General features: G+C 68.7%; 41 protein-coding genes and 1 pseudogene (1 of these 42 only partly in view). 25 read left to right on the forward strand and 17 right to left on the reverse strand.

The features are described from left to right. From ACWEO7_RS16210 to ACWEO7_RS16240, 7 genes are all read right to left on the reverse strand, one after another. Positions 1 to 443: the 5' portion of an Rv1733c family protein gene (locus ACWEO7_RS16210; protein ID WP_450020063.1), read on the reverse strand. It extends 139 nt beyond the left edge of the window; only the first 443 of its 582 coding nucleotides appear in the window; the start codon lies at positions 441 to 443; the stop codon falls past the left edge of the window. Then, complete coding sequence (locus ACWEO7_RS16215) at positions 425 to 1,084, reverse strand: TetR/AcrR family transcriptional regulator (RefSeq protein WP_452424081.1); 660 nt, start codon at positions 1,082 to 1,084, stop codon at positions 425 to 427. The genes ACWEO7_RS16210 and ACWEO7_RS16215 overlap by 19 nt, the downstream gene beginning before the upstream one ends. A 140-nt stretch (positions 1,085 to 1,224) precedes the next feature. Next, a complete protein-coding gene (locus tag ACWEO7_RS16220; protein WP_452424082.1) occupies positions 1,225 to 2,175 on the reverse strand; it encodes a helix-turn-helix domain-containing protein in 951 nt (316 codons plus the stop codon). Between the two features lie 85 nt (positions 2,176 to 2,260). After that, on the reverse strand, positions 2,261 to 3,205 hold the full coding sequence (locus ACWEO7_RS16225) for a helix-turn-helix domain-containing protein (RefSeq protein ID WP_450020069.1): 945 nt from the start codon (positions 3,203 to 3,205) through the stop codon (positions 2,261 to 2,263). A gap of 340 nt (positions 3,206 to 3,545) precedes the next feature. Then, entirely contained in the window at positions 3,546 to 4,610 is a 1,065-nt protein-coding gene (locus ACWEO7_RS16230; RefSeq protein WP_452424083.1) for a fused (3R)-hydroxyacyl-ACP dehydratase subunits HadA/HadB, read from the reverse strand. A gap of 184 nt (positions 4,611 to 4,794) precedes the next feature. Then, positions 4,795 to 6,168, reverse strand: a complete 1,374-nt coding sequence (locus tag ACWEO7_RS16235; protein ID WP_452424085.1) for a lipase family protein — start codon at positions 6,166 to 6,168, stop codon at positions 4,795 to 4,797. Positions 6,169 to 6,401: 233 nt separating this feature from the next. Next, positions 6,402 to 7,577: a lipase family protein gene (locus ACWEO7_RS16240; RefSeq protein ID WP_452424087.1), complete on the reverse strand. Its 1,176-nt coding sequence runs from the start codon at positions 7,575 to 7,577 to the stop codon at positions 6,402 to 6,404. 344 nt (positions 7,578 to 7,921) lie between these two features. On the opposite strand from ACWEO7_RS16240, the gene ACWEO7_RS16245 reads away from it, so the two are divergent. After that, complete coding sequence (locus ACWEO7_RS16245) at positions 7,922 to 8,164, forward strand: hypothetical protein (protein WP_452424088.1); 243 nt, start codon at positions 7,922 to 7,924, stop codon at positions 8,162 to 8,164. Positions 8,165 to 8,174: 10 nt separating this feature from the next. Here ACWEO7_RS16245 and ACWEO7_RS16250 read toward each other — a convergent pair whose 3' ends face one another. After that, entirely contained in the window at positions 8,175 to 9,284 is a 1,110-nt protein-coding gene (locus ACWEO7_RS16250; protein ID WP_452424134.1) for a lipase family protein, read from the reverse strand. 168 nt (positions 9,285 to 9,452) lie between these two features. Between ACWEO7_RS16250 and ACWEO7_RS16255 the strand changes: the two genes are divergently transcribed. The 4 genes from ACWEO7_RS16255 (at position 9,453) to ACWEO7_RS16270 (ending at position 11,556) form a co-directional block, all read left to right on the forward strand. Next, positions 9,453 to 9,974: a DUF2599 domain-containing protein gene (locus tag ACWEO7_RS16255; RefSeq protein ID WP_452424090.1), complete on the forward strand. Its 522-nt coding sequence runs from the start codon at positions 9,453 to 9,455 to the stop codon at positions 9,972 to 9,974. A 34-nt stretch (positions 9,975 to 10,008) separates the two neighbouring features. After that, positions 10,009 to 10,668 carry an SDR family oxidoreductase gene (locus ACWEO7_RS16260; RefSeq protein WP_452424092.1) on the forward strand — a complete coding sequence of 220 codons (660 nt, stop codon included), beginning with the start codon at positions 10,009 to 10,011 and terminating at the stop codon, positions 10,666 to 10,668. A gap of 63 nt (positions 10,669 to 10,731) precedes the next feature. Then, positions 10,732 to 11,034 (forward strand): putative quinol monooxygenase, encoded by a 303-nt coding sequence (locus tag ACWEO7_RS16265; protein ID WP_452424094.1) that lies wholly within the window; start codon positions 10,732 to 10,734, stop codon positions 11,032 to 11,034. A 354-nt stretch (positions 11,035 to 11,388) separates the two neighbouring features. Beyond that, the gene (locus ACWEO7_RS16270) at positions 11,389 to 11,556 is read left to right on the forward strand and encodes a hypothetical protein (RefSeq protein ID WP_450020084.1); all 168 of its coding nucleotides are present in this window, start codon (positions 11,389 to 11,391) and stop codon (positions 11,554 to 11,556) included. Between the two features lie 158 nt (positions 11,557 to 11,714). Here the strand turns inward: ACWEO7_RS16270 and ACWEO7_RS16275 are convergent, their stop codons facing one another. Together ACWEO7_RS16275 and ACWEO7_RS16280 are read right to left on the reverse strand one after the other, a co-directional pair. Continuing rightward, complete coding sequence (locus ACWEO7_RS16275; protein WP_450020086.1) at positions 11,715 to 12,602, reverse strand: helix-turn-helix domain-containing protein; 888 nt, start codon at positions 12,600 to 12,602, stop codon at positions 11,715 to 11,717. Positions 12,603 to 12,693: 91 nt separating this feature from the next. After that, a complete protein-coding gene (locus ACWEO7_RS16280) occupies positions 12,694 to 12,915 on the reverse strand; it encodes a DUF397 domain-containing protein (RefSeq protein ID WP_039797917.1) in 222 nt (73 codons plus the stop codon). 326 nt (positions 12,916 to 13,241) lie between these two features. On the opposite strand from ACWEO7_RS16280, the gene ACWEO7_RS16285 reads away from it, so the two are divergent. The 4 genes from ACWEO7_RS16285 to ACWEO7_RS16300 all read left to right on the forward strand — a co-directional run bounded on the left by ACWEO7_RS16285 (position 13,242) and on the right by ACWEO7_RS16300 (position 16,526). Continuing rightward, positions 13,242 to 14,039, forward strand: coding sequence for an SAM-dependent methyltransferase (locus ACWEO7_RS16285; RefSeq protein ID WP_450020088.1), 798 nt, complete (start codon positions 13,242 to 13,244; stop codon positions 14,037 to 14,039). A 222-nt stretch (positions 14,040 to 14,261) separates the two neighbouring features. Continuing rightward, a complete protein-coding gene (locus ACWEO7_RS16290) occupies positions 14,262 to 14,498 on the forward strand; it encodes a hypothetical protein (RefSeq protein WP_452424096.1) in 237 nt (78 codons plus the stop codon). Between the two features lie 228 nt (positions 14,499 to 14,726). Then, positions 14,727 to 15,989, forward strand: coding sequence for a PucR family transcriptional regulator (locus ACWEO7_RS16295; RefSeq protein WP_452424097.1), 1,263 nt, complete (start codon positions 14,727 to 14,729; stop codon positions 15,987 to 15,989). A 102-nt stretch (positions 15,990 to 16,091) separates the two neighbouring features. Next, positions 16,092 to 16,526: a CBS domain-containing protein gene (locus ACWEO7_RS16300; protein ID WP_452424099.1), complete on the forward strand. Its 435-nt coding sequence runs from the start codon at positions 16,092 to 16,094 to the stop codon at positions 16,524 to 16,526. Here ACWEO7_RS16300 and ACWEO7_RS16305 read toward each other — a convergent pair. After that, complete coding sequence (locus ACWEO7_RS16305; protein WP_452424101.1) at positions 16,523 to 16,954, reverse strand: pyridoxamine 5'-phosphate oxidase family protein; 432 nt, start codon at positions 16,952 to 16,954, stop codon at positions 16,523 to 16,525. The genes ACWEO7_RS16300 and ACWEO7_RS16305 overlap by 4 nt on opposite strands. Before the next feature lie 138 nt (positions 16,955 to 17,092). On the opposite strand from ACWEO7_RS16305, the gene ACWEO7_RS16310 reads away from it, so the two are divergent. The 5 genes from ACWEO7_RS16310 to ACWEO7_RS16330 all read left to right on the forward strand — a co-directional run bounded on the left by ACWEO7_RS16310 (position 17,093) and on the right by ACWEO7_RS16330 (position 23,245). Next, complete coding sequence (locus ACWEO7_RS16310; protein ID WP_452424102.1) at positions 17,093 to 18,358, forward strand: aminotransferase class V-fold PLP-dependent enzyme; 1,266 nt, start codon at positions 17,093 to 17,095, stop codon at positions 18,356 to 18,358. Next, the gene (locus tag ACWEO7_RS16315) at positions 18,355 to 19,641 is read left to right on the forward strand and encodes a heavy-metal-associated domain-containing protein (RefSeq protein ID WP_452424104.1); all 1,287 of its coding nucleotides are present in this window, start codon (positions 18,355 to 18,357) and stop codon (positions 19,639 to 19,641) included. The genes ACWEO7_RS16310 and ACWEO7_RS16315 overlap by 4 nt, the downstream gene beginning before the upstream one ends. After that, the gene (locus ACWEO7_RS16320) at positions 19,638 to 21,152 is read left to right on the forward strand and encodes an alanine racemase (RefSeq protein ID WP_452424106.1); all 1,515 of its coding nucleotides are present in this window, start codon (positions 19,638 to 19,640) and stop codon (positions 21,150 to 21,152) included. Before ACWEO7_RS16315 ends, ACWEO7_RS16320 begins: the two co-directional genes overlap by 4 nt. After that, complete coding sequence (locus tag ACWEO7_RS16325) at positions 21,152 to 22,477, forward strand: pyridoxal-phosphate dependent enzyme (RefSeq protein WP_452424108.1); 1,326 nt, start codon at positions 21,152 to 21,154, stop codon at positions 22,475 to 22,477. Before ACWEO7_RS16320 ends, ACWEO7_RS16325 begins: the two co-directional genes overlap by 1 nt. A 138-nt stretch (positions 22,478 to 22,615) precedes the next feature. Then, complete coding sequence (locus ACWEO7_RS16330; RefSeq protein WP_452424110.1) at positions 22,616 to 23,245, forward strand: TetR/AcrR family transcriptional regulator; 630 nt, start codon at positions 22,616 to 22,618, stop codon at positions 23,243 to 23,245. Positions 23,246 to 23,256: 11 nt separating this feature from the next. Here ACWEO7_RS16330 and ACWEO7_RS16335 read toward each other — a convergent pair whose 3' ends face one another. Beyond that, positions 23,257 to 26,304 (reverse strand): tetratricopeptide repeat protein, encoded by a 3,048-nt coding sequence (locus ACWEO7_RS16335; protein WP_452424112.1) that lies wholly within the window; start codon positions 26,302 to 26,304, stop codon positions 23,257 to 23,259. A gap of 108 nt (positions 26,305 to 26,412) precedes the next feature. Between ACWEO7_RS16335 and ACWEO7_RS16340 the strand changes: the two genes are divergently transcribed. From ACWEO7_RS16340 to ligD, 5 genes are all read left to right on the forward strand, one after another. Next, positions 26,413 to 26,646 carry a hypothetical protein gene (locus ACWEO7_RS16340; protein WP_450020110.1) on the forward strand — a complete coding sequence of 78 codons (234 nt, stop codon included), beginning with the start codon at positions 26,413 to 26,415 and terminating at the stop codon, positions 26,644 to 26,646. 19 nt (positions 26,647 to 26,665) lie between these two features. After that, positions 26,666 to 27,766, forward strand: coding sequence for an SPFH domain-containing protein (locus ACWEO7_RS16345; protein WP_452424114.1), 1,101 nt, complete (start codon positions 26,666 to 26,668; stop codon positions 27,764 to 27,766). A 2-nt stretch (positions 27,767 to 27,768) separates the two neighbouring features. Continuing rightward, a complete protein-coding gene (locus ACWEO7_RS16350) occupies positions 27,769 to 28,200 on the forward strand; it encodes a cold-shock protein (RefSeq protein WP_379255461.1) in 432 nt (143 codons plus the stop codon). 126 nt (positions 28,201 to 28,326) lie between these two features. Then, entirely contained in the window at positions 28,327 to 29,412 is a 1,086-nt protein-coding gene (locus ACWEO7_RS16355) for an ATP-dependent DNA ligase (RefSeq protein WP_450020169.1), read from the forward strand. Beyond that, entirely contained in the window at positions 29,409 to 30,410 is a 1,002-nt protein-coding gene (gene ligD, locus ACWEO7_RS16360) for a non-homologous end-joining DNA ligase (protein WP_452424116.1), read from the forward strand. The genes ACWEO7_RS16355 and ligD overlap by 4 nt, the downstream gene beginning before the upstream one ends. 6 nt (positions 30,411 to 30,416) lie before the next feature. Here ligD and ACWEO7_RS16365 read toward each other — a convergent pair whose 3' ends face one another. Further along, positions 30,417 to 31,175: a DUF4190 domain-containing protein gene (locus tag ACWEO7_RS16365; protein WP_452424118.1), complete on the reverse strand. Its 759-nt coding sequence runs from the start codon at positions 31,173 to 31,175 to the stop codon at positions 30,417 to 30,419. Between the two features lie 230 nt (positions 31,176 to 31,405). On the opposite strand from ACWEO7_RS16365, the gene ACWEO7_RS16370 reads away from it, so the two are divergent. After that, a complete protein-coding gene (locus ACWEO7_RS16370; RefSeq protein ID WP_450020116.1) occupies positions 31,406 to 31,732 on the forward strand; it encodes a hypothetical protein in 327 nt (108 codons plus the stop codon). Here the strand turns inward: ACWEO7_RS16370 and ACWEO7_RS16375 are convergent. Together ACWEO7_RS16375 and ACWEO7_RS16380 are read right to left on the reverse strand one after the other, a co-directional pair. Next, on the reverse strand, positions 31,714 to 32,409 hold the full coding sequence (locus tag ACWEO7_RS16375; protein WP_355078431.1) for a TetR/AcrR family transcriptional regulator: 696 nt from the start codon (positions 32,407 to 32,409) through the stop codon (positions 31,714 to 31,716). The genes ACWEO7_RS16370 and ACWEO7_RS16375 overlap by 19 nt on opposite strands. Then, positions 32,393 to 33,538 carry an acyl-CoA dehydrogenase family protein gene (locus tag ACWEO7_RS16380; RefSeq protein WP_452424120.1) on the reverse strand — a complete coding sequence of 382 codons (1,146 nt, stop codon included), beginning with the start codon at positions 33,536 to 33,538 and terminating at the stop codon, positions 32,393 to 32,395. The genes ACWEO7_RS16375 and ACWEO7_RS16380 overlap by 17 nt, the downstream gene beginning before the upstream one ends. A 353-nt stretch (positions 33,539 to 33,891) precedes the next feature. Here ACWEO7_RS16380 and ACWEO7_RS16385 point away from each other — a divergent pair, with 353 nt between their 5' ends. The 3 genes from ACWEO7_RS16385 to ACWEO7_RS16395 all read left to right on the forward strand — a co-directional run bounded on the left by ACWEO7_RS16385 (position 33,892) and on the right by ACWEO7_RS16395 (position 36,789). Further along, on the forward strand, positions 33,892 to 34,824 hold the full coding sequence (locus tag ACWEO7_RS16385; RefSeq protein WP_452424122.1) for an alpha/beta fold hydrolase: 933 nt from the start codon (positions 33,892 to 33,894) through the stop codon (positions 34,822 to 34,824). A 98-nt stretch (positions 34,825 to 34,922) separates the two neighbouring features. Next, a complete protein-coding gene (locus ACWEO7_RS16390) occupies positions 34,923 to 36,353 on the forward strand; it encodes an SDR family NAD(P)-dependent oxidoreductase (RefSeq protein WP_452424124.1) in 1,431 nt (476 codons plus the stop codon). Between the two features lie 46 nt (positions 36,354 to 36,399). After that, a complete protein-coding gene (locus ACWEO7_RS16395; protein WP_452424126.1) occupies positions 36,400 to 36,789 on the forward strand; it encodes a DUF2784 domain-containing protein in 390 nt (129 codons plus the stop codon). A 15-nt stretch (positions 36,790 to 36,804) separates the two neighbouring features. On the opposite strand, the gene ACWEO7_RS16400 is transcribed toward ACWEO7_RS16395, so the two are convergent. Beyond that, entirely contained in the window at positions 36,805 to 37,563 is a 759-nt protein-coding gene (locus ACWEO7_RS16400) for a thioesterase II family protein (RefSeq protein ID WP_452424128.1), read from the reverse strand. A gap of 80 nt (positions 37,564 to 37,643) precedes the next feature. Then, complete coding sequence (locus tag ACWEO7_RS16405) at positions 37,644 to 38,624, reverse strand: MBL fold metallo-hydrolase (RefSeq protein WP_452424130.1); 981 nt, start codon at positions 38,622 to 38,624, stop codon at positions 37,644 to 37,646. A gap of 83 nt (positions 38,625 to 38,707) precedes the next feature. Here ACWEO7_RS16405 and ACWEO7_RS16410 point away from each other — a divergent pair. Together ACWEO7_RS16410 and ACWEO7_RS16415 are read left to right on the forward strand one after the other, a co-directional pair. Next, a pseudogene (locus tag ACWEO7_RS16410) lies at positions 38,708 to 38,863 on the forward strand (LysR family transcriptional regulator); the annotation flags it as partial. Positions 38,864 to 39,412: 549 nt separating this feature from the next. Further along, positions 39,413 to 40,753, forward strand: coding sequence for a CoA transferase (locus tag ACWEO7_RS16415; RefSeq protein WP_452424132.1), 1,341 nt, complete (start codon positions 39,413 to 39,415; stop codon positions 40,751 to 40,753). The last annotated feature ends 718 nt before the right edge of the window (positions 40,754 to 41,471 follow it).

The following is a 41,471-nucleotide window of genomic DNA, read 5'->3' on the forward strand; positions in this document are numbered from 1 at the left end:
AGCATCACCGCCTTGCTGGCGGGCTGGGTCGACGACGGCGGCTCGACGATCGCGCCGCGTTCGTTCAGCCAGATCGGCACGCTGGAACCCGGCTCGACCACCGTGGTCGACTGATAGTCGCCGGTGTGTGCCACGCCGTCGGCATCCTTCCAGGACACACGTGCGGGCACGACCGGCGCGTACAGCGGCGCCTTCCCGGTTTCGATCACGGTGGCGTCGACTCGATGCAAGCGTGCCGTCTCGGCCCGCACCGCGGCCGTCTCGACGCGGTACACCCGGCCGCCGACGGTCAGCGCGAGTATGGGCACGACTATCAGGAACACCAGGGCCAGCAGCACCGCGACCCCGGTCTGCACACGGTCTTCACTGCGGCGCAGCGGATTGCGATCCAAGCCGACGCGGCGGCACGTCCGGCGGTACATGTTCACCGACCCGGTAGGCATGACGGTGACTCCTCGTTGCGAATTTCGGCGGTGAGGGTGACGAGGGTGTCGAAGAACTCTTCGACGAGGCCGGGCAGGCCCATCGGATCGGGGCCCGCCGCCCAGCTCTGTAGCGCCGCGAGCAGCATGCCCGCACCGGCGCCGACGGCGACGGCCGGGCGCGGATCGGTCTGCGGATCCACGCCCAGCCGTGCCGCGATGATCCGGACGGACTCGCGTTGCCCATCGATGCGGATGCGCTGATAGCCGGCGAACAGTTCCGGTTCGTCCTCGAAGCGCTGGAACAGCGCCCAGCGGCGGGCGAGCAGGGACGCACGGGCCCCGCCGTACTCGGTGGCGAGCCAGTCGTGGACGGCGCCGCGGTAGGCGATCAGGGGCGGCTCGGAAAGGGGACGGTGGCTCAGGGCTTCGTTGAACAGGTGCACATCCTGGTCGACATCGCCGAGAATCGCCTCTTCGATCGACGCGAAGTGCCTGCTGAACGTGCGCCTGGTGACACCGGCCCGCAGCGCGATGTCCTCGACGGCCACCGCGTCGAGCCCCCGCTCGGTAAGCAGGTCGAACGCCGCGCGCGACAGCGCTTCACGGCTGCGCAGAGTGCGCAGCCGACGGCCGTCCAGACCGACACCGTCGTCGCTCATACACGTGAGCATACCCCTATTGTCCCAATGGGACAATACTTTGCTCTTGCCCGGCATGCGCATCACCTCGCAGAGAAGATGCCCGATTCGGATGCGCTGAATCGCACGGACGAGACGCCGGGAGGGCGGCCGGCGGCCGGTCAGCTTCTCGGGTTGTCCACCGGTTCGTCGACGGTCGGCGGAATGCCGTCGCGCAAGATCTGGAGCAGCTGGCCGGAATGTTCCGGTGACGGGGCCAGCAGCGAAAGTTGGTTCAGCACCGTGTAGTACACGTCCAGGTCGGCGATCTTGTCCAGATACAGCGCGCTGGTCAACTGCTGGAGATAGACGATGTCGGGCAGATCGGCCTCGGCGAAGCGCAAGACGGTGAACGCGCCGTCGGTGAGCGCGGGGCCGCCCACGTGATCGGCCAGGATCTGAATGGTGACGTTCGGCCGCGCCGCCGCGTGCAGTACGCGGTCCAGCTGCGCGCGCCAGACGGTCGAGCCGCCGATCCTGCGGCGCAGCGCGGCCTCCTCGATGAGCATCCACACCTGCGGCGGGTGCGGACCGGCGAGGATCTCCTGCCTGCGCATGCGCAGCGCGACCCGGCGTTCGATCGCGTCCTGCGGCTCGCCCGGATGCGACAGCGTGAGCAGCGCGCGGGCGTACTCCGGGGTCTGCAGCAGTTCGGGGACCGCCCGCGGTTCGTAGCAGCGGATCAGCCGGGCCGCCTGTTCCAGCCCGAGGTAAGTGTCGAACCACTTCGGCAGCCAGTCGTTGTCTCGCGCCCACCAGCCCGACGCATTGGCCTGCCTGGCCAGTTCCAGGTATCGATCCCGTTCCGCGGGGTCGGTCACCTCGTAGAAGTCGAGCAGGTCGACCAGATCACGTTCCCGGCAGCCGGTGCGCCCGAGCTCCAGCCGACTGATCTTCGAATGCGACCCACGAATGGCCTCGCCCGCCGCTTCCCTGGTGATGTTCCGGCCCTCGCGCAGGCGACGCAGCCGGCCGCCCAAAATCATCCGCAGCACCGTCGGCCCGCCTCCGGACACCGGCTGGGCGCCGAGCCCCGCCGCATCGGCCGCCTGTCGTACGTTCGAAGGACGCATGCCCCGAGTCTGCCATGTTCACCCAGTCGTTATCTACGGCCGAAAGTCCCTGTACCGCCGCGCATTCCCGGTTCCACCGGGCCGGTCAGGCCGGGCCGGACGGCAGCTCGACGATCTGCGGCTCACGCTCGCGCAAGGCCGCGACGAGATCGCGGGTGTACTCGGGGGGCGCGGCGTGCACCGACAGCAGATTCGCCACCGCCCGGTAAGCCGCGAGATCGGCGTCCTTGTCCAGATACAGCGCGCCGGTGAGTTGCTGGAGATACACGATGTCCGGCAGATCCGACTCGGCGAAACGCAGCATGGTGAACGCGCCGTCGGACACCGCGGGGCCGCCGACGTGATCGGCGAGCACCTGCACGGTGATGTTCGGCGCGTCCGCGACCCGCAGCAGGTGGTCGAGCTGGGCCAGCCACACCTGCGATCCTCCGATTCTGCGCCGCAGCGCCGCCTCCTCGACGATCAGCCACATCTGGGGCGGGTCCGGCCTGGTCAGGATCTCCTGGCGGCGCATGCGCAGGGCCACGCGCCGCTCGATCGACTCCTCGTCCTCGTGTGGATGCGCGAGCACGAACAGCGCGCGGGCGTACTCGGGGGTCTGCAGCAGTTCCGGGACGACCCGCGGCTCGTAGCAGCGGATCAACTGGGCGGCATGCTCCAGCCCGAGATAGGTGTCGAACCACTTCGGCAGCCAGTCGGCGTCGTGATGCCACCATCCCGAGGTGTTCGCCTGCTTGGCCAGCCGCTTGAACTCCGCGCACTCCTCCTCGTCGGTGACGCCGTACAGCGCGAGCAGGTCCACCAGATCCCGCTCCCGGAAGCCGGTACGCCCCAGTTCCAAGCGGCTGATCTTCGAGTGCGAGCCACGGATCGCCTCGCCCGCTTCCTCCAGTGAGATGCCGCATGCCTCACGCAGCCGACGCATCCGCCCGCCGAGGATCATCCGTAGGGCGGTCGGGCCGCCCTCGGCGGCGGGAGCCGTTCCACGAGCGATGGATTCGTTCTGAGGCCGCACAACCGAAGCACGCATGTACCGAGTCTCGCATGTGCGGTGCCCGCACTCCAGCACCGAACCCCACCAACGGCAGCGTATGCGCAGGTGCAAGCACATCCGCAAGATCATTTTCAAGATCGCCGGGATGACTGCTCGCTCTGCCGAACGGTCACGAGGTGCCCGTTCGCACAGCCGACCATCGGTCCGGCAGCACACGAACCGCGGAAGGCAAAGCGACGAGTGGGCCGCGGGGCGCGGGGCGATATCGAAAACCGTTGCGGCCGAGTAGTTCCGCTGCGCGACCGCGCACCGAAGCGATGACCGCACGGCCCGGCGCCCGCCGCCGCCGAATCCGGGTGACGGCGGGCCGCTCGGTTCAGCGCAGCACTACGTCCGCCGTCGCGCGACCGAACAGCTTGCGGTCACCGCAGGTCGCGGTCAAGGCGATAGTGGCCGCGCGGCGCTGTGGGTCCAATTGCTTGACCCGGCCGCGGAATTCGATCGCGCTCGCTCTGGTCGCCGAAACCGGGGCGAACCCGGCGAACCGCACCCCGTACCGCGTCACGGCGGCCGGATCACCGAGCCACGAGGTGAGATACCCGGCGCCGATGCCCATGGTCAGCAGTCCGTGCGACACCACGTCGGGCAGTCCGGCGCTGCGCGCGACCACGTCGCTGAAGTGGATCGGGTTCGAATCACCCGAGACGCCGGCGTAATTCACCAGATCGCCACGAGACAGCAGCACGGTCCGCGGGGCCAGTTCCATGCCGACGGACAGGTCCTCGAAAGCGGGGACGGTACGGGGCGTGCGCGGCTCGTCGGTGGTGTCCGCCGGCAACGCCTCGTCGAAGCTCTCGACCAGCCCGCCGTCGTCGCCGGACCCGCGCCCGGCCGCCGTGTTCTCGCGGTCGGCGGCCGACTGCCCGGTCATGATCACGCCCTCGACCGCCGCGCGCAGATCGGCGGCGAGGTCCACCCCGGTCTGCGCCACCGCCGTGGTGTGCGCGGTCTGCAACACTTCCTTGTGCTGGTTGCTCAGCACGTTCCTGGTGACCATGAAGTCCTTGTCACCGAACTGCCGGAACGACTCGATGTAGGATTCGCACCGCACCTGGTCGCCCGCGACGATCGGCCGGTGCACCCGGATCGTCTGCTCCGTCTGCAGCACCTGGCCGAGGTCGTAGCCGGTGAGCACGGACTCGAACATCTTGCGCTGCATCAACATGAGCACGATCGAGGAGAATGTCATCGGCGCGACGAGCCCGTCGAAGCCGAGTTCCGCCGCGGCGTCTTCGTACCGGTGGGCGGGATGGCCGTCCTGCAGCGCTCGCGCGAACTCCCGGATTTTCTCGCGCCCCACCTCGTACGAGTCGGTCAGGCGGTATTGCCGCCCCACCAGTGCCTTGGCTTGTTCGGACGCGGTGGTCGTGATGTCGTTCATGTGCCTCTCTCGGGAATCCGCCGTCACCCCCGCCCGGACCGGCCCACCGTACCGAAGCAGCGACGACGCCGTAGGAGCGCCCTCGCCAGATCTGGGCATACCAACCGAAGGACCGAAGGGGGACACAGGTTGATCGCGATCGCGGGCACCCCGCGTTACCGGATTTCCCCGCGCCGTCACACGGTCAGCACTCGTCGGGCGCCTGCACTCCCCGCAGCCTGTCGTCCAGCCAGATCATGGCTTCCGGATAACCGAGCGCACCAGCGATGATGTGCTCACCCAGCACACTGCGGTACACCGCGGGCACGCCGAGGCCGCATTGCTCCAGATAAAGATCCCGCGCACCCGCGGCCGGGATCCAGAACTCCTGCTCGCCGTTGTAGACGTAGAGCGGAGTCGCCGACCGCATACCGGCCATCTTGGTCACCCGATAGATGTCCGCGGCCAGCGCCGAATGCAGCGGATCGGGGAAATTCGCGGCGATGTCGATCGGCAGCATCAGCACGCCGATCGCCCCGAAGCTGCTGCCGCACATGTTCTTCACCGGCGAGGTCGCCACCCACTGGGCGAGATGGTTCATCCCGGCCAGGATCTCCGGCCGCTCGCGGCCGATGCCGAACACGGCACCCATGAATATCGCCGAGGCGAGGTTGCCATTCATACTGCGGGCCAGGATCTCGAAGTCGGCGGGCACGCCGCCCAGCGCCGCGCCGACGATCACGTCCGCCAATTCCGGTGCGTAGCCGTCGATCAGCTTCACCGCCCCGTGCGTCGCGATCGCGCCGCCGGAATATCCCGCCAGGCCGAACTTCGCGGCGCCGAACTCCTCCGGCAGCAGCCCGCGCACCGCCCGGATCGAGTCGAGCACGGCGTGCCCGGCCACGATGGGTTCGGCGTAGGCCATCGAAGGGCCCTCGTGGTCCGGGATCAGCACGGCGTACCCGCGCAGCGCCGCCAGATGCGTCGTAGGCGGCAGGAAGTCGGTGGCGCTGGTGTCGGGGTTGAGTCCGTGCGCGAGGGTGTATCCCGGCGTGCAGGTACGGCCGAGGGCATCGATGGGCAGGTTGTTCACCACTACCGGCCGCTGACCGGGCCCGGGCCACGGTGCGGCGGGAACGATCAGCGTCGCCGTGGCGTACGACGGTGCGCCGTGCGCGTCCGTCGTACGGTACTTCACCAGCAGCGCACGCTGGATCGGCAGCAGCAGCAACGGCGCGGCCGTCGCGCGCACGTCCCGGACCTCGATGACCTGTCCCTCGGCCGATTCGTCGAGATTCGGAGGCCGTAGGTCGAACATCGGGTCGCCGACGGCGGAGGGCAGCGTCGCCGAACGCAGCGCGGCCAGCGACGGCGACAGCGTAGTCGCCTCGTGCGCGGGCGAAATCGGCTCCGGCAGCGGCGCGATCGGCGGCGGCGGGATCACCTGATCGATGAGTTGTTGCAGCGCGGGCAGCAACCCGCCCGGCGGCGGCGCGGGCGGCGGCTCTGCGGCGGCGGGGACGGCCAGGACCGAGCTGGCGGCGAGCAATGCCACAGCAATGGCACGCGAAATCTTCATGGCACACGCCTTCGGGTGCGAACGGCAACGTCGTCTGGCACCCGGGCGCACTGGCCTTCGACCCCCGAAATGTCCCCTGTCAGACCCGGAGCCAGGACGTCAGGCTACGTCAGCGCCCTGGGCTGGACGCAGTAAAGCGTCCGAGTTGTGTTGTCGCGTATCCATATCGCAACAACCGGCCGAGACCCCTTTCCGGAGAGTGGGTCCCGGCTCGGCCGTTCACGTATCGTCGCTCAGCAATTGCTCGGCGCCGGCTCCCCACGGAAACGAGCGTCCAGCCAGTTCAGTGCCGCGGGAATACCGAGCACCGCCGCCGTCAAGTGGTCCGGCACCGGGATCTCCTCGGTCTGCACCCTCGCGCCCGCCGAACACCATCGCTTGTCGGTGTTGACCACCGCGTCGATCGGGATGAGGCCGTCGATCGGCGAATGCCATTCGAACACCGGCGTCTTCGGCACGCCGTCGTAGAGTTCCAGGCTGTTCTCCTCGACAACGGCGCGCGCGGTGTTGTCGGTGATCATCGAGGTCGTCTTGGCGAAATCCAGCGCACCGTGACCCGCCCCCGTCGAGAGGATGTCGTTGGTGCAGCTGTTGGCGATCTGCGCGCGAGCGGCCAGACCCCGCTCGTTCAGCTGGTCGCTCAGCGGGAAGCGAGTCGGGTACTCCCGTTCCAGCCCGAACCCGGCGGCGAACGCCAGACCGAACACCGGGTGCGGGTTGAGTCCCAGCCCCTCGAGCATCTTCACCAGATTCATCGGCACGCCACCCATGGCCGCGCCCGCGATGTCGAGGTCCGGCGCGTACTTCGGCTGCAGAGCCGCGGCCCACGCGGTGGCCATCCCGCCACCGGAGTATCCGACCATCGCCACCGGGCTGCGCTGCACCCCGAGCTCGTTGACCTGCTTGACGGCGCGGATCCCGTCGAGCGTGATCTGCCCGCCGAGCTTCGCGGCGCCGTAGGCGAAATTCGGGCCGAGGTGGTCGGGCAGCGCGACGCTCCAGCCGCGCGCCAGCAGCACGTTCCAGCCGGGCGCTTCCCGCACGATGAGGTTCGGGTCGCCGGTATAGAGCACCCGGGAGACCGAGCACTCCGAGCCGAGCCCGTTGATGATGTGCTGGAACGACAGGAGCGGACCGTCCGCACGATGCGCCTTCGGCGTCAGCACCGTGGTGGTCGCCGCGATCGGTTTCCCCTCCGAACTCGTCGACCGGAACCGGATCACGGTCACCGTGGTCTCCGGGAAGATCGCCAGCGGCGGCATCACCCTGGTCGCGATCACGTCGCCGGGCTTGCGGTCGGCGATGTCCGCCGGCGTCGCGTAGAAGGGATCCGGATCGGGTTCGGGATACAGCGGCGCGCTGGTCGCCGCGCCTGCCATGCTCGCGATCAGCACCAGCCCCGCGGCCATCGCTCCGATCGCACGTGCGAGACGTCTTCGCCGCACTCCCCTACCCAACGAACGTGGGCCCTGACTCATCGACGTGTGCCTCCTGAATCGTCCGACGCTGTGCTCATCCTCGGCAACATCACCCGCGTGGGATACCGCCCGACGCGATCATGTTGACAATTCACAAGTTTGGGTCGCCCGGGCTGTGCCCGCGATGCGCCCCGGCTCGTGACTGTACCCCACGACGCCACGTCCGTTCTGTGACATTTCCAGCCGATAACCTGCTACATGTTCTCAGCAGTGGCGGCCCTCTACCGTCAGTCCTACCGGCGCGGCTGCCGCGCCGGCCGGAAGGAGACAGTGGCATGGACGGCACTGTGCACAGACTCGCTGACCGTGACGACACCCAGGATCCGCCGACCCGGCGGGTCACCGTCTACTTCGACGGGCCCACTCCCGAGGATGCGCTGGTCCTCGAATACGCGGCCACCAAAACCGAGGCGTGGGAGTTCACCTCGGCCGCCGCACACGCCGGGCTCACCGTCACCGTCGACAGCCAGGTCCGTCCCGGTCTGCGTAGGCTACCGTGCCATTCGCTCTGGCGCTGAGCGAGCGGACTCAGGGCCGATCGAGCACGCCACGCAGGAAGTCGAGCGCGTCGGGAAACGCCTCGCGCGCCGCGCCGAGATGATCGCCGGGATACCAGCCCACCCGCAGATCGGTCCCCGCGCAGCGCAGCTCGGCGATCAGCTCGAGCGTAAGCGGCGCGGGCACCTCCAGATCCGTCAGCCCTTGACCGAGGTACAACGGCACCGAGTAGCCGCTCGTGGGAACCTTCAACATCGCGCGCACCGCGGCCAGCAGCGCGGGGTCGTCCAATGGCCGCGACAGCATGGCCCCGATGCCGATGCCGGACACCTGCGCGTCCGCCTCGGCGGCGCAGTCCGCTTCCACGATGCGCAGGACATCCCGGCCCACCGGGGTCAGGTAGCCGTCGATGTCCAGCTCCGGCGCACTGGCGCGCAATCCGGCCAGCAGCATGCCGAAATAGGTCGTCGTCTTCTGCAACGGCAGCCGCGGCAACCAGGGCCCCGCCAGCGGGAACACCGCGTCCAGATTCGACGGCGCGCCGGTCGCGGCCGCCCCGCGCAGATCGAGTTCCGGCGCGTCGCCGGGCGCGAGATGGGCGGTGAACAGCGCCGCGTGCCCGCCCTGCGACTGACCGAACACCGCCCAGCGGGTACCGAGCGAAGGGGCGACCGCCCGTGCCGCGCGCACGCCGTCGATGATGCTGCGGGCCTGAGCGGGACCGTCCAGATAGGGATGCACGCCGGGGGTGCCGAGTCCGACGTAGTCGGAGATCACCACCGCATAGCCCGCGCGCAGCAGATCCGGGTACACCGACGTCAGGTAGTAGTCCCGGGGTCGCAGCGTGAACGCGCACTCGTCGGCGATCCCGGAGGTGCCGTGCGCGTAGGCGACGATCGGCCAACCCCCTTGCGGCGGAGCACCTTCGGGCAGATAGAGCACTCCGGTGCTCAGCATGGGCCCGCGCGGGCCACGCGACCGATACGTCAGCCGTTCGGCGGTCGTCGCCCCCGCCACGTGCAGACGGTCCGCCAGTTCCTCGAGGTCCGTCACGGTGCCGGGCGCCTCGCCCACCCCGGCGCGCGCGGGCCCGGCCAACGCGACCGTCACCGAGACCACGACGCCCGCCGCCCCCACCATGAACCGTCCACACCGCACCGACCGACTATCCCCAGCCGCGGCCGCACCGGCAAGCCACCACAATCGGTGGCCCGGCCGGGCGCGGCCTCGCCGGGACCGCCCGGGCTCGCTAGGCTCGGATGAGCAGGCCGGAAAACCGGTGCCGAGGAGAACACAGGAGGCTCGACCGTGGGGCAGCGGTACCCGTATCGCCTCGTCACCCGGCGTCGCGCCGCCGTACTGCTCGCGGCGGGGCTGCTGCCTCTGCCGATCGCCTGTGGAAACGATTCGCCCGATCCTTCGGCGGACACCACCACGACCGCGGGCACGACGACCACGACCGTACCGACCGCGCCGATATCGACACCGCCGGCCGCCGTGCCGTCCGTCGACCCCTACGCGGGACAGCCGCTGATCGATCATGTCACCTGGACCGAAGCGATCGACGGACCCCGGCTGCTCGTCTTCCCGACGCAGGCCGGGCGGCGGACCACCTTTCCCGGCTCGGACGAACGGGCGTGGCAGGAGGTCGTGGCCGGCTCGGCGGACGCGGACGCACCGGGCATGCGCGATCAGTTCGTCTGCCACTGGGCGTGGGCCCGGCTGGTCCAGCCGGACAAGCCCAGCTGGAACCTGGAACCGTGGCGTCCGGCGGTGGGCTACCAGGCCACCGTCGAAGCGCGCTGTAATCCCGGCGGCCCCGAGCGCTGAGCGCGGGCGCCGCCCCGACCGGAAGGAGCGATCCATGCGCGTCGTCATCGCAGGCGGACACGGGAAGATCGCATTGCTGCTGGCTCCCCTGCTCACCGCGCAGGGCCACGAGGTCGCCGCCCTGATCCGCAACCCCGCGCACGCCGCCGACGTACGCGCCACCGGCGCCGAACCGGTGCTGTGCGATCTGGAGAAGGCGGGCACCGAGGAGCTGGTGGACGTCGTAAAGGGCAGTGACGCGGCGGTTTTCGCCGCCGGTGCCGGACCGGGCAGCGGTGTGGAGCGGAAATACACCGTCGACCTGGGCGGCTCCGTCCGGCTGGCCGAGAGCGCCGAGCGCACCGGAGTGCGCCGCTTCCTGCAGATCTCCACGATGGGCGCGGGCCGGCCGCCCGCTCCCGGTTCCGACGAGGTGTGGGCGGCGTACATCGACGCGAAGACCAAGGCCGAAGACGATCTGCGCAAGAGAGATCTCGACTGGACCATTGTGCGCCCCGGCCGCCTGACCGACTCCCCCGGCACCGGTCTGGTGACGCTCAGGCCGGCCCCGGTCGGGAGCGGCGAGGTCCCGCGCGCCGATGTGGCGGCCGTACTGGCCGGACTGCTGCCCGCCGCGCCCTCGTACCGGCTGACCCTCGAACTCGTCTCGGGTGACACTCCGATTAGCCAGGCAATTGCACATCTGACCGATTGAGCTGTCGCGCACCCGCTACCGCCCTTGCCGATCGACCGCAACGGTCACGATGGGAGAACAACCGTGTTCAGTCGAATCGTCTCGATGAAGATCCGCCCCGGCTCCCGCGCCGAGTTCCTGGCAGCCATATCCCGCAGCGCCGACGCCTCCGTCCGGACCGAGCCCGGCTGTCTGCGCTTCGACATCTGCGCAGATCGGGTGGACCCCCATCGATTCTTTCTCTATCAGCTCTACACCGACGACGAGGCGGCGGAAGCACACCGTTTCACCGAACATTTTCTTGCTTGGCGGGCCGCGGCGGACCAATTCGTCGAGCCGGGTACACACATCGATTACAGCACGGACGTCCTATTCGGCCGCGACTGAAATTCCGCGGCGGGCACCGTTTCCGCAAACTTCCGGCCGCGAAATACGCAGTGCGCACGTGCAATCGATCGTGCAGATGTGCTTGCATCTGAAAGGCACGGCGGCATAAACTCGGTCCCGCAACGCTTTACAGGGGACCATCAGGGGAGGCCGCGTGGGCGAGCCGAAGGCCGAAGCCGCCATGGGTTTGCCGCCGCCAGAAACAGGGGCATTCGAATGGAACATCCACTTACCGGCGGCCGGTTCGGATCAGCCGACACCGCACTGGCCGACCAGCCGGCGAACGGTAGACATATGAGCACATTATCGGCCCACAGCGGCCACACCGATACCGTATTTTCCCGAGAAACCGCCGTGGCATACGTTATCGATGCCGTCGAATCCACCGGGGCGGCGACTCGGCACGATTTCGACATCGACCGGATCGTCACCATCGCGCACGCGATGGCTGACGACTGGGATCTCGAGGCATTGCAGCCCGCTACATTCTGGCGAATCGCCTCCAGCTTCATCAAGCAGTAGATCGTCCCGCCGTCCGAGCCCGGCGGATAACGAAATTTTCGGCGGCTACCACCGCCGAGCGATTGGACAGCAAAGCAAAACCGAGCGGCCACCTCCGATTTGGGAGGTGGCCGCTCGGCGTATCGGGTCTTCGGCGGCGCCGAGACTACCGCGTGGCCTCAGTGCCCTTCGGCATACTTCTCCATGATCGCGATCGACTTGTCCGGGCGCTCGGCCTGCACACTGAGGCGGTCCATCACCGACAGGTACAACGCCAGGTCTTGCCGCCGCTCGAGATACAACGCGCTGGTCAACTGCTCGAGATACACGATGTCCGGCAGTTCGGCCTCGGCGAAGCGCAGGATGCTGAAGGAACTGCCCGCCGCGGCGTGCTCCCCCGCGGTGAACGGCAGCACCTGGATCGTCACATTGGGCAACTTCGCCAGCCGGACCAGATGCAGCATCTGCTCTCGATGCACCTGCGCGCCACCGACGGGCCGCACCAACGCGGCCTCGTCGAGCACCGCCCACACCACCGGCGGGTCCGAGCGGAAGAGGATTTCCTGCCTGCGCTGACGCACCGCGACCCGCCGATCCGTGTCGGCGTCCTCGTACCCGAGCGATACGACCGCCCGGGCGTATTCGGGCGTTTGCAGCAGTCCGGGAACAAGATGCGCCTCGTAGGTGCGGATCTTGCTCGCAGCCTGTTCCAGGCCGAGGTAGGTGCCGAACCACTGCGGCAGCAGGTCGCTGTAGCGATGCCACCAGCCGGGCTCGTTGGCCTGCCTGGCCAACTCGAGGAACGACTCGCGCTCCTCGACATCGTGAACGCCGTAAAGGGTCAGCAGGTCGCGGATGTCACGTTCCTTGAAGCCGGTACGGCCCAACTCGAGACGACTGATCTTGGCATGCGAGCCCCGGATCGCATCACCCGCCGCTTCACGGGTAATGCCCTTCTTCTCCCGAAGCTTGCGCAACTGGCCGCCCAATGCGATGCGTAGCACGGTCGGACCACGTTCCGCGACAACGGATTGCACATGACCATCGTCATCGGGTTCAGCGATCATCGAGTTCGTCTCCGATTACTCCGGGGGTTGCCCACAGTGTGTCACAACCACCTGTCGCGAGACACACCGCACCGACCGCCAATGTTACCGCTCAGCTAGTCAAATAGTCGAACTCCCCAGCCTTCGCGCCGCGGACGAACGCATCGATCTCCGGACGCGTATAGATCAAGACCCCACCTTCCGGGTCCCGCGAGTTACGTACTGCCACCTGGCCGTTGGCGGTTTCGGCCACCTCGACGCAGTTGCCGCTCGGATTACTGAAGGAACTCTTTCGCCAAGTTCCGATGATCTCGTTGGTGGATGTATCCGACATCTTCCCCACTCCTCCGTTACCGCAGTCAGGCGATTCGGTTCGTGCAGATGCACGTTCAAACGTTCTTGCATCTGCACCGACACCGGACGATAGCACGAAGTTCGCCCTCTGTGCGCCCGCGGATCGGCGTCATCCGGCGACAGATGTGAAACGCGAGCACCTCGGCCCGGAAACACCGAGATCAGCTCGCCGATCCACCCCTCTGGACGCGCGCGAATCTTGTACTGTCACAGTGCACATCGGATGTACCAGTCATTCGCGACAACCCCACGCACCCACCCGCACGGCAGTGCCGCGGACCCGTTTCTGCCTAGGAGTACAACCCCATGACCGAAGACCACAGCCCCCTCATCCGAACCGACATCCCCCACTCCGCGCGCATCTGGAACTACTGGATGGGCGGCAAGGACTATTACGAGATCGACCGCATCGCAGGCGATGCCGGGATCGAGGTGGATCCGGACATCACCACCATGGCGGTGCAGTCGCGCCAGTTCCTCATTCGCGCGGTGCGCTACCTCGCCGGGGAACAGGGCATCCGCCAGTTCCTCGACATCGGGACCGGCCTGCCCACCATGCAGAACACCCACGAGGTCGCCCAGAGCGTCGCGCCCGAGTCCCGGATCGTGTACGTGGACAACGACCCCCTGGTGCTCACCCACGCGCGGGCACTGCTCACCAGCACCACACCCGAGGGCGTCACCACCTACGTCGACGCCGACTACCACGATCCCGAGCGGATCATCGCCGACGCCAAGAACGTCCTGAACTTCAACGAGCCCATCGGCGTGATGTTCATGGGCGTGCTCGGCCACGCCAAGACCTACGACGATCTGCTGCGCATCGTGCACACCGTGCTGGACGCCGTGCCGTCGGGCAGCTACCTGGTGATGTGGGACGGCACCGACGACAGCAAGGCGTATGTCACCTTGTGCGAGAACTACACCGGCACCGGTGGCGCCCCTTATGTTCCCCGCCCGCAGGCTCAGATCAAGGCCGTCTTCGACGGTCTGGAGTTGGTCGATCCCGGCTTCGTGTCCATCACACAGTGGCGCTCGGGCGACGCGGAGGTGGGCGAGTCCCGCCCGATCTCCGCCTACGGCGCGGTCGCGCGCAAGCCGTAAGGCCCCTGAACACCAAACCGCAAGCGGCACAGCGGCGGTCGCCGGTCCACCATCGGCGACCGCCGCCGGTTTTTTCTCCGACCGATCGTGCAGATGTACTTGCATTTGCAAGCGACGGAGGAATAGACTCGAACTCGAAATCGGGGAGGTACGCAGGGAGTTCGAGTCTGCGCTACCAGCACATGACCTCCCCGCCGCACGTCGGACGCGAGGGGTAGTCGAATGATCGAGCCATTTCGAACTTCCCCCCGGGTTGCCGTCATCGATGGCGCCGGCGCCGAGCCCTTCCGCCAGTACCCTGCGGCCGAGTTCGCCGCGACGGATTGCAGTGTGGAGCCCCGCGGCCTCACCTACCGGCAGGCCCGCGACATCCTCTACGCCCACGAGGTCCACGGTCCGCAGTGCAGGCAGTGGCTGGCGGCAGCCGCTTATCTGTCAGCCGGGCTGGACGACGAGTAAACAGGCCACACCCGGCGCGCGAATGCCTCGCCGCATCGTAAAGCTCACTCCAGCACCGTAATCCGGACCGCGTGCTGCGCGTCCGTCATCGGGTCACTACGGAATGCGGAGCGACCCCAAGCGATCTCACAGATCACTCCCCGTCCACACAGCCCTTTCGTATAGTGATCGATCGACTCGGGCGCGATTTCTCGCACGCCCGACGTGGCATTGGGGAGCGAACTCGTCATGACCTACTCCGCGTTGGATCTGTCCGCCGACTCGTCCGACCCGGTGCTGGAAATCGGTGGACAGCCGGCTTCGGTGCCTTTGCAGAACACCGACAGCGTGGCCTCGCACATGGTCGGATATTTCGAGAACGTCATGGCGCCCTGCCGCGCCCTGCCCGGCGAGCAGATCCGCGGTGACGTCACGAAACTCACCCGCAGCTGCCTGAACCTCGCCGCCGAGATGTTCGACCGGCGCACGGTGCCGGACGAGGAGCAACTCGGCCCGGTGCGCGCGGCCGCCGCCCGCTGGGCGCGCGAAGGCGTGCCGTTGAGCACCATCCTGCGCGCCTATCACGGAGGATTGCGCATCGCCTTCGGCCTGGTCACCGCGCCCGCCGAGGCCGACGACGTCGAGGAGGTGCTGGTCGCCGCCGATCTGCTCCTCGAACTGCTCGAGGCGATCACCGCGGCGGTGTCCGATGCCTACGTCGACGAACAGCACCTGGTCGCCAAGGAGCATCAGACGGCGGCGCAGACGCTCGCCTCGGCGCTGCTGAGCGGGCGCGGCAGCTCGGCTCTGGCCCGCCAGACGGGTATTCCGATCGCGGATTCGTATCAGGTTGTCGCCCTGTCGATTCCGGAGCACCCGGACGAGCGGGATCCGCGCGTCGACGGGAACGTCGCCGCGCGCCGGAAACTGCGGCGGCTACAGTCCGAGCTGGCCACCGTGTTCGCCTCCCGCGCGCTCGCGCTGCTCAGCGCCAAAGGCGGCACACTGCTCATCCCGTCGGGCGACGAGGCCGAGACCGTCCTCACGGCCGCCACGCTCGAGCTGCTCGCCGCCGCCGCCGAGGTCCCGCTCACCGCCACCGTGGTGCCCACCGACACCGATCAGATCCCCGAATCGGCCGATCAGGCACACGAGCTGCTCAATCTCGTGCGCGTCGGCGTCCGGCCGCCCGGTCTCTACCAGATGTCGGATCTGGCGGTGGAATATCAGCTCACCCGCAGCGGGCCGGCCACGCGCCGGATCGCGACCATCCTCGACCCGCTCGACGCCCATGCCGAGTTGTTCGACACCATGCGCGCCTATCTGGGCAACGACATGAACCGGCAGCTCACCGCGCGCCAGCTCTTCGTGCACCCGAACACCGTCGACTACAGACTGCGCCGCATCGCCCAGCTCACCTCGATCGACCTGGCGACCTCGGCGGGCATCTCACAGGCGGCGATCGCCCTGCTGGCCCGGGATCTGGACCGCAGCGTCGCCCGTCGCCTGTGACGTCCGCGCCGTGACCTGATCGTGGCCTGTAACGGATTCGTGCTGGTCACCGGACGATGAACTTGCGATCCTGGTAGTGCCGCGACGTCTGGATGGTGAAATATGCGAATTTCGGAGATCCTGCACAGAAAGGGCAGCGACGTGGCCACGGTCGCGCCCGATACGACGGTACGCACACTGCTCGCCACGCTGGCAGAGCGGAACATCGGCGCTGTCGTCGTCTCCCCCGACGGCAACACGATCGCGGGCATTGTCTCCGAGCGCGACGTGGTACGCAGTCTGCACGCGTGGGGCGCGGACCTGCTGGACACGCCGGTCTCGGCGATCATGACCGCCGCGGTGCGCACCTGCGCGCCCGAGGACCGGGTCGACGGCCTGCGCCGAACCATGACCGACCACCGCATCCGGCACCTGCCGGTGGTGCACGAGGGCAGGCTGGTCGGCATCGTGAGCATCGGCGATGTGGTCAAGAGCGCGATCTCGGAATTGGCGGACGAACGCGAACACCTCGTGGAGTACCTGCAGGGCAGATATTAGAGCTCGCTTAGGTTCCCCAGATCGGCCGAGAGCCAGTGCTCCGGCCGCAGGAAGACCGCGACCTGCTCACCGTAGGCCTCGGCCGCCTTCAGGTAGGTGTCCACCGATTCGGCGGGTAGGTACCGCGCGGCCATTTCACGGTGCATCTCGTCGGTCATCGGGGTGATCCGGGTGACCGGTCCCTCCACGCTCACGTAGCGGACCGTGGGTTCGGCCTGCTGCACCATCAGACCGAACCGGCCGGTCTCCCGGATATAGCGCATCTTCCGCGACTCCGGGCCGGTCAGGATCCAGGCCTCGTCACCGGGACTGTATTGGTACCAGATCGGGACGGTGAGCGGGCCACGACCGGCGCCCGCGGCCACCGAGAACGCCGCGATATGCGGCTGCGCTAGGAACTCTTGACGCTCTTGCAGGGTCAGAGGCATACGTTCCAGGCTAGTCGTGAAAGCCTTTGTCCACGACAAAACTTCGAAGTCCGTACCGAAAATGCGTATCGTGGGTGACGTCCGAGTTACCGGTGGGAAGGGAGCGTCACGTTGCGGTCCCCCACCCCGAGATCGCCGGTGACGCGGACGGAGGACATTCCCCGGCCGCCGGAAATCCCGACGTTCGCGCCCGCCGCGGCGCGGTCGCTGTTCCCGGCCCTCGCCGGCGCCTCCGAGGTCTATTTGGACAGCGCCGCCACCACGCAGAAGCCGCTGCCGGTGATCGAGACCATTCAGCGCTACCACAGCAACAACACCGCCAACGCCGGCCGCGGCACCTACCCCTGGGCCACCGGTCTCACGGCCCGGATCGCCCGCGTCCGCGAACACGCCGCCGCGTTCATCGGCGCCGAGCATCCGGCCGAGGTGGTCTTCACCGCGGGCGCCACCGCCGCACTCAACGCCGTCGCGCTGTCGTGGGGTCTGACGGCGCTCGCCGACGGCGACGAGATCCTCTACAACGCAAGCGATCACGCGTCGAACGTGTACCCGTGGCAGCACTTGCGCGGGCTGCTCGCCCGGTTCGGACGCCGCATCCACCTCGTTCCCTACCGGGTGACCGCTGCCGGCGAGGCGGACACCGACGACATCCTGGCCAAGATCACCCCGCGCACCCGGCTGATCACGACCGGGCATCTGCACCATGTCTTCGGCGGTCTGAGCACTCTCGAGGAACTGCGCGGCCGGATCGATCCGGCGATCCTGCTGTGCTTCGACTGCTCGCAGAGCGGCGGCCATCTTCCGGTCGACGTCACCGCACTCGGTGCGGATTTCGCGATCTTCGCCGCGCACAAGATGTTCGGTGCGCCCGGCACCGGGATCCTCTACTGCCACCGGCGCGTGCACGACCGGTTGACACCGTTCCTGCCCGGGGGCAACTCCGGCGTCGAACCGGGTCCCGGCGGGCTGCGCCCGGGGCCGATGCCGTCGCTGCTGGAAGGCGGGACGCCCGACATTCCAGGCATCCTCGCCCTCGGCAGTGCGCTGGAGGTGCTGGAATCGTTCGGTCTCGACGCCGTCGCCGCGCACAATCGCGCCCTGACCCTGCGGCTGATCGAGGGGCTGCGGCCGGTTCCCGGCCTGGAGTTCCTGCCCGGCCCGGCACACGCGACCTGCGAGGTCGGCTACGGCATCGTCTCCTTCACCCTGGAGGGGATCTCGGCCGCCGACGCGGGATTCGTCCTGAGCGAGTTCGGTTTCCTGGTGCGCACCGGTGCGCACTGCGTCCCCGCCGAATCCGACGGCGCGGGCTCGGTGCGGGTCAGCACGCACATCTACAACACGCCCGACGAGATCGACCGATTCGTCGCGTGCGTGCGAACCATCGCCGAGGAGGTCACGTGAGTAACGACATCCCCCGCTACGACCGGCGGGCCGCGTCCAGGGTGCTGGCCGACTTGGCGCAGCCAGGGCTGTTCACCGAACCGGTACCCGCTCCCCGACATCGGCGATTCGAATACGCCTGTACGGCATTGGGCCTCGAGCCGGACAGCCATCTCACCTACTCGCAGCGGCTGTATCTGGAGCGGTTCATGCGGCCGTGCCGCGCGGACCAGGTGACGAGCGCGACGCATCGGATCGCGTGGACCGACAGCGCGGGCATCCCGAATACCGGGCACTTCCGTGCCGGTGGTCTCGGTCCGTCGGTGCCGATCGCGACGCGCGAGACGGTCCTGGCGTTGTGGCGCCGATTGGACGCCGACACCGATTTCGCCGCGCGGGTCGCGGCGCTCGGGCCCCGCGAACACGCCGTATTGGCGGGCACGACCACCGACCACGATCCGCGCGACATCTTCCGGGTCGGCATCGAGGCGGCGGGGCGCGTGCTGGCCCAGCACGCGTTGCTGGCGGACACGACCCCCTACCGCGAAGCCGCCGAATTCGCCGAAGGGCTCCGCGTTTCCGGGATCTTCGCCGCGGTGGCCACGCGATGGTTCTGGGAATTGCAGGCCTCGACCTACCGACGGGGCATGATCCCGGTGACGCTGGTCGCGCAACCCGACGGCACCGTCCGCTATTCGGCGGAGACGGTGGCGACCCTGCGCGCGATGAAGGACGCCACCATCGCCGACGCGCACGCCGTGATGGAGCGCGCCACCACGACCGAAGGCCTCACGGTGGCCGAGGCGATCGCCAAGTACCACGACGACCTCGACCTGATCTCCCGGCAATACGCCCTGCTGCCCGAGGGCAGCCATCCGGCCTGCCCGGCCGCCACGCCACACCAGCTCGACAGCGGGCATTTCAGTCTCCTCCCGCTGCTGGTCGACCGATTCGTCGCGACGTTCACCGAGATCGTGGGCCGCTGCGCGGTCGCCGAGGTGAGCGCCGAACTCGACGAGGCGACCGCCGACCGGGTCGCGACCGCCGAGGACCAGGTGTTCTACGTGCCCGATATGACCTGCAAGCACTGCGTCCGCACGATCGGCGGAGTGCTGGAGTCGATGGACATCCGCGTGATCGAGATCGACCTGGACAGCAAACGGGTGGTGGCCGAGTTCCGCAGCCCGCGCAATCGGGCCCGCGCGTTCGAGGCGATCCGGGACGGCGGCTACAACCCGGTCGCGCAGCGGCCGGATAACGCGCCGCAGGCGTCGGCCACCGAGCCGTCGGAAGCCGCCGTATGACGCCGTGGCCGCCGGCGCTGCCCGCGAAGCTCCACCCGATCGTCCGCGCTTTTCTCGACGCTCCCGGCCTCGCGACGCAAACGCTGACGAGATTCGGATCGCCCGCGCATCTGGTGTTCCCGCAGGTGTATTCGGAGAATCTCCTGCGCTTGCGTTCCGTGTTGGAGCGGAGCCTTCCCGGCCACCGGATCTGCTACGCGCACAAGGTGAACCAGTCTCGCGCGTTCGTCCGTACCGCCGAACGCGAGGGCATCGCCGTCGACGTCGCCTCACCGCACGAACTGTCCAGCGCCCGCGCCGCCGGGTTCGATCCGGCGCGCATCGAGGTCACCGGCCCGAAAGGGGAAGCCTTCCTGCGCGAACTCGTCGACCGAGGGGTCACGATCAACGTGGACAACCTCTGGGAGCTGGGCCGCATCGCGGAACTGGCCGGGAAGCAGACGGAAGTGCCTGTGCTACTGCGAATTTCCGGATTCGACGCGGGACAGGTGAGCCGGTTCGGGATACCGCTGGCGCATGTCGAGCAGGCATTCGATCTGCTGTCGGCGCGGCGCGGGCGGATCACCCTCCTCGGCTTCGCCTTTCACCTCGACTCCGGCGACCTCGGTGAGCGCGTCCGGGCGATCGATACCTGCCTGCGACTGATCGAGCGCGCCTACGATCGCGGGCTCACCCCGTCGGTGCTCGACATCGGCGGCGGCTTCCGGCAGGTGTTCACCGCCGACGCCGAGCGGTTCGACGCCTACGTGCTCGCGCTGCGCGAATCGCTGCTCGGCCGCGGGGAGCCGATGACCTGGGGCAGCAACACCTTCGGCTACCACGTCGCGGGCGGGGCCGTGCACGGCACACCGGTGTTCCACAAGTACGCCAACACCGTCGCCGCCGACCGCATGCTCGCCGATCTGCTCGACGCTCCGCTGGAGCGGCACGGCGGACGCACGGTGGCGCAGGTGGCGGGCGACAATCTGCTGGAGATGTGGCTGGAGCCGGGCAAGGCGCTGGTAGATCACGCGGGTATCACGGTGGCCACGGTCGAGTTCGTCAAGGAGGTCGCCGACGGCAGCGTGCTGGTGCACGTCGACCTCAGCCGCGATTCGGTGACGCCCGCCGATCAGGAGGTCATGGTCGACCCGATCCTCCTGCCCGGCGATGACGCGACCGCGGGCGACCGCGACACGGGCCCGGTCGGCGTCTACCTCGCCGGACGGCTGTGCCTGGAGCGCGATCTGATCACCAACCACAAGGTGTGGCTGCCCGCGCGGCCCCGGCCGGGCGATTCGGTGGTGTTCCCGAATACCGCCGCCTATCACATGGACCTGTCCGCCGCGACGGCCTCCATGCATCCCCTGCCCGCGAAACTCGCGGTCACCCGGACGCCCGACGGGTTCCGGGTCGTGCACGACGCCGACTACGAGCCCGATTTCCCCGTCGAGTCGTCCCGGCCGAGTCACATCGCGCCGCACGCCACTGCCCCTGCCACCGGTCCGGTCCGAACCGTCGAGGCCCCCTGATGCGATACGACCACATCACCGAACTGATCGGCAACACGCCGCTGCTGCGGCTCGACCCCGCGGTGCACGGGCTGGCGAATGTCGAGCTCTACGCGAAACTGGAGTCGCACAACCCGTTCGGTTCGGTGAAGGACCGGGTGGCCTGGGCCATGCTGCGCGACGACCTGGCGCGGATCCGCGCCGAAGGCCGGACACTCATCGAGGCGTCCAGCGGGAACACGGCCAAAGCGCTGCGCGTCCTCGGCGCGATGTACGGGATCGACCTGCGCGCGGTGACCAACCGGATCAAAGTGGGCGAGGTCCGTGACCTGCTGCAGCTGTTCGGCACCGAGATCGTGGAACTGCCCGGCCTCTCCGAGTGCCCGGACCCGACGACGCCGAACGACGTCTACTCGGTGATCGAGGCGACCATGGCCCAGCAGCCCGCCGCGTACCGGCATCTGTCGCAGTACACCAACGAGAAGAACATCGAGGCGCACCACCACGGCACCGGCCGGGAGATCCACGAGGACCTGGCCGCCGATGGCATCACCAGGATCGATTATCTGATCGGCGGGCTCGGCACCACCGGTTCCACCAGGGGGACCGCCACCTACCTGCGCAAGCACAATCCCGAATTGCGCACCGTCGCAGTGGTTTCGGAGCGATCCGACTTCATTCCCGGCATCCGTTCGGAGAGCGAGATGTGGGACGTCGGGCTGTTCCAGCCGGAATTCTACGACCGGATCGTGACCGTGGCGGCGGGCGACGCCGTGGACGCGACGCTGCGCCTGGCGAGCGGCTACGGCGTCCTGGCCGGACCGACCAGCGGTGCGAGTTACGCGGCCGCGCTGGAGACGCTCGGCGCGCTCGATCTGTCGGCGAACGATCCGGACGATCCGCTCGTGGCGGTGTTCATCGTCTGCGATCGGCTCGAGCCGTACCTGTCGTACATCAAGAAGCGCAGGCCGGAACGGTTCGGCCGCGCCGAACGCGAAGCGGCGCCGACCGCGGAGGAGCTGGCGGCGGTGCCGCGCCTGTCGCCCGAGCAGCTCGCCGAGCTGGACCGGACCGGGCGCCCGACCATCGTGGACAGCCGTGGCGCCATGGCCTATCGGATCGGCCACGTCCCCGGCGCGTTGAACATTCGCGACGACCAGCTCGATGACATGTTCGGGCACGGCATACCCTTCCCGCGCTCGCGCCCCGTCGTCTTCGTCTGCCCCGTCGGTGAGCTGTCGGTGCGGTTCGCCGCACGGGCCAGGCGAGCCGGCTACGACGCCACCAGCTTGGCCGGTGGCGTGGTCGCCTGGCGCGATGCGGGGTTGCCGCTGGAACGAGGCTGATCGCCCGCGGGCTCACCGCCGCCCGGCGGCCGAGTCCGTCGGCAACGGGATGACCGGACCACGGTAACCGGTGGCCAGGAGAGAGCGGGCCGGGTGCGCGCGGCGCCGGGGCGCGCCGCCAGGCACTATCGTTGGGCCGTGCAGACAGGTCAGGACGCAGACGACGACGGGGGCCCACGGATCTGGGGTGGGACGACGCTCACCGAGCGCAGGGAGACGCGGCGGGCGGCGCTGTTGGAAGCGGCGCTCGATCTGATCGGCGAGTCGGGCGCGGGCGGGGTCACCATGCGGGCGGTATGCCGTAAGGCCAATCTCACCGACCGCTACTTCTACGAAAGCTTCGCCAGCCGCGACGAGCTGCTCGACGTGCTCTACCGTCAGGTCGCCGAGGAATTCCTCGAACCCATGACGGCCTTCGCCGCCACCGACGACCCGTCCCGCGATCGCGCGCTCTCGGAGATCCTGGTGGACAAAGTGCTCGCCGACCCGCGCAAATCGCGGCTGTTCCTGGTCGAGCCGTATTCCAGCACCGGGCTCGGGCAGACCACCTTTGCGGTGATGCCGGTCTTCACCCGGATCATGCAGGACCATCTGTTCGGTCACATCGACGACCCGGTCAAGCGCAGGCTGGCGGCGGTGACCATGGCCAGCGGGAACGCGGGCATGTTCTCGGCATGGCTGAACGGCTCGCTGCGCGCCACCCGCGAGCAGATCATCGAGCACTGCCTCGCGATGCTCACGGTGTACCGCTCGCTCTACCGTCCCTGATCGCCCGCACCTCACCCGGTGCGGCCGGCCGGTAGGTCCCCGGACCGGCCCCGCCAGTACGCCAGCGTGTTCTGCGTCCGGATGGTGGCGCCGTGATTGGGGCCGAGAGCGCGCAACTCCGCGACCAGCAACACCTCCAGTTCCGCGACGGCGCGGGTCAGATCGCCGTGCCGGGCGCGGCAGCCCGCGAGTTCGTTGCGGGTGTCGAAGGTGTCCGGGTGGTCTGGGCCGAGCACGCGCAGCCGGTCGCCGAGCAGTTTCTCCAGGTCGGTGATCGCGCCCGCGAGATCGCCGCTGTCGGCGCGGTAGGCGGCCAGCTTGCCGCGGGTCAGCAGCGTGTCGGGGTGGTCCGGTCCGAGCACCCGCAGACGATCGTCGAGCAGGCGGCTGAACTCCGCGCCCGCCCCGGCCAGATCACCGCTGCGCGCGCGGAACGCCGCGAGGTTGTTGCGCGCGCCGAGCGTATTGGGATGGTCGGCGCCGAAGACGCGCAGATAGTCGGCTACCAACTGCTCGAATTCGGCCCGTGCGCCTGCGAGATCGCCGCTTGCCGCCCGCCAGTACGCGAGGCTGTTGCGGGTGCGCAAGGTGTCCGGGTGATCGGCGCCGAGCACGCGGGCGCGGTCGGCGCGCAGCTGTTCGAACCGGTCGATCGCCCCGGCGAAATCGCCGACGTCGCCGCGATTGGACGCCAGATTGTTCCTGGTGCGCAGGGTTTCGGGATGGTCGGGCCCGAGTAGGCGCAGCCGGTCGGCGAGCAGATGCTCGAACTCCTCGCCCGCGCCGGAGTAGTCGCCGCAGCGGGCGCGGTAGCTCGCCAGCTTGTCGCGGGTGTCCGAGGTGGCCGGATCGTCGGGTCCGAACACCCGCAACCGGTCGGCGAGCAACTGTTCGAAATCGGCGACGGCGCCGACCAGGTCGCCGCTCTCGGCGCGGTGATATGCCCACCGTTCCCGCGTGATGAAGGTGTCGATATGGTCCGGTCCCAGTGACTCGGCGAAGTCGGGCGTCCACGCCGCCCACAGGTCGCGGTCGTCGGCCGACCTGCCGGTTTCCAGTTTCTCCAGGAAGTCGATGGCCAAGTCGGCATCGCCGTAGGCCAGGCAGTGGCGTACGGCCGCGCCGCGCGCGTAGTCCGCGGCCCGGTCGCCTCCGTCGGCCTGGATCGCCGCGACCAGGGCGCGGTGGGCGTCCGCGATGCGCACGCCGAGGCGGTGGCATTCCGCGTCCAGCGCGGGCAGGAACGCGCTGTGGGTCACCCCGAGCGACTCGCGAACGGTGCCGGGATGACTGCGGGTGATCAGGGTGCCGAGATTCACGGCGATGTCGCGGACCCGGGCGGCGCTGAGGTCGACGCCGAGCGACAACAGCGCCGAATCCAACAGCTCCAACGGCAGCACCGGCCCGACACCCGCCGCGACCAGCACACCGAGCAGAGCCGCTGTGTCACCGGTGGTTTCGGGATCGAGCCCGCGCAGCGCCGTCTCGACCCGCAGCGCGATGACCCGGTCGAGGCCGATCCCGGAGGCCACCGCGCCGTCGGTCAATCCCGAAGCGACCTCCAGCAGGATGCCCGCGACCAGCCAGCCGCCCGCCACCACCCGCGAACCGCTCGCGTCCGTGGGGGTCTCCGCCAGCAGTCGCTGGATCCAGCCGATCCAGTCGACCGGACCCAGCGGCGCCGTGCCGCGCGCGGAATCCACCACGGCGGCGATGTCATCGGCCGCCGGTTCGGCGATATCGATGCGGTACATGTGCGCCAGCCCCGGATCGTCCTCCACGCCGGTGCCGGGCCGGATGCCGACGATCACGCGCACGTGCCGAAGATCTTCGCGGCCGGTCAGATCGGCGATCGCGGCCACGAGCAAACGCCTGGTCCCCTCCTGCGGCTGGTTCAGTCCGTCGAACACCAGGGTGACCCGGCGGCCCGCCGTGGACAGCCGCGCCAACGGGCGGCGGACCAGGATGTCGAAGATGTCGAACTCGTCCCTGGGCCGGTGCGCCCTGGCCGCGCGCGCCGCCGCACGGAAGCCCGGCACGCGCGCGTCGAGTTGCGCGGCCAGCTCAGCGGCCACGGACTCCACCGAACTGTTCACCGTCAGGAACACCGCGGCGGTGATGTAGTCGGGGGTGACGGCGAGCCCGTCGACCAGGCTGGGGCGGATCAGCATTGCCAGCAGCGTGGACTTGCCCACGCCCGCCGGACCCAGCACCGCCCGCAGCCGGTGGCTGCCCGCGTCGACGATCGCGTCGAGACGCTCGCGCACATCGGGCGTCAGCAGCAGACGGCGGGTGAGCTGGTCGACGAATCCGGCGGCGGAGCGTCCGCTCACCGCGTCGCGGTGGCGCGCGGTGTTCGGCACCAGCCACAGCCCCGGGTCGACGCCCTGTGCCGTGGACACCGCGCCGGAACTGAAGGACAGATGCTGCGGCTGTTGATGGGTGCACTGCACGGCGATCGGATCGACCAGGTCCGAGGGCAGCAGGTTCTCCCCGCGCAGCGGCAGGCCCAGGTCGAAGGTGGCGAGCATGGTGCGGGTGAAGCATCCGGAGTAGGCGGGCCCGTCGCCCGAGGCGACCAGCAGTTCCATCCGGCCGCCCGACTGCGCCAGCAGATCGGTCCACCGGCGCGCGGCCCCTTGGACACCCTGCCCCGCCTCGCAGGCGTCGACGAGCAGGACCAGCCCGTCCAGCGCGGCGCGGTCGAGCCGCTCGCGGATCTCCTGGGTCAGGTGAAACGCGTTGTGCGAGGTGGGATCAGCGGGTGAATCGTGGCCGAGCAGGTAGAAGTCCTCGGCGCTGGTCGACACGCCGTGCCCGATGAAGCCGAGCAGCAGGGTGGCCTGCCGCTGCGATGCCGCCGTGAAGGCCGCGTCGACGGCCTCGAGCAGTTGGGCGGCAGTGGGATTCAGCACCGGGCCGTCCAGCTCGATGGCGGGCCGCCACCCGCCCGCTTCGGTCAGACTCCCGTACAAGCCGTTGGCGAGTTCCTCGGTGAAACCCAGATCTCCCAGCGCCGCGCATTCCGACCCCACCACCAGCGCCAGCCGACCTCCCATGCAAGAAACATACTCGCGCCGCCTCGGCCGTTCCGCCGCACCGATACCGAAAGGCGCTGTGCCAGACGTAGGGTGACGGTCCGAGAGCCGGAAGAAGGAGATCGCGCGATGACCGACCCGGTGGTGGGTTTGACAGGTACGCTCACATCGCCGATCCGAGGTGCCGGGACGCTGAGCGAGGTCCTGGTCGCGATTCGCGGGGGAACCGAGCTGTACATCGCACAGTCCACCGAGCCGATCCCGGCCGGTGCGACCGTGCTGGTCATCGCGGTCCATCCGGGGCGCGTCGTCGATGTCGTCCCGTGGATTCCGCTCACCCCGGACCCGGCAGCAGAAACCTGAGAAAGTAAGGGAGACAGACGTGCTGGGCTACCATGTGCCGGACCCGGACGAGGCGATGCTGGTCAGCGGCGGCAAGAGCCGCGACAACACGCCGTTCAAAGTAGTCATCGGACGCGGCGCCTGGGTGATTCCGCTGTTCCGCAAGGTGCGCTACCTGTCGCTGGCGATGTTCGAGGCCGAGATCAAGGAGCGGTGCGTCACCAAACAGGCGATCCAGCTCGACGTCCGCGCGGTGATCGCGTTCAAGGTGGCCAACGACACCTCCTCCATCGTGAACGCCGCACAGCGGTTCCTCTCCGAGCAGGAGCGGGAGATGTCGGTGCTGACCGGTCGCATCTTCTCCGGGCACCTGCGTTCGATCGTCGGCTCGATGACGGTCGAGGAGATCATCCGGGAGCGGCAGAAACTGGCCGACGAGGTGCTCGTCGCGTCGAAAGTCGAGATGAGCAATATCGGCCTGTGGGTCGATTCCTTCCAGATCCAGTCCATCGATGACGGCAACCTCGGCTATATCGCCGCGCTCGCCGCCCCGCACAATGCCGCCGTCCAGCGCGACGCGCAGATCGCGCAATCGCAGGCCGCGCAGGCGGCGGCGCAGGCCGAGCAGGAATCCCAGCGCAGGCAGGCGGAATATCAGCGCGAGACGGCGATCCTGCGCGCGCAGTACCAGCGCGACATCGACAAGGCCAACGCGGAGGCGGCGCAGGCGGGCCCGCTCGCCGAGGCGATGGCGTTGCAGGAGGTGCTCACCGCTCAGGCCGAGCAGGCCCGCAAGGAGGCCGAGCTGCGCGAGCAGCAGTTGCAGGCCGAGGTCGTCAAACCCGCTCAGGCGGAAGCGGATCGGGTGCGTATCCTGGCCGAGGCGGAAGCCGACCGCACCCGGATCCAGGCCGAGGCGGCCGCGTCGAACAACCGCATCGCGCTGGATCAGTTGTTGATCGAACAACTTCCGGAAATCGTGCGGCAGGCGTCGAACGGGTTGGCGAACGCGAATCTCACCGTGCTGAACGGACCGGACGGAGTGAGCGAACTGGTGAACGGAATGGTCGGTCAGGGACTGACCGTTTTCAATTCGTTGCAAAAGGCGCTTTCCTCCGACGACGGCGAAAAGGCGCGTTAAAGTTGCCGAGTAGCGACGGCGACGAGGAGCGGGTGTTGGTGTCCATAGGGAAATTGGTGTCGTTCGACAGCTCTCGGGGATTCGGATTCATTCGGCCGGAGGACGGTGGACCCGATGTGTTCGTCCACGTCAACGACATCGGCCTGGACGAGGACGAGTTGCGACAGGGACGGGTGTTCGAGTTCGAGGTGACCGAAGGCGACCGCGGACCCAAGGCGGTCAATCTCACTGTGGTCGGCGGGTCGTCCGCACCCCCCGCCCGGCACAAGGGGAAGGACAGGGCGGGTTCGGGACAGCTCACCGTCGCCGAGCACCAGCGCCTGATCACCGAGCTGCTCCTGGACGCCAGCCCCGCGCTCACCGCGGGTGAGATCCTCACCATCCGCGACCGGCTCACCGCGTTCGCCGACCAGCACGGCTGGCTGGAGAACTGACCGGCGAAGTCCACGAACCTGTCGGGGCACCCGCCTACGATCGAGCCGAGGCCGCGGCCACATACCGATGAGTTCGGTCCGCGCGCACCGTCGATATGGGTGAGGATCGAACCCGAGGAGGATCGCGTGGATCTACCGGTGATGCCACCAGTGCGGCCCATGCTGGCCAAATCCGCGCCCGCGGTGCCCCGCGAGCCGGGCCTGAGCTACGAACCCAAATGGGACGGTTTCCGCTGCATCGTGTTCCGCGACGGCACCGAAGTGGAACTCGGTTCGCGCAATGACCGGCCGCTGACCAGGTATTTTCCCGAGGTCGCCGAATTGCTGAAGCAGGCGCTGCCGGACCGCTGCGTGGTGGACGGCGAGATCGTGGTGGTCACCGAACAGGGTCTGGATTTCGACACCTTGCAGAACCGGCTGCATCCGGCCGCGTCCAGGGTCGCCAAGCTGGCTGCGGAGACGCCGGCCAGTTTCGTGGCCTTCGATCTGCTCGCCCTCGGCGACAAGGATCTGACCGGAGAGCCGTTCATCGAACGCAGGCGGCTGCTGGAAACGATCCTGGACACCGCGCTCGCGCGCGTGCACCTGACTCCGCTCACCCACGATCCCGACGTCGCAGAGGACTGGTTCACCCGTTTCGAGGGCGCGGGGTTCGACGGCGTGATGGTCAAATCCGACGACCTCGCCTATCTCCAGGACAAGCGGGTGATGCTGAAGGTCAAGCACGAGCGCACCGCCGACTGCGTGGTGGCCGGTTTCCGCTGGCACAAGGATGGGGCCGGGGTCGGCTCGCTGCTGCTCGGACTGTTCGACGACGAGGGCCGCCTGCACCACGTCGGCGTGGCCAGCAGCTTCACCGCGGCCCGGCGCAAGGAACTGGTCGAGGAGCTCGCGCCACTGCGGGAGAACGCGCTCGACAACCATCCCTGGCGGGATTGGGCCGACGCCGCGGCGCAGGCGGCAGCGGAGGGCAAGATGCCCGGCGGCGTCAGCCGCTGGACCGGCGGCAAGGATCTGTCCTGGGAGGCGTTGCGGACGGAGCTGGTCGCCGAGGTGCGCTACGAGCACGTGCAGTCGGGACGGCTGCGCCACGGCGGCAGGCTGGTGCGCTTCCGCACCGACCGGACGCCGGAATCGTGTACCTACGCGCAGCTGGACGAGGTCGCGCCCGCGGAATTGAGCACGCTGTTCGGCGAAGGCGCGGCGCGATGACCGAGTCCGTGGACATCGAGACCGACGGCCGGACCGTCACGATCAGCAACCCGGGCAAGATCTATTTCACCAAGCGCGGCGAGACGAAACTCGATCTGGTGCGTTACTACCAGGCGATCGCCGAGCCGTTCCTGAATGTGGTCGGCGGACGCCCACTGCTGCTGGAGCGGTATCCGGACGGCGCGTCCGGCAAGTCCTGGTTCCAGAAACGGGTGCCGAAATCGGCGCCGGACTGGCTGCACACCGTGGAGGTGTCCACACCGAACGGCACCACCAGCGACGCCCTCGTCGCGCACGATCTCGCCCACATCCTGTGGGCGGTGAACCAGGGGTGCCTCGGGTTCCACGTCTGGCCCAACCGCGCCGACAATCTGGAGATCGCCGACGAACTGCGCATCGACCTCGATCCTTCGCCGGGCATCACCTTCGCCCATCTCCGGCACGCCGCGATACGCACCAGAGATCTGCTCGCCGAACTCGGCATCGAATCTTGGATCAAGACCTCCGGCTCACGCGGCTTGCACCTCTACTCGGCGCTGGAACCGAAGTGGGACGGTTATCAAGTGCGGGCCGCCGCGGTGGCGCTGGCCCGCGAATTGGAGCGCCGGTTCCCGCAGGACATCACCGCGCAGTGGTGGAAGGAAGAACGCGGCAACCGGGTCTTCATCGATTTCAATCAGAACGCGCCGCACAAAACGGTGTTCGGCGCCTGGTGTGTGCGGCCGAAGGTCGGCGCGCAGGTCTCGACGCCGATCAGCTGGGCGGATCTGGATTCGGTGGTGCCCGACGAGCTGACCATCGCGACCGTCCCGGCACGCTACGCCGCATCGGGCGACCCGTGGGCCGACCGTGCGCCCCAGTCCATCGCCCCGCTGCTGGAGATGTCCGACCGGGACATGGCGGCCGGTCTCATGGACGCGCCGTGGCCCCCGCAATATCCGAAGATGCCCAACGAGCCGCCCAGGGTACAGCCGAGCCGCGCCAAGAAGGCCGAATAGCGAGCGTTATTCGGTCCACAGCACCCAGGTGCCGCTGCGGCCGCTGAGTTCGCACACCAGGGCCCGGCCGTCGGCGGTGCGTCCGGTCTTCGCCCCGGAAGCGTCGCACTTCGACCCCGCCTGCTGCACGGCGGTCGCTACGACGTGCGGCCCCGCCCACTGGTAGCCGCCGGAGGTGGTGAGGCAGATCAGGGTGCCACCGTCGGCGGCGCTGCCGATCTGGCCGAGCTGCGCCTCGGTGCACGACGAACCTTTCGTGACCGGTCCCTGGGCAACCGAGGAGGTGGTGGTCGCGGCGGGGCTCGGCGCCGCCGCCGTGGTCGTCGCCACCGGACGTTCGACGGTCGTTGGCACCGACGCGACGGGCGTGGGCCCGATTACGGACTGGCGGTTCATCACGTCCGGCAGCCAGTTGCCCGTCAGCAGGACGAACCCGGCCACCGCGGTGATCTCGGCGACGCCGAGCAGCAGCGCGAACATCGCCATGACCCGCCCGCGCGGGTGGCTGAAGGCGATGAAGCCGAACACGATGGCGACCGGGAACAGCCCCAGCAGTGCCGCCACGAGCGCGACGATCGCGTACGGATTGACGATAGGCGGGATCTCCACCCGCAGTCGGCCCGTCCGGCGGCGGCTCGGCGGCTGCTCGGGCCAGCGCTCGTCCTCGTCGTCCGCCCAGCGGCCGTCGGGCTCCGGCTCCGACCAACGATCCTCCGGCTGCGCCTGCGGCCAGCGATCCGTATCACGCCGTTCTGCCCGTGTCATTCAGGTCCCTCTCCACACCAACACCGCGCAGGAACCTCGGACTGCCCGGACCCGCCCCGATATACCGACACAGAATAGGGCGCGCGCGACGAAAAGATGATTCGAAGTGTCGGATATTTGTGATCGGGCCGTAATAACAAACGTGTCGCAACTCTCGCGAATCTGTTAGCCGAGGCGCATGCTGGTCGACAGACGACCCACCTGACCGCGGCCTTTATCCAGGAGGATCCATGTCCGATAAGACGACCTCGAGCGGCCGGGATACCCCGCATTGGCATGCCAGGGCCGGAGATTTGCTCGACGACAACTTCAACCTGCCGGGCATCGTGTTGTGCACCCTCGGCCTCGTAGCGCTGGCCTGCACTCTGACCGCCGCCGGATACGGGTTCACCGGCTGGACCGGCGTCGGTGTGGTCGTGACGGCCGCGCTGTGGATCACCGGCGTCGGCGCCCTGCTCGTCGAACATCACCGGGAACAGGCGATCGAACTGAAGCACGGCCGCCACGGCCACGGGCCGGGCGCCTTGCGTCCGATTCGCTACAGCGGCGAGCGGTGATCCGGGCCGCCGGGTGACTGCCTGCGGTCGACCTTGGGCAGCGATTCGGTGACCAGCGTCAGCAGCATGTCGCACAGCAGCTCGTGCACCTGCGCGCGGGTGAGCGTGCCGCGCGTGATCCATTCCCGGCCCGCGACCTTGACCAGACCACCGTAGGCACGCACCATCGCGCGCAATTCGGCGTCGTGTGCCGAATCGGCGAGGCCGACCATCAGTAGCAAGCGCTCGGCCGCCGCGTCGTCGGCGGCGTCGAGAATCTGCTGCACCTCGGGATCGTCGCCGACGCCCTCGTGGCTGGTCACCTTCACCCAGGTGCTGCCGTGCTCGGCGATGGTGTCCAGCAGCCAGCGCACGCTGGCATCGACCCGCTCACGCCAGCTGCCGGTGGGCACGACCATATTGTCGAGCTTGGGCAACGTCACCATGCGCCGCACCACCGCGAGATAGAGGTCGCGCTTGTTGCCGAAATAGTGGTTGATCAGACCCCGCGCGACGCCCGCGCGCTGCGCCAGTTCGGCGGTGGAGACGGCCGCGTACGGGCGCTCGCCGAACATGTCGATCGCGCAGGCGAGGATCTGCGCGCGCCGCTCGTCGGGTTCGAGCCTGCGGCGGCGCGGTAGCGCCGGGTCGGCGCCACCGTCCGCGGCCGCACTCCTGGTGTCAGAGAGACCGGGCAATGAGATCCTTCATCACCTCGTTGCTGCCCGCGAGGATGCGCAGGACGCGGGCGCCGGTGTAGAGCTGGGAAATCGGATACTCCGTCATGTAGCCATAGCCGCCGAACAGTTGCAGGCAGCGGTCCACCACGATACCGAGCTGATCGGTCAGCCAGTATTTCGACATGGCAGCGCTGGGAATGTCGAGTTCACCGCGCAGGTGCTTGTCGATGCAGTCGTCGAGGAAGGTGCGCGAGACCTTGGTGATGGTCGCGCACTCGGCGAGTTCGAACTTGGTGTTCTGCATGGCGAACAGCGGTTTGCCGAACGCTTCGCGGCCCTTGGTGTAATCGACGGTGAGTTGCACCGCCTTCTCCATCATGGCGACCGCGATGATCGCCGTGACCAGTCGTTCTTGCGCGAGCATCCGCATCATCTGGTAGAAGCCCTGGCCCTCGGCGCCGCCGAGGAGGTTGGACGCGGGCACGCGCAGGCCGTCGAAGAACAGCTCCGCGGTGTCCTGGGCCTTGCCGCCGATCTTGTTCAGGATGCGCCCGCGCTCGAAACCGGGAGTGTCGTCACCGACTTCGGCGAAGATCAGCGAGACACCGGCCGCGCCCTTGGTCGGGTCGGTCTTGGCGGCGATGATGATGCCGTCGCAGAGCCAGCCGTTGGTGATGAAGATCTTCGAACCGGTGATGACGTACTCGTCGCCCTCCAGTACCGCGCGGGTCTTGATGTTCTGCAGGTCCGATCCGGTGCCCGGCTCGGTCATGCCGATGGACAGCACGATCTCGCCGCTCGCGGCCTTGGGCAGCACACGCCGCTTGAGTTCCTCGGAACCGAACTCGTACAGGTACGGCGCGATGATCGAGCTGTGCACGGGGATGCCCATCGATCCGTCCCCGGCGCGGGCCTGCTCCTCGATGATGGCGGCTTCGTGCGCGAACGTACCGCCGCCACCGCCGTATTCGGCGGGAATCGCGGGACACAGCAGGCCGAGTTCACCGGCCCGGTTGTACAGCGCGCGATCGGGGTGCCCTTGCGCGACGAATTTCTCCTCATGGGGCACGACCTCCTTCTCGAAGAAGTTCTTCGCCAGGTCTCGTACCGCCTCGACCTCGTCGTCACTCCACGCCGCGCGCGCCATCGCTGGATCCTTTGCTAGCTCCGGTCCGGCCCCGTCGCCGGTTACGCCCCAGATTCCCGAACTATTGGCAAGTTGTCAACAAAGAGAGCGAGCCGAGGTCACGGCCGCCCGAAGCCGCGCCCGCCCGTCCGGATGACAAGGCCCGACCAGGAGCGGAGGCGGGCGGCCTACCGAGCGCTGCGGAAGAACAGGCGCCCACGCCGCGATACCGGTGGTGAGCTGCGCCATATTCGGGCGTTTTACCTTTCCCTCCAGGGGTCAATCCTTCGTACTGTCCGTATCGGAATTACTGACATCGGGCACGACGGCGACGTGCCATCGGATCGGTAGCCGGCAGCGAATGAGGTAAGGACATGACCGAACTGCTCGACACCACCGAAACGCCCCGACCGGACCGCACCTGGACGGTCGACCGGGACGGCGCCGAACTCGCCGTCTTCGAATGGGGTGATGCCGCCGCGGAGCCCTTGGTGCTGGTGCACGGCCTCACCGATACCCATCGCGTGTGGTCCACGGTCGCGGCCCTGCTGGCCGACGGCTTCCGGGTCATCACCTATGACGTTCGCGGCCACGGGAATTCGGCCGTTCCCGCCGTACTGTCGGAGTATCGCCTCGGCACGCTGGCGGAGGACTTCTTCGCGGTGATCGACGCCGCCAGCCCGCGCAGGCCGGTGCACACCTGCGGCCACGGCTGGGGCGCGGTGCAACTGTGGGAAGCGGTCTGCGACGAGCGTGCCAACACCCGCATCGCCTCGTTCACCACGATCGCCGGACCGAACCTCGATCATCTCGGCCTGTGGCTGCGCGCGCTGGCGCCCCGCGCCGGCCGCGAACTCCGCGACCTGAGCTGGTGGTTGCACGGTGCGCGCTGGGCGCTGACGCCCGGTCCGATGGCCCGCAGGCTCTACCCGCCCCGCGTGCGCGGCCTGCTCGTGCGCGGGCTCGGGGGAGTATCACCGCTGCCCGCGCGGATCGCGCGCACCTGGCGTGGCGATCTGCTCGCGGGGGCGCGCATCGCGCAGGCGAATCTGCTGCACCACGTGGGCAAGCCGCGGGTGCGGCGGACCGCGGTCCCGGTTCAGCTACTGGTCGACACCACCGACCCGTTCGTCCCGGCCGCCGTCTACGACGCCTCCGCGCGCTGGGTGGACAAGCTGTGGCGCCGCGCCGTCCCGGCGAATCACTGGCTGCCGATCACCGAGCCGTTGCTGGTCGCCGAGGCCATCGCCAACTTCGTCGACGACCTGCGCGCCGACCGCGCGGCGATCACCCCGCGCAGCAGCTGACCACGGCGTACCGGACGGGGCGCGAGCGACCGGTCCGGCGAGTTTGCGACAATGGGCCGGTCGTCTGCCCAGCTCGATGAAGGATGTCCCCCGCCGCGATGGCCGAAAGCATGATCGATCCCGAGGACCTCGCGACCTGTCTTCGAGTCTTGGAGCAGGCCGGAACGCTGGAGAAGGAACATCCCGACTCGGTGGCGGTGCAGCGCGCGGTCGGGCACATGTTCAAGAAGCTCAAGCAGCGGCGCCGCTCGGATGCGCGCGCGGCGGTGTCGGCCGCCGACCGCACGGTGGTCGCCGCGACCGCGACCGGCTCGCCGAACCGGATCGATGACGAGACCGCGGGCATCCCGATCAGCTCCACCACCACCGGAGCCAGCGCGGGCACGCTGATCCGCCCGCGTCCCTGCTACATCTGCAAGCAGCGCTACACCCGGGTCGATGCCTTCTACCACCAGCTGTGCCCGGACTGCGCGACGCGCAGCCACACCAAACGGGACGCTCGTACCGATCTGACGGGACGGCGGGCGCTGCTCACCGGCGGCCGCGCCAAGATCGGCATGTACATCGCGCTGCGACTGCTGCGCGACGGCGCGCACACCACCATCACGACCCGCTTCCCCAACGACGCGATCCGGCGTTTCGCCGCGATGGACGACAGCGCCGACTGGTTGCACCGGTTGCGCATCGTCGGCATCGATCTGCGCGACCCGGCCCAGGTGGTCGCCTTGGCCGACGATGTCGCCGCCCAGGGCCCGCTGGACATCCTGATCAACAACGCCGCACAGACGGTCCGTCGCTCCCCCGGCGCCTACAGCGCCCTGGTCGAGGCGGAATCGGGCCCGCTGCCCGCGGGCGCGCTGCCGGAGGTGGTCAGCTTCGGCAAGACCATGCAGGCGCACCCCACCGCGCTGACCGCCTCGCTCACCCCGGCGCTCACCGCCGCCGATGTCGCCGAGCTGGCGTTGGTCGCCGGATCGGCGACGCCGGAACGGATCGCGCGCGGCGTCGCGATCGACGCGGGCGGCCTGGTGCCCGACCTCGCGCATACCAACAGCTGGGTGCAGACCGTCGCGCAGGTGGATCCGACCGAACTGCTGGAAGTGCAGCTGTGCAACTCGGTCGCGCCGTTCATTCTCGTCTCGCGCCTGCGCCCGGCGATGGCGGCCGCCGCGGCGCGCCGGAAGTACGTCGTGAACGTCTCCGCGATGGAAGGGCAGTTCTCCCGCGCGTACAAGGGTCCGGGACACCCGCACACCAACATGGCCAAGGCGGCGCTGAACATGCTGACCCGCACCAGCGCCAGGGAGATGCTGGAGCAGGACGGCATCCTGATGACCGCGGTCGACACCGGCTGGATCACCGACGAGCGCCCGCACTACACCAAGCTCCGCCTCGCCGAAGAGGGTTTCCACGCCCCGCTGGACCTGGTCGACGGCGCGGCGCGGGTTTACGACCCCATCGTGCAGGGCGAGAACGGGATCGATCTGTTCGGCTGCTTCCTCAAGGACTACCAGCCTTCCCCGTGGTAGCGGCCGGCTCGGGACCCGCCGCGCGAGGGAAGGTTACGCTGGAGGCGTGCTGTACCGGCTGTTGGCCGACGCCACCGCCGTCACGCATTTCGCGTTCGTGGCCTACGTGGTGGTCGGCGGATTCCTCGCGTGGCGCTTCAGGCGCACGATCTGGCTGCACGTGCTCGCGGTCTGCTGGGGATTCAGCACGATCGTGTTCGGCATCGACTGCCCGCTCACGTATCTGGAGAACTGGGCGCGCGAGCGTGCCGGGGAGCAGCGGCTGCCGTCGAGCGGGTTCATCGATCACTACATCACCGGCGTGATCTACCCCGAAAGCGCACTCGGGTTGGTGCGGGCAGTCGTGGCCGCGCTGGTGGTGGCGTCCTGGATCGGCTATGGGTGGGCGCTGCGCCGGCGGGCCACCCCGGCCACCCGTGTGCACGCACCGCACTGACGAGGCGGCCGGTGCTCAGGCGCCGAGGTGGCGCTCCACGAAGCTCGCGACCTGCGCGCCGTGCTCGTCCAGGTAGAAATGGCCGCCGGGGAACGTCGCGCGATCGAATCCGCCGCTGGTGTGCGCTCGCCATTCGTCGGCCTGTTCGGGTCGCATCGTCGGGTCCTCGGTGCTGACCAGCGCCGCGATGTCGACGCGCAACGGTTCTCCCGGCTGATGACGATAGGTCTCGACCGCTCGATAGTCCGCGCGCACGGCGGGCAGTACGAGTTCGGCGAGGCCCGGCTCGGCGCGCAGCATCTCCAGCGGAGCGGGATCCGAAGCCAGCCGTGCCAGCTCATCGATGAGCGCGTCGTCGGAGGCGAGGTGCAGCCGCTGCGTCTCCTCGAATGTCGGTGCGGGACGTCCGGAGACGAACAGGGTGGCCAGCGGCTGCCCGGCGCGCTCCAGCCTGCGCGCGGTCTCGAACGCCACGGTCGCGCCCATGCTGTGGCCGAACAAGGACAGCGACGCGATCTCGCCCTGCGCGAGCACCTCTCGCGCGATCCGGTCCGCCAGTGCGGCCAGGTCGGTGATCAGGTCGTCGCCCAACCGGTCCTGCCGCCCGGGATACTGGACCGCGGACACCGCGACACCCGGCCCGAACCGCTGTGCGAGATCTCGGTATGCCGTGGCCGAGCCTCCGCCCGGCGGGAAGCACAGCAGGTGATGCCGCACGACCGCCTCGGATCGCAGCGTCCGCAACCACTCCGAGTCGGTGATACCGCCTGCCATGTTCGATCTCCCTTCTCCGTCGCATGTCCCGGTGCGCGGCCGGACCAGACCACGGTAGTCGCCCCGGGCGCCGCATCGGGTCAGGGCGTGAAGGTCTGTAGATGGTCCACGGTGACGAAAGTGCTCCGCGGGCTCGCCGCACGCACCGCCGCTCGTAGCGGCTCCAGACCGCCCCAGTCGCGAGCGGGTTCGGTGAGTGGATGGTCGAAGTCGTCCCAGTGGGTGGGCAGCACGTAGCGCGGGTTGCCGGTGGCGCGCAGCAGACGCCCGACGTAGTCCTGGATCTTCCCGCCTCCAGCGGGCAGCAGCAGCACGTCCGGGCGCAAGCCCGCCAGTTCCGACTCGATGTAGTTCGAGCCGCCGAAGTTCAGCACGCTCACGCCGCCGCCGCTCACCTCGTAGGCGAGCGTGCCGCCCTCGACCAGATCACGAATCACTCTGGGCTGCGGCAGTTCTCCCGCGCCCAGGCCTGGACGGGTACCCGCGAAAGCCACCGTGGCACGCGCCCCGGAAGCGGAGTGCAGCGAACGCAGCACCCGGATGGTGTACCCGTCGAAACGGAGGAATTCACCGCCCGTCGCCAAGGCGAGCTGTTGCTCCGGAGCGCCGAGCGCGGCCATGAGGTTCAGGTGCGTCTCGGTGCCGAGCACCGTCGCTCCGGTCTTCTTCGCCAGATACGGCACGTCGGTCAGGTGGTCGTAGTGGCCGTGAGTGACCAGGATGTGATCGGCGCGCAATTCACCGCTGTCGACGTAGTGGTCGATCATCGCGGTGTCCACGGTGATCGGCGTCTGCGGATCCGCGCCCTCGGCGGTGTAGGTTCCGGTATGGAACCTGGTCAGCCAGGGGTCGATGAGCACGACCTTGCCCCCCGGCAGGCGGATCTCCCAGCTGTTGTTGCCCCACCACCGCAGCGTCACCCCGCCGGGCGATCCGCCCGCGGGCACCGAAGTCGCCGCACCATTGTCGACGGAATCCGTTGTAGCGCAAGCGACTAACCCTGCCAGCGCGGCCGCGCCCGCCGTCGCGCCGAGAAATTCACGCCGTCCGAAACCAGTCATGCGGGCACCACACCACATGCCCTGCGGCCGTGTCCAAGACCGATGGCGGCGCTCGGTGATATCGGAAGCGATATCGTCGCAGCGTGGACCAGCTGCGCCAGCTCCGGTATTTCGTCGCCGTCGCCGAGGAATTGCATTTCGGGCGGGGAGCCGAGCGGCTCGGCATCGCCCAGCCGCCGCTGAGCCAGCGCATCCGCCGCCTGGAGGCCGACCTCGGCGCTGTTCGAGTTCGGCGATCCGCTGCCGATAGTCGGCCAATTCCGTGAGACGAGAACTCATTTCGTCGGCCAACTGAGCGCTCCGGCCGAGGTAGCGGTGCGCAGGGCGGTCGGCCCAGTAGGCGCCGGCTGCTGCGTGCAGCATGTGGACATGCTGGCCGATACATCCGGTTTCGGCCCGCCACTATCTGGCGAGAAGTCCGCTCGGACAGTCTCTTTCGTGCCGCTTGGGTGCTGCGACCGGCCCGGCATCCACCACCGCCGAGACGCCGGAGCCTCGAGCTCGTCAGCATTTCGTCCGCTATCCCGGCATCGCCCTTGTGCGATCCGGTGGTCGCCGTTCGGGCCTGCCCACGGGTTCCACCTGGACGGGCGCGCCATCCGTTCGTCGACCACCCCGCCGCATCGAGGCGCGGCACGCCCGCATGCGGGTCACACTGGTCGCCGAACCGAATCGGCGCAGGTGACGCCACGGAACGACGGCGCGGTGCGGAAGCCGCGGACCGCATCCGCCGCGGTGTGACGACCACCGCACCCGAGTTCGCCGTAGCGCCAACTACGCTGAAGCGAGTGAACACGCACGCACGGCTCGTCCAGGACTACGAGGCCGGTATCGGTGTCACCGCCTCACCCATCTCCCCCGCGCCCGATCCGGGTAGCAATCTCGCTGCGACACTACCGGTCTGGGCACTCGCCGCCGGGTCGGTCGCCGCGCTGACCGCCGCGGCGAACCGCATGCGAGCGGCCCGCGGTCTGGCCCTGGTGGCGCATCGCATCGACCCGGCCCGCATCACCGCGGCCTTCTCCAGCGAGCGTCTGTTACGCATCGGCGGCCAACTGCCGACGCAGTTCGCCGACCTCTCCGGCTTCTTCCCCACCTTCGACGGATGGGTTCGCACGCACGCCAACTATCCGCATCACCGGGCGCGACTGCTCGCCACACTCGGCTTGCCCGAGTCCGTGCCGGTCGATCTCGCCGTCGCCCGCATTGCGATGATCCGCGCCTCGGATCTGGAGGAACAGGCCTCCGCGCAGGGCGCTATCGCGGTCCGCGTCCGCACCGAGGAGGAGTGGACCGCGAGCCCGGAAGGACAGGCCGCGGCGGCGGGCCCATTGGTCGCGATCGACCGGCGCGCCGACCGCGGGGAAGCTGGATTGCCTGCAGGCGCCGCACCTTTGCAGCCGCTGCGAGGATTGCGTGTGCTCGACCTGACCAGGGTGATCGCGGGCCCGGTCGCGACGCGGGCGCTGGCTCTGCTCGGCGCCGAAGTGTTGCGGGTCGACCCGCCGCAACTGCCCGAGATCCCCTGGCAATTCGCCGACACCTGTCAGGGCAAGCGCTCGGCGTTGGTCGATCTGCGCACCAGTGGCCTCGATGATCTGATCGCCGCCGCCGACGTGCTGATCACCGGCTACCGGCCGGGAGCGCTGGAGCGCGCCGGGGTGCGGGCCGCCGCCCGGCCAGGGCTGATCCACGGGCGGGTGTCCGCCTGGGGTGAAGCCGGGCCGTGGGGTGAGCGGCGTGGCTTCGACAGCATCGTGCAGGCCACATCCGGCATCTCGATCCTGGAGGGCGCGCCCTCCGTGCCAGGAGCGCTGCCCGCGCAGGCGCTGGACCACGCTTCGGGTTATCTGCTCGCCGCCGGAGTGATCGACGCCTTGGTCGCGCGCGCGGGCGACGGCATCGGGCGGGACGTGCGTGTGGCTCTGGCCCGCACCGCGTCCTGGCTGCTCAGCGCGCCCGACCGCACACCACGTCATCCGGCAGCGGCGGAGCCGAGCGCAGCGCAGGTGGTCCGGCACGGACAAGTCGTCACCGCGCCCCCCGTACTCCCCGAATACCCGGACTACGCCTGGCCCGCACCCGCCTACGGCGCGGACCGCCCCGCCTGGCCCCTGCCGACCCACTGACCCCGCTGGGGCGCCGCGGAATTCGTTCGGCGGCGCCCGGTCTCGCGCGATGAAATGATGCTCCGCGCGTCGTATGCTGCGGCATGACGCTGAGACACCGCAACGACTTCAGTGCTCTCGTGACGTGTCCGGCTTCATGCGTCCGGCGCTGATCAGCCTTTGGCGTGCCGCCTCCTTCCGAGGGCACTCGGTTGCGCGGCAGCCTCGGTGCTGCTGCATGGTCGCGTGCGCTTCTTCGACGTTGAAGGGCCGCTCGGGGGCTGCGTGAGGCCAGCCCGTAGGTCCCTGTCGGCTGGCTCTCCACTCCGCTTGGACGCGGTCGACGATGTCCTGGACGCTATACCCCGCACCGGATGGTTCGCCATCGTCTTGCCACCAATTCGAGTTCATTGCCGTCTGCATCCTCATATCGTTTTGGGGTTGGGAGTCAGAGGAGCACCGACTCCGGCCCCGGGACGCTTCCGGAGCCTCCGCCCATTCACGGAGGGCGGTGAGGTAGTCCGTCAACACCTCGATGGGCAACCCGTTCCAGGTAGCAAGCGGCCCGAGGAACGGTGTTCGTTGCGGTAGGTCGCTGGTGTGTCCTGCCGTCTCGTGCATCGAGCCCCTAGGTGACTGGTGTGGAACGGGCCCTTTCGTGCCCGGTGAAGTCACCGGGGCCGCGGCGGAACTGTTGGCCGGTGGGTGGTTCGGTGGCGTTGACGGTCGTTTCCTGTTG

This window comes from Nocardia sp. NPDC004260, from assembly GCF_053603155.1.

Bases quoted from the DNA above. Each gene is read 5' to 3' on its own strand.
- ACWEO7_RS16215 (WP_452424081.1), bottom strand. From the start codon at position 1,084: ATGAGCGACGACGGTGTCGGTCTGGACGGCCGTCGGCTGCGCACTCTG.
- ACWEO7_RS16220 (WP_452424082.1), bottom strand. From the start codon at position 2,175: ATGCGTCCTTCGAACGTACGACAGGCGGCCGATGCGGCGGGGCTCGGC.
- ACWEO7_RS16225 (WP_450020069.1), bottom strand. From the start codon at position 3,205: ATGCGTGCTTCGGTTGTGCGGCCTCAGAACGAATCCATCGCTCGTGGA.
- ACWEO7_RS16230 (WP_452424083.1), bottom strand. From the start codon at position 4,610: ATGAACGACATCACGACCACCGCGTCCGAACAAGCCAAGGCACTGGTG.
- ACWEO7_RS16235 (WP_452424085.1), bottom strand. From the start codon at position 6,168: ATGAAGATTTCGCGTGCCATTGCTGTGGCATTGCTCGCCGCCAGCTCG.
- ACWEO7_RS16240 (WP_452424087.1), bottom strand. From the start codon at position 7,577: ATGGCCGCGGGGCTGGTGCTGATCGCGAGCATGGCAGGCGCGGCGACC.
- ACWEO7_RS16245 (WP_452424088.1), top strand. From the start codon at position 7,922: ATGGACGGCACTGTGCACAGACTCGCTGACCGTGACGACACCCAGGAT.
- ACWEO7_RS16250 (WP_452424134.1), bottom strand. From the start codon at position 9,284: ATGGTGGGGGCGGCGGGCGTCGTGGTCTCGGTGACGGTCGCGTTGGCC.
- ACWEO7_RS16260 (WP_452424092.1), top strand. From the start codon at position 10,009: ATGCGCGTCGTCATCGCAGGCGGACACGGGAAGATCGCATTGCTGCTG.
- ACWEO7_RS16275 (WP_450020086.1), bottom strand. From the start codon at position 12,602: ATGATCGCTGAACCCGATGACGATGGTCATGTGCAATCCGTTGTCGCG.
- ACWEO7_RS16280 (WP_039797917.1), bottom strand. From the start codon at position 12,915: ATGTCGGATACATCCACCAACGAGATCATCGGAACTTGGCGAAAGAGT.
- ACWEO7_RS16285 (WP_450020088.1), top strand. From the start codon at position 13,242: ATGACCGAAGACCACAGCCCCCTCATCCGAACCGACATCCCCCACTCC.
- ACWEO7_RS16290 (WP_452424096.1), top strand. From the start codon at position 14,262: ATGATCGAGCCATTTCGAACTTCCCCCCGGGTTGCCGTCATCGATGGC.
- ACWEO7_RS16295 (WP_452424097.1), top strand. From the start codon at position 14,727: ATGACCTACTCCGCGTTGGATCTGTCCGCCGACTCGTCCGACCCGGTG.
- ACWEO7_RS16300 (WP_452424099.1), top strand. From the start codon at position 16,092: ATGCGAATTTCGGAGATCCTGCACAGAAAGGGCAGCGACGTGGCCACG.
- ACWEO7_RS16305 (WP_452424101.1), bottom strand. From the start codon at position 16,954: ATGCCTCTGACCCTGCAAGAGCGTCAAGAGTTCCTAGCGCAGCCGCAT.
- ACWEO7_RS16320 (WP_452424106.1), top strand. From the start codon at position 19,638: ATGACGCCGTGGCCGCCGGCGCTGCCCGCGAAGCTCCACCCGATCGTC.
- ACWEO7_RS16325 (WP_452424108.1), top strand. From the start codon at position 21,152: ATGCGATACGACCACATCACCGAACTGATCGGCAACACGCCGCTGCTG.
- ACWEO7_RS16335 (WP_452424112.1), bottom strand. From the start codon at position 26,304: ATGGGAGGTCGGCTGGCGCTGGTGGTGGGGTCGGAATGCGCGGCGCTG.
- ACWEO7_RS16340 (WP_450020110.1), top strand. From the start codon at position 26,413: ATGACCGACCCGGTGGTGGGTTTGACAGGTACGCTCACATCGCCGATC.
- ligD (WP_452424116.1), top strand. From the start codon at position 29,409: ATGACCGAGTCCGTGGACATCGAGACCGACGGCCGGACCGTCACGATC.
- ACWEO7_RS16365 (WP_452424118.1), bottom strand. From the start codon at position 31,175: ATGACACGGGCAGAACGGCGTGATACGGATCGCTGGCCGCAGGCGCAG.
- ACWEO7_RS16370 (WP_450020116.1), top strand. From the start codon at position 31,406: ATGTCCGATAAGACGACCTCGAGCGGCCGGGATACCCCGCATTGGCAT.
- ACWEO7_RS16380 (WP_452424120.1), bottom strand. From the start codon at position 33,538: ATGGCGCGCGCGGCGTGGAGTGACGACGAGGTCGAGGCGGTACGAGAC.
- ACWEO7_RS16385 (WP_452424122.1), top strand. From the start codon at position 33,892: ATGACCGAACTGCTCGACACCACCGAAACGCCCCGACCGGACCGCACC.
- ACWEO7_RS16390 (WP_452424124.1), top strand. From the start codon at position 34,923: ATGGCCGAAAGCATGATCGATCCCGAGGACCTCGCGACCTGTCTTCGA.
- ACWEO7_RS16400 (WP_452424128.1), bottom strand. From the start codon at position 37,563: ATGGCAGGCGGTATCACCGACTCGGAGTGGTTGCGGACGCTGCGATCC.
- ACWEO7_RS16405 (WP_452424130.1), bottom strand. From the start codon at position 38,624: ATGACTGGTTTCGGACGGCGTGAATTTCTCGGCGCGACGGCGGGCGCG.